Origin of the sequence: Streptomyces sp. NPDC017202, assembly GCF_044331705.1 — a bacterium.
In the GTDB taxonomy this organism is placed as follows: Bacteria; Actinomycetota; Actinomycetes; order Streptomycetales; family Streptomycetaceae; genus Streptomyces.
In genome coordinates this window covers 895,334-951,151 of the sequence record NZ_JBIRNP010000001.1, presented here as the reverse complement: position 1 = coordinate 951,151, position 55,818 = coordinate 895,334, and the positions used below count along the sequence as shown (strand labels likewise).

51 protein-coding genes, 3 tRNA genes and 1 pseudogene (1 of these 55 running past the window's edge) are annotated in these 55,818 nt (G+C 71.8%); 26 read left to right on the top strand and 29 right to left on the bottom strand.

Annotated features, from left to right (window positions below; all coding sequences use genetic code 11):
• Positions 1–135: 135 nt before the first annotated feature.
• Both ACH4N1_RS04025 and ACH4N1_RS04020 read right to left on the bottom strand, forming a co-directional pair.
• Complete coding sequence (locus tag ACH4N1_RS04025; protein WP_398094332.1) at positions 136–1,503, bottom strand: DNA cytosine methyltransferase; 1,368 nt, start codon at positions 1,501–1,503, stop codon at positions 136–138.
• 235 nt (positions 1,504–1,738) lie between these two features.
• On the bottom strand, positions 1,739–2,428 hold the full coding sequence (locus ACH4N1_RS04020) for a hypothetical protein (protein WP_398094330.1): 690 nt from the start codon (positions 2,426–2,428) through the stop codon (positions 1,739–1,741).
• A gap of 121 nt (positions 2,429–2,549) precedes the next feature.
• Here ACH4N1_RS04020 and ACH4N1_RS04015 point away from each other — a divergent pair, with 121 nt between their 5' ends.
• The 3 genes from ACH4N1_RS04015 (at position 2,550) to ACH4N1_RS04005 (ending at position 6,638) form a co-directional block, all read left to right on the top strand.
• Entirely contained in the window at positions 2,550–3,959 is a 1,410-nt protein-coding gene (locus tag ACH4N1_RS04015; protein ID WP_398094329.1) for a transcriptional regulator, read from the top strand.
• Positions 3,959–5,803 (top strand): DEAD/DEAH box helicase, encoded by a 1,845-nt coding sequence (locus tag ACH4N1_RS04010; protein ID WP_398094327.1) that lies wholly within the window; start codon positions 3,959–3,961, stop codon positions 5,801–5,803. The genes ACH4N1_RS04015 and ACH4N1_RS04010 overlap by 1 nt, the downstream gene beginning before the upstream one ends.
• A gap of 61 nt (positions 5,804–5,864) precedes the next feature.
• The gene (locus tag ACH4N1_RS04005) at positions 5,865–6,638 is read left to right on the top strand and encodes a protein NO VEIN domain-containing protein (RefSeq protein ID WP_398094325.1); all 774 of its coding nucleotides are present in this window, start codon (positions 5,865–5,867) and stop codon (positions 6,636–6,638) included.
• On the opposite strand, the gene ACH4N1_RS04000 is transcribed toward ACH4N1_RS04005, so the two are convergent.
• From ACH4N1_RS04000 to ACH4N1_RS03985, 4 genes are all read right to left on the bottom strand, one after another.
• Entirely contained in the window at positions 6,635–8,647 is a 2,013-nt protein-coding gene (locus ACH4N1_RS04000; protein ID WP_398094324.1) for a DUF262 domain-containing protein, read from the bottom strand. The genes ACH4N1_RS04005 and ACH4N1_RS04000 overlap by 4 nt on opposite strands.
• 217 nt (positions 8,648–8,864) lie before the next feature.
• The gene (locus ACH4N1_RS03995) at positions 8,865–9,332 is read right to left on the bottom strand and encodes a very short patch repair endonuclease (protein ID WP_398094323.1); all 468 of its coding nucleotides are present in this window, start codon (positions 9,330–9,332) and stop codon (positions 8,865–8,867) included.
• Positions 9,333–9,541: 209 nt separating this feature from the next.
• Positions 9,542–10,558 carry an SEC-C domain-containing protein gene (locus ACH4N1_RS03990; protein ID WP_398094321.1) on the bottom strand — a complete coding sequence of 339 codons (1,017 nt, stop codon included), beginning with the start codon at positions 10,556–10,558 and terminating at the stop codon, positions 9,542–9,544.
• Between the two features lie 160 nt (positions 10,559–10,718).
• Entirely contained in the window at positions 10,719–12,194 is a 1,476-nt protein-coding gene (locus ACH4N1_RS03985) for a beta-1,6-galactanase (RefSeq protein WP_398094319.1), read from the bottom strand.
• Positions 12,195–12,502: 308 nt separating this feature from the next.
• On the opposite strand from ACH4N1_RS03985, the gene ACH4N1_RS03980 reads away from it, so the two are divergent.
• The 3 genes from ACH4N1_RS03980 to ACH4N1_RS03970 all read left to right on the top strand — a co-directional run bounded on the left by ACH4N1_RS03980 (position 12,503) and on the right by ACH4N1_RS03970 (position 14,848).
• A complete protein-coding gene (locus ACH4N1_RS03980; protein WP_398094404.1) occupies positions 12,503–12,826 on the top strand; it encodes a DUF6412 domain-containing protein in 324 nt (107 codons plus the stop codon).
• Between the two features lie 138 nt (positions 12,827–12,964).
• On the top strand, positions 12,965–13,792 hold the full coding sequence (locus ACH4N1_RS03975) for a YidC/Oxa1 family membrane protein insertase (RefSeq protein ID WP_398094318.1): 828 nt from the start codon (positions 12,965–12,967) through the stop codon (positions 13,790–13,792).
• Positions 13,793–13,990: 198 nt separating this feature from the next.
• On the top strand, positions 13,991–14,848 hold the full coding sequence (locus tag ACH4N1_RS03970) for a fumarylacetoacetate hydrolase family protein (protein ID WP_398094317.1): 858 nt from the start codon (positions 13,991–13,993) through the stop codon (positions 14,846–14,848).
• A gap of 127 nt (positions 14,849–14,975) precedes the next feature.
• Here the strand turns inward: ACH4N1_RS03970 and ACH4N1_RS03965 are convergent, their stop codons facing one another.
• A complete protein-coding gene (locus ACH4N1_RS03965) occupies positions 14,976–15,482 on the bottom strand; it encodes a heme-degrading domain-containing protein (RefSeq protein ID WP_398094315.1) in 507 nt (168 codons plus the stop codon).
• Positions 15,479–16,546, bottom strand: coding sequence for a Gfo/Idh/MocA family oxidoreductase (locus ACH4N1_RS03960; RefSeq protein WP_398094313.1), 1,068 nt, complete (start codon positions 16,544–16,546; stop codon positions 15,479–15,481). The genes ACH4N1_RS03965 and ACH4N1_RS03960 overlap by 4 nt, the downstream gene beginning before the upstream one ends.
• 56 nt (positions 16,547–16,602) lie before the next feature.
• On the opposite strand from ACH4N1_RS03960, the gene ACH4N1_RS03955 reads away from it, so the two are divergent.
• The 5 genes from ACH4N1_RS03955 (at position 16,603) to ACH4N1_RS03935 (ending at position 21,241) form a co-directional block, all read left to right on the top strand.
• Complete coding sequence (locus ACH4N1_RS03955; RefSeq protein WP_398094312.1) at positions 16,603–17,931, top strand: ROK family protein; 1,329 nt, start codon at positions 16,603–16,605, stop codon at positions 17,929–17,931.
• Between the two features lie 118 nt (positions 17,932–18,049).
• On the top strand, positions 18,050–18,976 hold the full coding sequence (locus ACH4N1_RS03950) for a hypothetical protein (protein ID WP_398094310.1): 927 nt from the start codon (positions 18,050–18,052) through the stop codon (positions 18,974–18,976).
• Between the two features lie 173 nt (positions 18,977–19,149).
• Positions 19,150–19,929: an HAD-IIA family hydrolase gene (locus ACH4N1_RS03945; protein WP_398094309.1), complete on the top strand. Its 780-nt coding sequence runs from the start codon at positions 19,150–19,152 to the stop codon at positions 19,927–19,929.
• A 104-nt stretch (positions 19,930–20,033) separates the two neighbouring features.
• Positions 20,034–20,579: a hypothetical protein gene (locus ACH4N1_RS03940; RefSeq protein ID WP_398094307.1), complete on the top strand. Its 546-nt coding sequence runs from the start codon at positions 20,034–20,036 to the stop codon at positions 20,577–20,579.
• A gap of 2 nt (positions 20,580–20,581) precedes the next feature.
• Positions 20,582–21,241 carry a class F sortase gene (locus ACH4N1_RS03935; protein WP_398094306.1) on the top strand — a complete coding sequence of 220 codons (660 nt, stop codon included), beginning with the start codon at positions 20,582–20,584 and terminating at the stop codon, positions 21,239–21,241.
• 78 nt (positions 21,242–21,319) lie between these two features.
• Here ACH4N1_RS03935 and ACH4N1_RS03930 read toward each other — a convergent pair.
• Positions 21,320–21,393 (bottom strand) — tRNA-Lys (locus ACH4N1_RS03930).
• A 200-nt stretch (positions 21,394–21,593) separates the two neighbouring features.
• Here ACH4N1_RS03930 and ACH4N1_RS03925 point away from each other — a divergent pair.
• The 3 genes from ACH4N1_RS03925 to ACH4N1_RS03915 all read left to right on the top strand — a co-directional run bounded on the left by ACH4N1_RS03925 (position 21,594) and on the right by ACH4N1_RS03915 (position 25,069).
• Positions 21,594–22,940 (top strand): peptidoglycan-binding protein, encoded by a 1,347-nt coding sequence (locus ACH4N1_RS03925; RefSeq protein ID WP_398094304.1) that lies wholly within the window; start codon positions 21,594–21,596, stop codon positions 22,938–22,940.
• Between the two features lie 293 nt (positions 22,941–23,233).
• Complete coding sequence (locus ACH4N1_RS03920; protein ID WP_398094303.1) at positions 23,234–24,343, top strand: SPFH domain-containing protein; 1,110 nt, start codon at positions 23,234–23,236, stop codon at positions 24,341–24,343.
• Between the two features lie 120 nt (positions 24,344–24,463).
• Positions 24,464–25,069 (top strand): lytic polysaccharide monooxygenase, encoded by a 606-nt coding sequence (locus ACH4N1_RS03915; RefSeq protein WP_398094301.1) that lies wholly within the window; start codon positions 24,464–24,466, stop codon positions 25,067–25,069.
• Positions 25,070–25,166: 97 nt separating this feature from the next.
• Here the strand turns inward: ACH4N1_RS03915 and ACH4N1_RS03910 are convergent.
• From ACH4N1_RS03910 to ehuB, 6 genes are all read right to left on the bottom strand, one after another.
• Positions 25,167–25,240 (bottom strand) — tRNA-Lys (locus ACH4N1_RS03910).
• A gap of 348 nt (positions 25,241–25,588) precedes the next feature.
• Positions 25,589–26,347 (bottom strand): IclR family transcriptional regulator, encoded by a 759-nt coding sequence (locus tag ACH4N1_RS03905; protein ID WP_398094300.1) that lies wholly within the window; start codon positions 26,345–26,347, stop codon positions 25,589–25,591.
• A 184-nt stretch (positions 26,348–26,531) separates the two neighbouring features.
• Positions 26,532–27,302, bottom strand: coding sequence for an ectoine/hydroxyectoine ABC transporter ATP-binding protein EhuA (gene ehuA / locus ACH4N1_RS03900; protein WP_398094403.1), 771 nt, complete (start codon positions 27,300–27,302; stop codon positions 26,532–26,534).
• Positions 27,303–27,405: 103 nt separating this feature from the next.
• Positions 27,406–28,053 carry an ectoine/hydroxyectoine ABC transporter permease subunit EhuD gene (ehuD, locus tag ACH4N1_RS03895; protein WP_398094298.1) on the bottom strand — a complete coding sequence of 216 codons (648 nt, stop codon included), beginning with the start codon at positions 28,051–28,053 and terminating at the stop codon, positions 27,406–27,408.
• Positions 28,050–28,790 (bottom strand): ectoine/hydroxyectoine ABC transporter permease subunit EhuC, encoded by a 741-nt coding sequence (gene ehuC / locus ACH4N1_RS03890; protein ID WP_398094297.1) that lies wholly within the window; start codon positions 28,788–28,790, stop codon positions 28,050–28,052. The genes ehuD and ehuC overlap by 4 nt, the downstream gene beginning before the upstream one ends.
• Positions 28,790–29,728 carry an ectoine/hydroxyectoine ABC transporter substrate-binding protein EhuB gene (ehuB, locus tag ACH4N1_RS03885; protein WP_398094296.1) on the bottom strand — a complete coding sequence of 313 codons (939 nt, stop codon included), beginning with the start codon at positions 29,726–29,728 and terminating at the stop codon, positions 28,790–28,792. Before ehuB ends, ehuC begins: the two co-directional genes overlap by 1 nt.
• 192 nt (positions 29,729–29,920) lie before the next feature.
• Here ehuB and ACH4N1_RS03880 point away from each other — a divergent pair.
• The 3 genes and pseudogenes from ACH4N1_RS03880 to ACH4N1_RS03870 form a co-directional block, all read left to right on the top strand.
• Positions 29,921–30,069: pseudogene (locus ACH4N1_RS03880) on the top strand (decarboxylase); the annotation flags it as partial.
• Complete coding sequence (locus ACH4N1_RS03875; protein ID WP_398094294.1) at positions 30,066–30,797, top strand: decarboxylase; 732 nt, start codon at positions 30,066–30,068, stop codon at positions 30,795–30,797. The pseudogene ACH4N1_RS03880 and the gene ACH4N1_RS03875, both read left to right, overlap by 4 nt.
• 531 nt (positions 30,798–31,328) lie before the next feature.
• Positions 31,329–32,444 (top strand): LLM class flavin-dependent oxidoreductase, encoded by a 1,116-nt coding sequence (locus tag ACH4N1_RS03870; protein WP_398094401.1) that lies wholly within the window; start codon positions 31,329–31,331, stop codon positions 32,442–32,444.
• On the opposite strand, the gene ACH4N1_RS03865 is transcribed toward ACH4N1_RS03870, so the two are convergent.
• Positions 32,423–34,270 carry a putative bifunctional diguanylate cyclase/phosphodiesterase gene (locus tag ACH4N1_RS03865; protein ID WP_398094292.1) on the bottom strand — a complete coding sequence of 616 codons (1,848 nt, stop codon included), beginning with the start codon at positions 34,268–34,270 and terminating at the stop codon, positions 32,423–32,425. The two genes, ACH4N1_RS03870 and ACH4N1_RS03865, sit on opposite strands and share 22 nt — an antisense overlap.
• A gap of 360 nt (positions 34,271–34,630) precedes the next feature.
• Between ACH4N1_RS03865 and ACH4N1_RS03860 the strand changes: the two genes are divergently transcribed.
• Positions 34,631–35,842, top strand: a complete 1,212-nt coding sequence (locus ACH4N1_RS03860; RefSeq protein ID WP_398094291.1) for a M6 family metalloprotease domain-containing protein — start codon at positions 34,631–34,633, stop codon at positions 35,840–35,842.
• A gap of 85 nt (positions 35,843–35,927) precedes the next feature.
• Here the strand turns inward: ACH4N1_RS03860 and ACH4N1_RS03855 are convergent.
• The 7 genes from ACH4N1_RS03855 to ACH4N1_RS03825 all read right to left on the bottom strand — a co-directional run bounded on the left by ACH4N1_RS03855 (position 35,928) and on the right by ACH4N1_RS03825 (position 42,345).
• Positions 35,928–36,001: transfer RNA gene (locus ACH4N1_RS03855), tRNA-Lys, on the bottom strand.
• Complete coding sequence (locus ACH4N1_RS03850) at positions 35,992–36,603, bottom strand: bifunctional DNA primase/polymerase (protein ID WP_398094290.1); 612 nt, start codon at positions 36,601–36,603, stop codon at positions 35,992–35,994. Before ACH4N1_RS03850 ends, ACH4N1_RS03855 begins: the two co-directional genes overlap by 10 nt.
• Before the next feature lie 150 nt (positions 36,604–36,753).
• Positions 36,754–37,122 (bottom strand): hypothetical protein, encoded by a 369-nt coding sequence (locus ACH4N1_RS03845; protein ID WP_366059358.1) that lies wholly within the window; start codon positions 37,120–37,122, stop codon positions 36,754–36,756.
• Between the two features lie 235 nt (positions 37,123–37,357).
• Positions 37,358–38,698 carry an AAA domain-containing protein gene (locus ACH4N1_RS03840; RefSeq protein WP_398094289.1) on the bottom strand — a complete coding sequence of 447 codons (1,341 nt, stop codon included), beginning with the start codon at positions 38,696–38,698 and terminating at the stop codon, positions 37,358–37,360.
• Positions 38,695–40,329: a hypothetical protein gene (locus tag ACH4N1_RS03835; RefSeq protein ID WP_398094287.1), complete on the bottom strand. Its 1,635-nt coding sequence runs from the start codon at positions 40,327–40,329 to the stop codon at positions 38,695–38,697. Before ACH4N1_RS03835 ends, ACH4N1_RS03840 begins: the two co-directional genes overlap by 4 nt.
• Positions 40,320–41,441 (bottom strand): hypothetical protein, encoded by a 1,122-nt coding sequence (locus ACH4N1_RS03830; protein ID WP_398094285.1) that lies wholly within the window; start codon positions 41,439–41,441, stop codon positions 40,320–40,322. The genes ACH4N1_RS03835 and ACH4N1_RS03830 overlap by 10 nt, the downstream gene beginning before the upstream one ends.
• Entirely contained in the window at positions 41,392–42,345 is a 954-nt protein-coding gene (locus ACH4N1_RS03825) for a phosphatase PAP2 family protein (protein ID WP_398094284.1), read from the bottom strand. Before ACH4N1_RS03825 ends, ACH4N1_RS03830 begins: the two co-directional genes overlap by 50 nt.
• Positions 42,346–42,535: 190 nt before the next feature.
• Here ACH4N1_RS03825 and ACH4N1_RS03820 point away from each other — a divergent pair, with 190 nt between their 5' ends.
• A complete protein-coding gene (locus ACH4N1_RS03820) occupies positions 42,536–43,132 on the top strand; it encodes a histidine phosphatase family protein (protein WP_398094282.1) in 597 nt (198 codons plus the stop codon).
• 43 nt (positions 43,133–43,175) lie between these two features.
• Here the strand turns inward: ACH4N1_RS03820 and ACH4N1_RS03815 are convergent, their stop codons facing one another.
• Entirely contained in the window at positions 43,176–44,591 is a 1,416-nt protein-coding gene (locus tag ACH4N1_RS03815) for a hypothetical protein (RefSeq protein WP_398094400.1), read from the bottom strand.
• A gap of 266 nt (positions 44,592–44,857) precedes the next feature.
• On the opposite strand from ACH4N1_RS03815, the gene ACH4N1_RS03810 reads away from it, so the two are divergent.
• Together ACH4N1_RS03810 and ACH4N1_RS03805 are read left to right on the top strand one after the other, a co-directional pair.
• Positions 44,858–45,244, top strand: coding sequence for a hypothetical protein (locus ACH4N1_RS03810; protein WP_398094280.1), 387 nt, complete (start codon positions 44,858–44,860; stop codon positions 45,242–45,244).
• 102 nt (positions 45,245–45,346) lie between these two features.
• Positions 45,347–46,216 carry a spermidine synthase gene (locus ACH4N1_RS03805; RefSeq protein WP_398094278.1) on the top strand — a complete coding sequence of 290 codons (870 nt, stop codon included), beginning with the start codon at positions 45,347–45,349 and terminating at the stop codon, positions 46,214–46,216.
• Between the two features lie 13 nt (positions 46,217–46,229).
• Here the strand turns inward: ACH4N1_RS03805 and ACH4N1_RS03800 are convergent, their stop codons facing one another.
• Entirely contained in the window at positions 46,230–46,769 is a 540-nt protein-coding gene (locus ACH4N1_RS03800; protein ID WP_398094276.1) for a hypothetical protein, read from the bottom strand.
• 153 nt (positions 46,770–46,922) lie between these two features.
• On the opposite strand from ACH4N1_RS03800, the gene ACH4N1_RS03795 reads away from it, so the two are divergent.
• The 5 genes from ACH4N1_RS03795 to ACH4N1_RS03775 all read left to right on the top strand — a co-directional run bounded on the left by ACH4N1_RS03795 (position 46,923) and on the right by ACH4N1_RS03775 (position 51,318).
• A complete protein-coding gene (locus ACH4N1_RS03795; RefSeq protein ID WP_398094275.1) occupies positions 46,923–47,636 on the top strand; it encodes a response regulator transcription factor in 714 nt (237 codons plus the stop codon).
• The gene (locus ACH4N1_RS03790) at positions 47,633–49,033 is read left to right on the top strand and encodes an ATP-binding protein (protein ID WP_398094273.1); all 1,401 of its coding nucleotides are present in this window, start codon (positions 47,633–47,635) and stop codon (positions 49,031–49,033) included. Before ACH4N1_RS03795 ends, ACH4N1_RS03790 begins: the two co-directional genes overlap by 4 nt.
• 110 nt (positions 49,034–49,143) lie before the next feature.
• Positions 49,144–50,622 carry a cellulose binding domain-containing protein gene (locus ACH4N1_RS03785; RefSeq protein WP_398094271.1) on the top strand — a complete coding sequence of 493 codons (1,479 nt, stop codon included), beginning with the start codon at positions 49,144–49,146 and terminating at the stop codon, positions 50,620–50,622.
• Positions 50,623–50,692: 70 nt separating this feature from the next.
• Positions 50,693–50,902, top strand: coding sequence for a type II toxin-antitoxin system VapB family antitoxin (locus ACH4N1_RS03780; RefSeq protein WP_398094269.1), 210 nt, complete (start codon positions 50,693–50,695; stop codon positions 50,900–50,902).
• Positions 50,899–51,318 carry a PIN domain nuclease gene (locus ACH4N1_RS03775; protein WP_398094267.1) on the top strand — a complete coding sequence of 140 codons (420 nt, stop codon included), beginning with the start codon at positions 50,899–50,901 and terminating at the stop codon, positions 51,316–51,318. Before ACH4N1_RS03780 ends, ACH4N1_RS03775 begins: the two co-directional genes overlap by 4 nt.
• A 130-nt stretch (positions 51,319–51,448) precedes the next feature.
• Here the strand turns inward: ACH4N1_RS03775 and ACH4N1_RS03770 are convergent, their stop codons facing one another.
• The 4 genes from ACH4N1_RS03770 to ACH4N1_RS03755 all read right to left on the bottom strand — a co-directional run.
• Complete coding sequence (locus ACH4N1_RS03770) at positions 51,449–52,885, bottom strand: GH1 family beta-glucosidase (protein WP_398094266.1); 1,437 nt, start codon at positions 52,883–52,885, stop codon at positions 51,449–51,451.
• 763 nt (positions 52,886–53,648) lie between these two features.
• Positions 53,649–54,569, bottom strand: coding sequence for a carbohydrate ABC transporter permease (locus ACH4N1_RS03765; protein ID WP_398094264.1), 921 nt, complete (start codon positions 54,567–54,569; stop codon positions 53,649–53,651).
• Between the two features lie 10 nt (positions 54,570–54,579).
• A complete protein-coding gene (locus tag ACH4N1_RS03760; protein WP_398094398.1) occupies positions 54,580–55,587 on the bottom strand; it encodes a carbohydrate ABC transporter permease in 1,008 nt (335 codons plus the stop codon).
• A gap of 5 nt (positions 55,588–55,592) precedes the next feature.
• Positions 55,593–55,818, bottom strand: partial view of an ABC transporter substrate-binding protein gene (locus ACH4N1_RS03755; RefSeq protein WP_398094263.1) — the 3' end only. 1,100 nt of this gene lie beyond the right edge of the window; the window shows 226 of its 1,326 coding nt (coding positions 1,101–1,326); the start codon falls outside the window, past its right edge; it ends in the stop codon at positions 55,593–55,595.

Here is a 55,818-nt window from a genome sequence, read left to right as displayed (position 1 = left end):
GAGAGCCTGTCGACGCGGTATGCCGCTTGACGGCGAGGCCGTTTAGGAAGCTCTCCTGGTAAGGCGCCTCTGTAGCGCGCGAGTACAGGGGGCGATGCTCTCAACCGGAGCAGCGCCCTGCGGGTTCTTTACCGACTAACTGATTTTTGCCCGGAGTTGGGTGAAGAGATCATGCCGCTGATGGTCATCCTGACCGATGAACGCCTTGAACTCGCCGAGACTGTAGGCGATGACCCCATTGGACCGGGTTGTCATCGTGACCGTGAAGTCGTGACTGAGGTGGTTCAGGCGGCGCTCGACCTCTGGCTGCTCAAGGGTGGTTCCCTGCTTGGCAAGTTTGTCGATGATCTGGTCCACAGTCAGAGGACGTCCGAGACCCCTGAGCAGCTTGTAAACAGGGTCGAGAACTCGGTCGGTGTTCTCCACCAGGGTCTGACGCTCACCCTCCTGGTGGATGGCCTTCCGGATGGCCACGCCCAGTGCCTTGGCGACCGGTGGGGGGAAGGCATTGCCGATTTGGCGGTAGATGGATGTCTTCCGGCCGTGGAACTTCCAGCGGAACTCGCCGTCTGTGCTTGAGTTGCCGCCTGCGGCCGCATCGAAGTCATGCCAGCCCTGTATGCGGGCGACCATCGCGGTGGTGAGCTTCGGGCCTGGGACGCCTTCCGGGATCCGCCACCCCTCTACTGGAGCCTCGTTTGCTACGCCCATGGCGTCCACACCGAGAGCCGCCCACGCCCGCTTGGCCCGTGTGGGGCCAAGGTCAGCGCCACCATGCTTCTTGGAACCGCCGACGATCGTCGGCGCGATGCCATCGGCCTGCTTGACCCATGCGGCGACCTGCTCTTCTTCCCAGCCGTTTCCTGCCATGAGGTCTGCGAGGAGATTCCCCACCGTAAGTGGTTTCTCCGGATGAGGCGTCGGCCAGTCAAAGTACTCCGCATACTCTCGCTTGAGGGCGACGAGCACGAAGCGGGGACGAAGCTGGGAGACTCCGAATTCGTTGGCCTGCAGGAGCTTCCAGTCACCGATGTAGCCGTACTCATGAAGTCTGTCCAGCACGTGCTGCCGGTAGGCAGTGAAACGGTTAGCGCTAAGCCCACGGACGTTCTCGAGTAGGAGGGCCTTAGGCTGGATATCGCCGCAGAGCTCGATGGCCCAGGCGAAGAGATCGCGCTCGTCATTCGCGCCAAGCTGTTTACCCGCGACGCTGAAAGGTGGGCACGGTACACCACCAGCCAGCAGGTCGACGCCCTTGTACTCGGCGGGGTTCCAGGTCTCAGGATCGGCCACGTCGCCGACTGCTACGGCTTCCTTGGCTTCTTCCTCGCTGTAACCGAGTACGTCCTGAAGATTGCAGCGCAGCGTGTGGGCAGCGTGCTCATCCAGCTCTACCGCGATCCGGTGACGGAACCCGGCTCGCTCCAGTCCGAGGGTCTGGCCTCCCGCGCCCGCGCAGATCTCGACGACCTCGAGCTGTCTGTCCCGCTCTGACGCCGCCATTCGATCTCCTTTCAGGCGCGCGGGCTGAGCCAGCGCGAAGCCGAGGGTCTTGCGCTCGGCTCAGTCACAGCAGGCACCAGTTTGCACACGGATTCCGCGGTAGCACCCTAGTCGTCGATCTTCGACGGCGTCACCCAGTTGAGATGGTGAGCCGGGCGAGGTTGTGAAGTGTACGGCGGCTCACTGACATGCAGGAAACCCACAGGGCGCGGGGCCCTGTGGGGGCTCTTGATGATCAGCTCTCAAGCGCGGTCCGTACCTCGTCGCGGGCATCAGACGGGAGCCGCCGGTAGGCATTCCAGGCCCGGTCGAGGGCGGTGGAACCTCGGCGTCCTCGTTCGATCCATCGCCGGAGCCGCCGCTGGTCGTCCGGATCGAGGGCCCGGATATCGGCCAGGGCTTCATCCGCTCGAGCGGGATCGCCGCCATTTCCCGCCCTGCATCGCTTGCACTCCGTGACCAAGAAAGTCCGCTCCCGTCCGTCCGGGAGTACCGTCTCGCGACGGGTGACAGAGAGCACAGCAGTCTGGTTCGAGTCGTCCACGTACGATTCGCCCCCGGAGATGCCGCACACGCTGCACATGTAGTCGTCGCGGGCCATGACTGCCTGCTTCTCCTTGTTGGAGGTAGTCTTCTGCGGCGCTGCGGCTCGGCGGGCAACGGGGTCCCACACGGGAACACCTGCCTTGACGAAGCGCTGGTCTTCCGCCACCAGCGTTGCGTCGTCAGAGTTCGTGAGGATGACCCAGCCGTAGTCGCGGAGGTCCCTTATCCGCCGGTCAGCCTGGGAGATCCCGGGGAAGGCGTTGCGGATCTGGTCCTTGGTGAAGGTCTTCCCCTCGCCGATCACTTGGACGAGCCAGAGCGCTCCGCGGACCATGGTTCCAGCCTTGAGTTTGGGGTCGTTCCAGGCAGGTGGCGTCACTTCGTGCTCCGTTTCTCCGAGTGATCGAGATGTTGATTGTGGAACATGGGTATGCCCGCTGTCAGCAGGCCTGACATGATGCTGCTGCACGCGATGTTTGGCTCTGGGGAGGGTCTGGATTATGGCTGTGAAGTTCGGCGTTCCACCCGAGGGGGAGAAGATTCGCTCGCTGGTGGACGAGCGGCTGAAACAGGCCATGGCTGAGGAGGGCGCGAAGATCACCGTCGAGTGGCGTGGCGAGCAGAAGCACCTGCACGTGATCTCCATGCCGGTCGACATGCTCTACTTCAACCCTGACACCCACCGCATCCGCGCACAGCGCACCCTCGACCCCGCGCGCAACCGGGTACTGGAGGAAGAGCCGTGGAGTGAATCCGCACAAACGTATCTGCATCACCTGCTGCGGTGCCGCCCCTCGAACCCCAGCCAGATCGATCCTGACTACCTGGCCCTTCAGGACGAACTGGATGACGTGGGCCAGAAAGAGCCCGGAATCATCAGCCCGGACGGCATCCTCGTAGACGGCAACACCCGCTGTGCCGCTCTCAAGGACCTGGGCATCAAGAACATCAGGGTCGGAGTCCTGCCCGCCGACACGTCCCGCCGCGACATCAACAGCGTCGAGCTCGCCCTGCAACTGCGCCGCGACAAGCGGCGCGAGTACTCCTACATCAACCGCCTGATCGCGATCGAGGATGAGCTCACTGATGGCCGTCGCGAAGAGGACGTAGCCCGCGACTTCAACATCAAGAAGACGACCCTCCAGCAGGACCGCTGGGTCTACGAGCTGATCAACGACGCTATTGACCGCAGCAGGACCGTGGACGGTGCTGTGCTGCGTCTGGTCGACTTCGAAGATCATCAGGAGAAGCTCCGTGAGCTTCACCGTGACTACACCAAGCTGGCCAAGACCGATCCGGACGCTGCCGAGCAGCTTAAGGAAGCGCGCCTGGCCATGGTGGTGCTCAACTATGCGAAGACGTCCGTGCGTCTCGCGGAAGCCGACTTCCACAGCCGCTACCTCGAAGAGCGTCTGCCTGCCGAATTGCGCCCGGTCGCCCAGGAGTCCGCAGCTGTAGCCATTCCTGGCCTGGCCGGTGTGGCGATCCCGGATGCCACAGCCGCCGTCAAGACCGGGCGTGCTCTTACGGACGCCCTGCTCCAGGCGAAGGCCACGGCACAAGCAGGAGACAAGCTGGACGCCGCCACCGTGACGCAGGCCGATGCGCTCATCAAAACGGCGCGTAAGACCTTCGACGCCGCCGTCAAGCTGGCGGGCGCGAACGCTGAACTCCAGAAGCGTCAGGTAGCCGTACCGGAGCGCCTCACGGATGCGGCTGATTACGTCAACCAGTGCGCCGCTGAGTTCGCTGAGGCCAAGGCCAAGCGAGCATTGGACGAGGACACTTTTGATGACGCGCTGCTCACTCTTAAGGCCAGTCTCGCCCGGCTTGCGAAGCAGGCAGGGCGGACCTTCAGCTCGCCAGGAAACGGCGTCGCTTGGTTGCTCGACGCCACACGGGAAAGCTGATGACGGGGCAGTCCGCTGGACCCAGCCTGGAGATCGGCTTTGGCGATGGCGTGACCAGCGCGCGCCTTCGAGCGGGGACCGGATACGAGAGTGACCTGCGCCGTCTCGCGCTGCGGTTTCAGAGCAGTGTGCAACGTGCGCCAGGCGCCATGGAAGTTGAAATTGATGACCTTCTGACGAACCTGGTGGCGCTCACCACGTGGCCTGAGCCGAGCAGTGTCGCATGGGACCCTCAGCTGGCCGCGCTGGCTACCGACTCCGCTGTCGATGCACAGACTGTCGCCAAGCGCCTTGACCCCTCAGCCCGCCCGGACGGGGAAGTGGATCCGGGCGATGTTGACATCCTGCTTGGCTCTGACTGGGTAGCGGATCTCACGGCGTTCCAGCGCCGGGACATCGCGAAGCTGCTGTCCCTCCGCCACGGGGCTAACTTCTCTGTTCCGGGCGCCGGTAAGACGCGTGTGGGCCTCGCCGTATACCACTCTCTGCGGCACAACAAGGGGATCGAGCGGCTCCTGATCGTCGGACCCAAATCGTCCTACGAGTCCTGGCAGTACGAGAATCAGACATGTCTGAGCGAACCCCTCAGCATGGACGTGTTCTCCAAAGACGCCAACCCGGGTGCGGACGCTCTCATCGTCAACTATGAGCGGCTGCGTCAGGACGGAGTCGTAAATGAGCTGGGCCAATGGCTGGCTGCGCGGCCGTCCATGCTCCTGCTCGATGAGGCACACCGGATGAAGCGGGGAGCCGACGGGACGGACGGAGCCGCCTGTCTTGCCCTGGGGCCGCGCAGTCGGCACCGGCTGATTCTTACTGGGACGCCGGCGCCGAACGGAGTCAAGGACCTGGAGAACCTCTTCGGCTTCGTATGGCCCGGTCACGGGCGCCAGAAGGTGATCCAGGCAGTCGCCGGCGGGGACCTGGCCAAGGCGAGCCAGGTACTGCGCCCGCTGTTCACACGGACCACCAAGGCTGAACTTGGCTTGCCACCTGTCTCGACGAACCTGACGACTGTGCCTCTGCCGCCCCTTCATCAAGAGGTGTATGAGGCGCTTGTGGGACGCTTCTCGGCCCGGGCCGCAGGTGCTGAGAATGATTTTCTAGCCCTTGGCAAAGTCATTGTCTACATGCTGATGGCAGCGACTAGCCCCGCGCTGCTCGCGGTGGGCACCACACGCTATGAACCGTTGTCGTACCAGGTTCCACCGCTTTCCGTGCCGGAGGGCACACCGCTTTTCGAGCTGATGCAAGATCTTCCGCGTTACGAGATGTCGCCGAAGTACCGTGAGGTGCTGGCGATCGTCGGCCGGAACGCAGCCGAGGGGCGAAAGACACTTGTCTGGTCGACTTTCATCCGGAGCCTCAACACGCTGGAGCGTATGCTCAAGGAATTCTCGCCCGCCCTCGTATATGGCGCGATGGGTGACGCTGACCGCGAAGCGGCAATCAAGCGATTCCGGCACGATCCCGACTGTATGGTCCTTTTGTCTAATCCTGGAACTCTTGGAGAGGGCATCAGCCTCCACCACCATTGCCACGACGCCGTCTACGTGGACCGGGACTTCGCTGCCGGTCGGTTCCTTCAGAGCCTCGACCGTATCCACCGCCTCGGGCTCGCACCAGAGGCGGAGACCCGGATCACGGTGCTGGCTTCAGAGGGCACGATTGATGAGATCGTCGAGCAACGGCTCAGCGACAAGCTGCACTTCATGGGAGGCATCCTCGACGATCCGGCCGTTCAGCAGCTTGCCGACCTTGAGGAGGAGCCGGCTATCGGAGGAGGCCTGGATCAACGCGACATCCAGGCGCTGATGGGTCACCTTCGTGCCCGCGCCGCCTGAGCCGATCCTGCGTGCCGCGGTCCGCTGGCTGGACAGACTTCCAGCCAGCGGAGTCGCGCGAGTGCGCTCCCTGTTCACCACACACAGTGACTTCAGCGACATCACGCCAACTCAGTACGACGCTGCGTATGTCTGGATCCGGGAACAGGGGTTGCTGGATGAGCCCTCCACCGGTGTACCTGTGAACTGCCGAGTGTTCGAAGCCGCGATGGCCCACAGTGGGGTGCCATGGTTCCGAGACGCCGACTTGCTCATTCGTCGGCCGGATGAGCTTCCAGAAGACGCCTTGCGCGCTGCGGAGATCCTCGGGCTCACTCCGGAAGCGGCGTACGCGCAAGTGAGCACCGCCTGGGGAAAGCTGGACACGGAGGAACGGTCCCGGATCGGCTCAGCGGGGGAGCTCGCCCTTCTCGAGCTGCTTGCGACATCGGCGGACGGCCGGGTAGAACATGTCGCCGCTTGGTCTGACGGCCATGGCTACGACATCTTCGTGGACACGCACCAGCATTCCGCCCACCTGGAAGTGAAGACCACGGTGCGCGTCGGCCGGCTCACGATCTACCTGTCGCGTAATGAGTACGAAACCATGCTGCGTGACCCGGCCTGGGAACTTGTGACAGTTCGCCTCACGCCCGAACTGGAATTGATCGCGATAGCGGCGGTACCAAGAAACTGGATTGCGGACCAGGTTCCTGCGGATCGCGGTGCGCAAGGACGCTGGGAATCATGCCGCCTTGACATTCCCCCCGAGGTTCCTGTGCCAGGCATTCCTAGCGTCGTGCCAATGCTCGACAAAGATGCGCCTGAGGTTCTCAGGGGGATTCCTGTATCCTAGGGAGTTTTCTGTACGCCAGCTTCCGAAAGGAAGAATTCCTCCGGATCTGTTGGCCAGGTTTCATCGCTGGGCTCTGGACACTCTTCCAAGGGGTGCGCATCCTCGAAAGAGTCTTTCACTGCAGTGCGCCACTGATTGAGCGAACCTCGGACGATGAAGGGTCCGAGACTGAATGTCACGCTATTTTCGTCGTCGATACGCAATGATGCCGGCTCATCGCCTACCATTACGTCACTGGCGAGGCCAGTTTCCGCAGCGTCGAGCGCTCTCTCAAATTCCGTTGGCTCAATCCAGCCGGTCCAGTTCTGACCGCCGACTACAGCTTCTACCACCAGTACGCTTCGGCCGGCCCCGTCGTATCCCATGAGTGAGAGCGACCGTCCTGAGTGCTCCTGGATCGCCGCATTGTCCTCAATCAGGAACGAGGGCCGGAAAGTCTCGAAGAGATTCGTGATGCGTCCCGCCAAAAGAGCTCTCCGGGCGGCCAGGAAATCGCGGTACCTCTCCGTTTCGAGAACGACAGGATCGTTTGGAATCGCATGTGCGGTGCGATCGCTCAAGCCTACGCTCTGCAGGTAATCTCCTGGAGAACGGTTACCGATGATGTTCTTGGCCGTTTGCTCAGAGGCGAACACAATGTTCGCAAGCTCGTTGATTTCCGTGGAAGAGTATTTTCCGCTTGAATTGCGCAGTTTGGTGGCCGGATGCACAAGGCTGTACTGCGGCTTCCCGGACCTATCGACGCCTCCGGAGATCGGCCCTCCATCCCACCAGTCGGTGGCATTGGCATGAGCTGCTGCGAGGTAGCAGAACATCAAGTAGGGGCTTTGGTGGTTACGGCCTGCCAGGTCGTCGGCGGTTACCGACAAACCAGCTTCGCGGATTCCCAGGTTGGAAAGCAGCGCTGACACGGGGTCTTCGGTGTCGAGCGTGCGAATGTCTTGCGTCAGCGCCGTGTCTGAAGCACCGCCATATCGGTTGCGTGCAGTGGCGGCCAGGAACCAGTACAGAAGGCCGTTCTCCACTGCGGTTTCTACTTCTTTGCCTTCTGGTTTCCGGCCGTAGTAGAGGATCAGTGGATGCAGTGCGGCCAGTGAGGGAATCAGGGCTGTGGTCGGAATCAAGAGTCTTTCCGAGAGGAGAGGCACCACGCGGGCAAGTCCTCGGCGGACCATTCCCCACCCTGCTTCGACCATCTCCTGGCTGGCGGCGGTTAGCTTGGCCACAGAAGCAAGACGTTTTCCTGCTGTCGTAGACAGGCTCAGAGTCAGGGCCTTGATAAGGAAGTTGACGTCAAGGGCCCCGTATCCTCGCTCGGCCCAGTGGGCCGATTCTGCTTCCAACTGCCCTAGGAAACCAGGTGCGCGTGCGGATAGTGTGGCCAGTGCGAGGTCGGTGGTCTTGAGGGCTCGGCCACCACTGTTCACACGGACGAAAATGTCCGCCACTTCTTCATATTCGAAGTCGTGCAGCACCTCCATGTGGAAGTCTCGCTGTGTGATTTTCTGAAGTGCGCTGAGGCGTCGTCCGATCTCAGGGTCAGGGATGGCGAGTCCGGCCTCTTTGAGTACGCCGTGGATTGCGAACACGTCAGCGTCGGGGCCGACGACGTCATAAACTTTGATCCACTTCTTGTTGCGCCGTGTGGCGGCACTCTGGTTTTGGAAGGTCTCCGTCTCGATGTTGAAGACAACTTGGGCGTCTGGGTGATCGGTGAGAACACGGAAGAGGGAGGTGAGCCGTTGCTGGCCGTCCAGGAGGTAGAGGGGCATGACGCTCGGCAGGGCTTGAGCCATGCCGATGGCAGCCCCACGAGTCTCGGCCGCCTGCCCGGTCTTCCAGAAGAGGAGGGAGCCGGCCGGATACCCGCGGTACAGCGATTCAATGAGTCTGGCGACCTGCGATGCCTTCCACACGTATCCGCGCTGAATCTCGGGGAGCATGATCTCCCCAGCCGCGATCTGCGTGATCAGCGTCCGGACATCCCGGTTTGTGCGCTCGACCGCCACATGGCCCCCAACCTGTTCTGCGCGGTCACGGTGAGGTTGCTCCGCACCCGCTATGCCTCGTTGCGAGCACAGTCAGCGGCCTTCCCCACAGAAGCAGCTACTTGTACGCCACACTCGCTGAAGACAGCGTAAGGGAGGGGCCGGGGGTTGTGGCCTGGACCCTTGCATCACCTGGGCGGTGGCTGTCTGGTCTAGCTAGCTAGTTCAAGCCGTCGCATCAGTGCTGGGCCTTGCGCTGCCGTGCTCTTCGGTCAGCCACCGCTTTAAAGACTGCCAGAGAGCACTCCTCTGCCGGCTCATGCTCCCAGAAACGGAGCACTAGCCAGCCTGCCTCTGTGAGACGTTGATCAGTGTCGCGATCGCGCTGCATGTTCCGCAGAACCTTCTCCGACCAATAGCCCGGATTCGTCTTTGGCGGGACATAATGCTCTGGGCAGCCATGCCAATAGCAGCCATCGATGAAGACCGCCACCTTGACCGGACGGAACACCATGTCCGCTGTCCTGCGAAGCTCCGGCAAGGGGCGAGCAGCGACTCGGTACCGCAGCCCTTGGGCGTGAACGAGCCGACGGATCAGCTTCTCGGGCTTCGTGTCGCGGCTGCGGATCGCTTGCATATTGCGACGGCGGGCTGCGGACGAAGCCCAAGAACCCTCTGGGGGTTCCCACACGAGATCTTCCGGCACACGGCAGAGGGTAGTCCGGTAGTTGCCTGTCATGCACGGCCGACTGGGCAACAAGGTGAGACACGAAGGCCTCCGGTGTGGTGAAGGCTCAATGTCTTCACCACACCGGAGGCCTTCGCTGCGATCAATCTTGGCCAGAGTCGACAACACCTTGGATCAATTCAGCTAGCCTCTATGGGAGTTGGGGGCGTCTCAGCGGGAGGGAAAGCTCAGGCCTCCGCCCCGTGACACTCCCCATAAGCCTTCTGTGACCCGCACCAACAATCCGCCCCCCGCTGAGGCGGCCAAGCCGCCGCCCGCCCCCGTGCCGCCAGGATCGTCGCGTACTGCGGCAGCAGGTCGGGGTCTCCCGGGGAGGTGCCCTCCGAGGCCGCGAAGGCCTCGTACGACGGGACCGTGCCCGTCACGATGCCCAGGTTGGCCGTGCCGGAGGCGGACAGTTCGCGCAGGGAGGCCTCTATCACCGCGAGGTGGGTCTCGTGGGACGGGTACTCGGCGGCGAGGGTGGGGTAGGCCGACAGCAGCTCCGCCAGTTCGTCCGCCGGCCAGTGCAGGATGGCCACCGGGAAGGGGCGGGACAGGGCTTCTCGGAAGGTGCCCAGTTCGGCGCGGAGGCGGGAGATCTCGGCCTCCAGCTCCAGCGGGTTGTCGGACCCGAGGGACCAGACCCGCTTCGGGTCGTGGAGTTCGTCCAGGGAGACGGGGGACGAGTTCACGGCGTCGGCGAGGGTGTCCCAGTCGTCGTGGGCCGCGCCCAGCATGCGGCGGACGCGGTGGCGGCCGAAGAGCAGGGGGTGCGTGGCGTACGGCGGCTCCGGTACGTCCGTCAGCAGCAGCCGGGCCGCCTCGGTGAACGTCGCCTCCGCCGCCTCCAGCTCGTCGTGGGCCTCCAGGGACTCCGCGACGATCACCCAGGGGGCCGGGTCCCGCGGGGCGGCCGCGCGGATGCCGTCGATGATCGCGCGGGCCTCGGCCTCGTGGCCGTACTCCCACAGGTTCGAGGCCTTGAGGGCGCGGACCAGGTGCGGGGCGTCCAGGCCGGCCGGGGACGACAGCAGGCGGTCGTAGAGGGTGGTCGCGGCGGGGCGGTCGCCGGACAGTTCCAGGTGGGCCGCGGCCTGGACGAGCAGGGCCTCGGCGTCCTCGGGGTACAGGCCGGCGGTCCGCTCCAGGCGTGCCGCTTCGGCGGTGTGGTCGACGTTCTCGGCAGGCGTGTCGGGGCGCATGGGTGACACCGTACTGCCGACCGGTGACGAAGAGGAGACAGCCGCAGGCCAGGGGGGACGGGGAAGGGGAGGCCGGCCTGCGGCCCGGGGCGCCGGGGAGGGGGCGCCCCGGGAGTCCCGGATTCCTCGGGGCCCCGGATTCCCCGGGGCCCCGGATCCCCTAGACCGTCACCCCGTCCACCTGGAGGGTCTGCACCGCGCCCGCCGCGAAGGGCACGCTGACCGTCTTGCCGGACAGGTACGTGTCCGAGCGGGCCGTGTACAGGTCGCCGCCGCCCGAGGTCACCGTGTTCCAGCGGGGGACCAGGCCGCCGGAGCCGCCGGTCGCGGTGGTGAAGCGGGAGAGGTCGAAGGTCAGGGTCTGGGCCGACGCGGAGGTGTTGGCGGCGACGATCACCAGGCGCCGCGCGGCCCTGTCCAGCGCGGCCACCGCATAGCTGACGCCCGTGTCGAGGATCGTCATGCCGGGGCGGATGTGGCGGCTGAACTGGGCCATCACGTAGTACTTCGTGGTGACCGCGCCGGGCTGGAGGGTGGCCGCGTCGTACGCGATCATCGCCCAGTTCGTCGACGGGTCCATGACCTGCCAGTACACCCAGGCCGTCGGGTGCAGCCAGCGGAAGTCGTAGAGCAGGTTGCTCGCCATGGACAGGCCGGTGCCGTCGTTGTCGCCGGTCTCGGAGTTCCACAGGGCCTTGCCGGACGTCGTGACCACGTCCGTGTACAGGAGGTCCCGGCGGCCGCCCGAGCCCTGGTAGCCGTGCACGTTGACCCGGTTCACCAGGGCCTTCGTGGACGCGCCGAAGGAGTTCCACGTCGTGCGGGCGAGGTCGTAACTCGTCTCGTCCGAGGCGGAGATACGAGTGCCGGTCAGGCCGCGCTTGTCCAACTCGCTGCGCAGATAAGGCAGTACGGCCGCCTGGACGCTCGCGTCCATGTGGCAGCCCTCCTGGGTGCCGGTCGCCGTCCACCAGGACGAGGAGGGCTCGTTGAAGGGGTCGACCGTCGCGAAGTCCACCCCCCAGTTGTTCTTCGCGTACAGGGCGACGGCGGCCAGGTGGGAGGCGTGCTGGCGGTAGTTCCAGGACTGGAGGTTGTTGCCGCCGCCCGCCGCGCCCGAGGGGTTGTGGTTCAGGCACATCCACCACATGGGGGAGTTGGCGAACAGTTCGGTGGTCGCGCCCCGCGCGGTCGCCTTCGTCAGCATGGCCCGCTGCTTGGCGTCCGCCGACCAGTTCCACGCCGAGGAGGCGGGGTCCTCGTTGTTCCAGTCCTGCCAGAAGCCCTCGATCTGCTTGAACGCGGGGATGTTGGGGGAGACCGCCATCGACTCGCCGCCCACGCTGTTCCAGCTGCACGCGCCCAGGTTGTAGCGGGCGATGTTCATGCCGAGGCCGGGGAGCGTCCGGCCGCCGTAGGCCACCGACCTGGTCGTGAAGAAGAGGTCGGCGAAGTCGTCGCGGGCGCCGAAGACGTTCGCCCACCAGGCGAGGGAGGTGCCCCAGCCCTCCCACGTGCCGTAGTTCGTCGACGGGTTGACGCCGATCGTCGCGTCGGCGCGGGCCGTGCCGGCCGCCAGGCCGGTGCCGAGGAGGGCGCCGCCGGTGGCGGCCAGCAGGGTTCTGCGTCGGATCATGACTTCTCCGCTTCGCTCGACCGAGCTCGACCGGGGACGGGCCGGTCGTCCCGACCGGACACCGTCACCCGTGGCTCGTGCGGGAACGTGAGTGCGTACGCGCGTCACGAAGCATCGGGGGCGGCGCGTGGTGTTGTCGAGGGTTCCGACAGCCCTTTCTCAAACCCGCGGAGGAAGGTTCGACGGGACGAACGGGCCCGCACTCGCGGGTGGTTGACCGACCGGGCGCCGCCCCACGCCCCGGCCCGTTCGGGTATAACCGAACAAGGACGGCGACGCGAACAGGAGGGGCCACGGTGATCCGCGCCATGCTCGACACCCCTCTCCTGCGGCGCCGGCCCGCGGTCGCCCTCCTCCTCACCGTCCTCGGGCTCGCCCTGGCCGGCCTGATCGACGCGGGCAGCCTCTCCTCGACCGTCGCCCTCGCCGCGACCGCCGCCGCCGGGGCCGCCCTCGCGCTCTGCTCGCTCGTCGCCGCGCGCTGCGCCCCCGCCGTGCCGCGCACCCGGGTGCGGACGGCCGTCCGCGACCGCGACCGCCGTACCGCCTTCCTCCCGCAGCGCGATCCCGACGCCTCCGGACGGCCCCGGCCCAGGGCGCCCGGACACGCCCTCCCGACGGCCGTCGCGTAGGGCACCCAGGTCACCATCCGGGTCACCACCCACGTCACCACCCGGGTCGCACCGCTGACCACAGCGTGCCCCGCGCGGGCCGTCACGCCGCCGTATCCACGTCCCGGCACGACGAGACCCCCGGAGGGCCCCGTACCCATGTCCGTCTTCTCCGCCCCCTCTGTCACCTCTGTCCCCGCTGTCTTCTTCTCCGGCTTCGTCCACCTCGTCGAGCGGCTCGCCGACCTGCTCGAACCCCTCTTCCACGCCTCCGCGGCCGCCGCCGCGATCGTCCTGTTCACCGCGCTCGTACGGCTGCTCGTCCACCCGCTGTCACGGGCCGCCGCCCGCGGCCAGAAGGCGCGGGCGGCGCTCCAGCCGCGGATCGCCGAACTGCGCGGCAGGCACGCCCGCGACCCGGAGAAGCTTCAGCGGGCCGTGCTGGAACTGCACGCCCGGGAGCAGGTGTCCCCGCTGTCCGGCTGCCTGCCCAGCCTCCTCCAGGCGCCCGCCTTCCTCCTCCTCTACTACGTCTTCTCGCACTCCACGATCGGCGGCGAGACCAACGGCCTGCTCACCCACCGGCTCCTCGACGCGCCCCTCGGCGACCGCTGGACCGACGCCCTCGCCGCCGGCGGGGTGTTCGGCGGGGCCGGACTGGTCTACCTGGCGCTGTTCGCCGTCGTCGCGGCCGTCGCCACCGCCGGCTACCGCCTCACCCGGCGCGCGACGGCCATGAACGCGGCAGTCATGAACGCGGCAGTCATGAACGCGACGGCCGTGAACACGGCGACCGTGAGCCCGGCGACCGTGAGCCCGGCGGCGGGCGGGGAGCAGGTGCCCGGCCTGGGCGCGGTCACCAGGGCGATGCCCTTCCTGTCCTTCTTCACCCTCGTCACCGTCGCCGTCGTACCGCTGGCCGCCGCGCTGTACGTCGTCACCAGCACGGCCTGGAGCGTGGCCGAACGGGCGCTGCTCCACCGGTGACGAGACCGTGGTGACGGCCCCGTGGTGACGTCACCGTGGCGACGGCCCGGTGGTGACGTCATCGTGGCGACGGCCCGGTGGCGACGGTCCAGTACGTGAACCGGGTCTTGCGGAGTGGACGCGCGGCTTGGAGGATCGACCGGTCCTCCGACGGCCGCACCCGTCGGCGGGCGTTCGCGAGCGAGGGAGAATGTGATCATGAAGCTGCTGCGGGTCGGTACGGCGGGCGCGGAGCGTCCCGCGCTGCTCGACGCCCGGGGGACCCTGCGGGACCTGTCGGGCCTCGTGGACGACATCGACGGCGCCCTGCTCGCCGACGCCGACGCGCTCGGCCGCATCCGCGCCGCCGGCGAGTCCGGCGAGCTGCCCGCGCTGGACGCGGCCGGGCTGCGGGTCGGCCCGCCGGTCGGCCGGATCGGCAAGGTCGTGTGCATCGGGCTGAACTACCACGACCACGCCCGCGAGACGGGGTCCGCGGCGCCCGCCGAGCCCGTCGTTTTTTTCAAGGCTGCGGACACGGTCGTCGGGCCGTACGACACCGTGCTCGTGCCGCGCGGGTCCACGAGGACCGACTGGGAGGTGGAGCTGGCGGTCGTCATCGGCCGTACCGCCCGCTACCTGGAGTCGGCGGCGGAGGGGCTCGCGCACGTCGCCGGGTACGCCGTCGCGCACGACGTCTCCGAGCGGGAGTTCCAGATGGACCGGGGCGGCACGTGGGACAAGGGGAAGAACTGCGAGACGTTCAACCCGCTCGGCCCGTGGCTCGTGACGGCCGACGAGGTGCCCGACCCCCAGGCGCTGGGGCTGCGGCTGTGGGTCAACGGCGAGCTGAAGCAGGACGGCACGACCGCCGAGCAGATCTTCCCCGTCGGCGAAGTCGTCCGCTACGTCAGCCAGTTCATGGTGCTGTACCCCGGCGACGTCATCAACACCGGGACGCCGGCCGGGGTCGCCTTCGGGCGGCCCGAGCCGAAGCCGTACCTGCGGGCGGGGGACGTGGTCGAGCTGGAGATCGACGGCCTGGGGCGCCAGCGCCAGGAACTCAAGGGGGCCTGAGAGGCCGGGGCGCGGGGTACGGCGACCACGGGCCGTCCGCCGTTCGCGCCGGTGCGGCACGGCCGGACACCGGCGCGACCCCGCGCCCCTCGAACGGGATCCCGGCCCCGGCCCCGGTCCCGGCGTCTCAGCCCAGGTCCTTCTCCAGGAACTGTTCCAGGGCCTCGACGACGAACCGGTGGTCCTCCAGTTGCGGCAGGCCCGAGACCGTCACCGCGCCGACCACCCCGACACCCTCGACGGTGATCGGGAAGGAGCCGCCGTGGGCCGCGTACGTGTCGGGGTCCAGGCGCGAGGACTCCTCGAACGTCGTGCCCTTCGCGCGGTGGCGCGAGCCGACCAGGTAGGACGAGGTGCCGTAGCGCTCCACCACCCGGCGCTTGCGCGCGATCCAGGCGTCGTTGTCGGGGGCCGAGCCGGGCAGGGCCGCGTGGAAGAGCTGCTGGCCGGCGCGGTGGATGTCGACGGCGACCGGGGCCTGCCGTTCGCGGGCCAGCTCCACCAGCAGCGAGCCGAGCGCCCAGGCGTCGTCGAAGGTGAACTGCCGGAAGACCAGCCGCCGTTCCTGCGCCTGCAGCTCCTCCAGGGTGGGAGCGATCTCCGGGGTGAACCTGGGGGTGATCTCGTGCGTCACAGCGACACCGCCACTCCGTCTCGTGCCGAACGGCGGGCCGCCTCCAGGACGTCGAGCGCGGCGGCCGCCTCCGCGGCGGTCACCGGGTTGGGGCCGCCGTCGGTCAGTGCCTTCGCCACCGCAGCGTAGTAGGCCGGGTAGTCGCCGGGCAGGGTCCGCACGGCCCGTCCGCCGCCGGTCACCGGGGACTCGCCGGAGCCGACGCGCCCCCACAGCTCCTCGGGCTCCTCGCCCCAGCCGGGGCCGGGCCGCCCGCCGTCCCGCAGCGCCGCCTCCTGCGGGTCCAGGCCGTACTTCACGTAGCCGGCCTGCGAGCCCAGCACCCGGAACCGCGGGCCGAGCTGGGCGGTCGTCGCGGAGGCGTAGAGGTGGGAGCGGACGCCGTTCGCGTGGGTGAGCGCCAGGAACGTGTCGTCGTCGGTCTCCGCGCCGGCGCGGCGGACGACCGCCTCGGCGTAGACCCGCGTGACAGGGCCGAAGAGGACCAGCGCCTGGTCGACGACATGGCTGCCGAGGTCGTACAGCAGACCTCCGATCTCCGCCGGGTCGCCGGACTCCCGCCAGCCGCCCTTCGGCTGCGGCCGCCACCGCTCGAACCGGGACTCGAAGCGCCACACGTCGCCCAGCGCGCCCTCGGCGAGGAGGGAGCGCAGGGTGAGGAAGTCGTTGTCCCAGCGGCGGTTCTGGAAGACGGAGAGGAACAGTCCGCGCCGCTCGGCCAGGCCGGCCAGCTCCCGCGCCTCCGCGGCGGTACCGGCGACCGGCTTGTCGACGACGACCGCGAGGTCCGCTTCGAGGGCGGTCCTGGCGAGCGGCACGTGCGTCCTGTTCGGGGACGCGACGACGATCAGGTCCAGGTCCCCGGAGCGGGCGAACAGCTCGTCGGGGGTGCCGGCGACGCGTACGTCCGGGAACTCGGCGCGGGCCTGCTCCCGCCGCTCGGGGTTCGAGGTGACCACCGTGTCGAGGACGAGGCCCTCGGTGGCGGCGATCAGCGGGGCGTGGAAGACGGAGCCGGCCAGGCCGTAGCCGATCAGGCCCACGCGGAGGGGGGTACCAGTCATGCGACCTACTTTCGCAACGCTGTTGCCAAAGTGCAAGCGCGGGGGAGAATGGGCGCGTGAACAGGACGAACGGCGGCACGGCGGACGGCAGGAGCGGGACGGGCGGCCCAAGCAGCCCAAGCAGCCCAAGCAGCCCGAACGGCCCGGGCAGCCCAAGCGGCCCAGATGGCCTTGGCGGCCCCAGCGGCCCCAGCGGTCCTGGCGGCGCCCGCGGCGTGAGCGGCGCGACGGGCGGCGCCGTCGGCGCGAACCTCCTCGCCGTGCGCAGTCACAACGCCGCGCTCGTGCTCGACCTGCTGCGCACGGCCGGACCGGACGGCATCAGCCGGCTCGAACTCGCCGAGCGCACCGGCCTCACCCCGCAGGCCGTCAGCAAGATCACCGCCCGGCTGCGGGAGGAGGGCCTCGCGGCGGAGGCCGGCCGCCGCGCCTCCACGGGCGGCAAGCCGCGCACCGTGCTGCGGCTGGTGCCGGCGGCCGCCCACGCGGTCGGCGTCCACCTCGACCGCGACGAACTGCGGATCGTCCTCACGGACCTCGACGGGAGCGTGGTCGGGGAGCGCCGGGGCCCGCTCGACCTGGGGGCCGGGGCGGAGGCGGTGCTGGGGGCGGTGGAACGGGGCGTCGGCGAGACGGTGGGGCAGGGGCAGGGGCGGGAGCGGCAACAGGATCAGGATCAGCGACAGGATCAGGAGCAGGTGTCCAGGCTGCTCGGTGTCGGCGTCGCCCTGCCCGGTCCGCTCGACCACACCCGCGGCGTCCTGCACCGCGTCACCGGCTTCCCGGAGTGGGACGGCTTCCCCCTGCGGGACGCGCTGGCGCGGCGGCTCGGCGTGCCGGTGGTCGTCGACAAGGACACCAACGCCGCCGCCCTCGGCCTCGCCGTCGCCGGCGAACGCGGCTCCTTCGCCTACCTCCACCTCGGTACGGGACTCGGCGCCGGCCTGGTCATCGACGGCAGGGTGCACCGCGGGGCGCGCACCGGCGCCGGGGAGTTCGGCCACCAGGTCGTCCAGCTGGACGGGCCGCCCTGCCCCTGCGGCGACCGCGGCTGCGTCGAGGCGCTGTGCCTGGCGGCCATCGGCCGGGGTGACGTGGCGGAGGCGGCCCGGGTGCTGGGCACCGCCGCCGCGAACCTCGCCGGTCTGCTCGACATCGACCAGGTCCTCCTCGGCGGCCGCACGATCACCGCCGCCCCGGACCCCTTCGTGGCCGGGGTCGCGGCGGTGCTCACCGCGCGCGCCGCCCGGGAGGGCTCCCCGGACCTCGCCGTACCCGTACGACTCGCGCCCGGCGGGTCCGACGGCTCCGGCGGCCCGGCCGGGGTGGCGGAGGGCGCCGCCCACCTGCTCCTGGGGCCGGTGTTCGGGCGGACGGACGTATGAGGGGAGCCCGCTCCTCCGCGGTCCACACCCTGCGCCCCGCCCCTCCGCCGAACGAATGCATTCGCACGGCCGTACGGTGCGGCGGCCCCCGTCCGGCACCTCCCTGCGGCAGGCTCACGTGTTCATGCGACTGTGCACGCCCGTCTCCCTCTGCCTCGCCGCAGCCGCCATCCTGCTGCCCGGGCCCGCCTTCGCGGAAGCCGTGCCGAGCTGTGCCGGGGCGGACGCGGGGGACTTCCCGCTCACCACCCGGCTCCACGGCGGGCCCGACTCCTACCGTGCCGGGGGCGGCTACGGCACCTGGTTCATCGACCTCACCAACACCACCCGCCGCACCTGCGCCGACGTGCACCCGGTCGTCGTCCTCGTCGACTCCGCGCACGCCCTGAAGCCGGCCCAGGCCCACCTGGAGTTCTACGCCGACGGCCACCCGCACCCCGTCCGCTTCGAGACGACCGACGAGGACGAACTCGTCGGAGCACTCGCGGACGTCCCCGGCGCGACGGAGGAGCCCGCCGGGCCCGCGGAGCGCCCGGCCCCCTTCCCCGGCTTCACCGTCCCCCCGGGCCGGACCCTCACCGTGAAGCTGCGCCTCTCGCTCACCTCGGACGCCGTACCCAACCGGGTCACCGCGAACGCGGCGGTCGTCCAGCGCCAGGGCGACGACGGCGAGTGGGTCGGACAGTCGAACGACTACCGATTCGCCATCGAGACCGGGACCGAGACCGAGAAGGAGCCGGAGAAGGAACCGGAGACGGAGCCGGGGAAGGAACCGGGGAAGGAGAGGGAGTCCGAGGACGAGTCCGAGCCCGACCGCGCTCCCCGCTCGACCTCCAGCGCTTCCACCCCCGCCGCTTCCACCCCCACCCCCGTCCCCACCCCCGGCACCTCCCCCTCCCCCTCCCCCTCCACCCCGCCCTCCCTCGCCGACGAGGCCCAGGAACTGGCCCTCACCGGTCTCTCCTCCCCGGCCGGTGCCCTCGCCGTCACCGCCGGTCTCCTCGCCACGGGCGCCACCCTCGTCGTGCTCCGCAAGCGCCGCTGAGGGATCGCCGGGGGCGCGCCGGGGCGCTGCCGCGGCCCCGCCGGGGCGTCGCCCGGTTCACCTGGTGATCGGCCGGGTCCGGATCAGGCGGTCCTGACTAGGCTGGGGTGCGTCGGTACGCCGTGGTTCCGGCGACCCCGCACCGCCCGTACGCACGCCAGGAGACGCACCACATGGCAGACCGCAAGCCCATCGAGTCGTGGCTCACCGACATGGACGGGGTGCTCATCCACGAGGGCGTCCCGATCCCCGGCGCAGACTCCTTCCTGAAGAAGCTGCGCGAGTCGGGCCGGCCCTTCCTCGTGCTGACGAACAACTCGATCTACACCCCGCGCGACCTGCACGCCCGGCTGCGCCGCATGGGCCTGGAGGTGCCGATCGAGAACATCTGGACCTCGGCCCTGGCCACCGCCCAGTTCCTGGACGACCAGCGGCCCGACGGTTCGGCGTACGTCATCGGCGAGGCCGGTCTGACCACGGCGCTGCACGACATCGGCTACATCCTCACCGACCACGAGCCGGACTACGTCGTCCTCGGCGAGACCCGCACCTACTCCTTCGAGGCCATGACGAAGGCGGTACGGCTGATCAACGACGGCGCCCGCTTCATCTGCACCAACCCGGACGAGACCGGCCCCTCCACCGAGGGTCCGCTGCCCGCGACCGGCGCGGTGGCCGCGCTGATCACCAAGGCGACCGGCAAGCAGCCCTACTTCGCGGGCAAGCCCAACCCGCTGATGATGCGCACGGGACTGAACGCGATCGGCGCCCACTCCGAGACCAGCGCGATGATCGGCGACCGCATGGACACCGACGTGCTGGCCGGCATGGAGGCCGGGATGCAGACGTTCCTGGTGCTCACCGGTCTGACCCGGCCCGAGGACGTGGACGGCTTCCCGTACCGCCCGTCGAAGGTGGTCGACTCGATCGCGGACCTCGTCGACCGGATCTGAAACCTGTCACCGGGCGGAAATGACCCGGACGGAGCAGTGGGTGCCCCGCTGGAGATGCGGGGCACCGGCGCGCGGGGGAGCCTCCAGGTACTGGGAGGTTCACGATGGGTCCACTGAAAGTCACACTCTGTGCGGGTGTCGCGGTCGTCGCCGCGACCCTCACCCCGACGGCGTACGCCGCGAACCCGGCAGGCGGAGTCTCGGTGACCCCGTCGACCCCGGCCCCCGGCGCCGAGGTCGCCCTCGAGGTCACCGGCTGCTCGGGGAAGAAGGCCACCGCGGAGTCCGAGGCGTTCGTCTCCGACGCGCACCTGGTGGGCCCGGGCGGCCCGGGCGGCTCGCTGTCCGGTGAGACCCGGATCCGCACCTCGCTCGCCCCCGGTTCCTACCGCGTGACGATCGTCTGCGCCGACTTCGAGGTCAAGGGCGCGATCAAGGTCGTGGCGGCCGGCGCCCGGCCGGCCGCCCCCGCGTCCCCGGTCGCCCCGGTCCAGGCGGGTGGCGGCGGCGCGGCGCCCCTGGCCGCCGCCGACGACTCCCGCGTGGAAGGCCCCGGCGTCGCCCACACCGTCACCGGTCTGCTCCTGGCCGGAGCCGCCGCCGTCGCCGTGGTGCTGCGCGGGATCCGGCGGCGCCGTGGGACGGAATGACCATGTCCGAACGGGAACGCGGCTCCGGGCGACTCCTCATCGGCCTGGCCTGGGCGCTGCTGCTGCTCGGCCTGTGGCTGTGGGGCCGCGAGGTGACCGACGTGCGGCCCGGCGCCGCCGCCACCGCCACGGGTGACGTGGCCGCGGTCGGCCGACCCGCCGGCGCCGGGCTGCCGCCCGCCGCCCGTCCGCTGGCCGCCGCGCTGCCGCAGCGCGTGGACATCCCGCAGCTGGGCGTGCAGGCCCCGGTCGTGGCCCGCGGCCTGGACGCGCGGGGCGCGATCGCCGCCCCGCCCTACGACCAGGCGGGCGTCGTCGGCTGGTACGCGGCCGGGGTCAAGCCCGGCGCCGCCGGTACCGCGCTGATGGTCGGCCACGTCGACACCGAGACCCGCCCCGCGGTCTTCTACAAGCTGAGCACGCTCGTGGCCGGCGAGACGATCAGGGTGGTCCGCGCCGACGGCAAGGTCGCCGAGTTCACCGTCGACGACGTCTCCGTGGTCCGGCGCGACGGCTTCGACGCCCGCCAGGCCTACGGCACCCGCGAGTCGGGCCGCGCCGAGCTGCGGCTGATCACCTGCGGCGGCACCTTCGACCGGGCGAGCCGCAGCTACACGGCCAACGTGATCGTGTCGGCGTACCTGACCGGCACGGCGCCCTGACGGCCGGCGCGGGGGCCCCGGAACGGCTCCCCGAGACAGCAGAAAGCCCCTCGCTCGCGCGAGGGGCTTTCTCGTCTGTGCGCCGCCAGGGACTCGAACCCCGGACCCGCTGATTAAGAGTCAGCTGCTCTAACCAACTGAGCTAGCGGCGCCTGCTGACGACGTTAACTCTACATGACCTCCGGAGGTGCTCCGGACTCCCGGGCGACCCCCCGGACCTGCCCCGCACCCCCCGGGAGGGGCCCGCGTACATCATTCGGACCGTCAGCATGCGCGTCGGCAAGGCAGTTGGTGAAGACTGGCGAACGTGCACAGTCGCGGACATTTCCATCTGCAATGTGAGGGGAATCGCATGGCCGCTCCGGTGTTCGAGGAATTCGATCCCGCGAGCGACTGCGAATGCCCCGGATGCGTCGACCGGAGGCGGGCCGCAGGGGCTTCCCGGGCCGCCGGAACCGGCGGCCGCCCGGCCGTCCGCCGCGCCGTCGTCGTGGCGGCCGCGGCCTCCGCGGTCCTCGGAACCGGTCACGCGGCCCCCGCCCCGGCCGCCCCGCAGCAGGCCCCCGACCGGCCGGGGGCCCCCGCGGACGAGGGGCCCGAGACCCCGCAGGGCGCGAAGGCGCCCCTGCACGGGCCCGGCGGCAAGCCCGCCGGCGCGGTCCCGCTGCCGGCGACCACCCGAACGGAGATCATCGACCGCGCCAAGAAGTGGGTCGCGGCGAAGGTGCCGTACAGCATGAGCGCGTACTGGTCGGACGGCTACCGGCAGGACTGCTCCGGCTATGTGTCCATGGCCTGGAACCTGCCGGGGAACGAGTGGACGGGCAGCCTCCACACCTACGCGACCAGGATCACCAAGGAGGAGCTCCAGCCGGGCGACATGCTGCTGTTCCACAACCCGGCCGACCCGACGAACGGCTCCCACGTCGTCCTGTTCGGCGGCTGGACGGACTACACGCACGGCTACTACACCGTCTACGAGCAGACCCGCCCCACCACCCGCAGGATCGCCACCCCCTACGCGTACTGGACCAATTCCGGCAAGTACGTCCCCTACCGCTACAAGGGCCTGACCGCCGAGCCGAAGGTGCCGCAGGTCCCGGGCAAGGAGGGGGGCGGGGACGGCGCCAACCCCGGCTCCGGCGCCGCGCCGCCCGCGTACCCCGGGCGGGCGGCCTTCGGGCCCGGCGCCGACAACAAGCACGTCACCCAGCTCGGCCGGCTCCTCGTCGGGCGCGGCGGGAAGCGGTTCTACGCCTCGGGGCCCGGCCCGCGCTGGTCGGACGCCGACCGGCGGGCCACCCAGGCGTTCCAGCGGGCCCAGGGCTGGAGCGGCGCCGCCGCCGACGGGCTGCCCGGCCCGCTGACCTGGTCGCTGCTGACCACCGGCAAGGGCAAGGACATCGCCCCCGCGGGGTCCGGAGCGGTGGGCGCGCCCGCTCCCGCCCCGGCCCCGCGGGTCCCCGCCTATCCCGGCCGGGGCATGTTCCGGCCCGGCGCCGACAACGCGTACGTCACCCGGCTGGGGAGGCAGCTGGTGAAGAAGGGGTTCGGCAGGTACTACACCCAGGGGCCCGGCCCGCGCTGGGGCGAGGCGGACCGGCGGGGCGTCGAGGCCTTCCAGCGCGCCCAGGGCTGGCGCGGCGGGGCGGCCGACGGCTACCCGGGACCGGAGACCTGGCGGCGGCTGTTCTCGTAGGCCGGCCGCCCGATGGCCCCGGTCGTCCGGCCGTCCGGACGGACGCGGCGCCCCGTTGCCCGGACCACCCGGACCACCCGGACCACCGGGACCACCGGGACCACCCGGACTGCCCGGCGGCCGTGGTCGTCGGGACCACCCGGACTGCCCGGCGGCCGTGGTCGTCGGGAGCGCCCCGACCATCCCGGTTGCCGGGGCCGCCCACGGCGACCCCGGCCGTCGGACCGTCCCGACGACCCCGGTCGTCCCCATCCACTGTCATGGCGTATCTGGCGCGGAGGCTGGAGGCACGCATGAGTACGACCACTTCTCAGACGCCCGAATCGGAGGGGCCGGCACGGCCCGCCCGGCTGATCCAGAACGAGGCGACCACCGAGATCCCCGTCCATCTGCTGTTCCGCGACGACCCCGAGCCGAGGCCGGTGCCGCTCGGGCCCACCGTCGTGGGCAGCCGGGCGGGCACCGGGGAGCAGCCGAGGTTCCGCCGGCCGGCTCCGGCGAAGGCGCGGCCGGTCGCGCAGGTCGACCCCGCGCTCGTCGAGCGGCCCGGCCGCGTGCTGCCCGGCGCGGTCGGGGCGGCCGCCGGGGCGTGCGGGGCGGCGGGCTGCGCGGCCGTCTCGTGGTGGGCGGGGGTGCTGCCGCCGGTGGTGGTGGAGGCACTCGCGCTGCCCGCGTCGGCCGGCGCCGGGCTCGGCCCCGCGCAGTGGGCGGCGTACGCGGGGGCGGGCCTCCTCGGCCTGTTCGGCTTCGGCGGGCTGGCGCGCGGCAGGACCGGGCGGGCCTGGGTGCTCGGCCTGTTCGGCGGCTACCGGGGGACGGTCCGGCGCACCGGCCTGCTGTGGGTGAACCCGCTGCTGCTGCGCCGCCGGGTCGACGTACGGCTGCGGCACTGGCGCAGCGAGGCGATGCCCGCGGCCGACGGCAACGGGGTCGCGCTGCGGGTGGTGGCGCTCGTGGTGTGGCGGGTGCGCGACACCGCGCGGGCCACGCTCGGCGTGGAGGACCACGAGACGTACCTGCGCGAGTGCGTCGAGGCGGCGCTCGCCCGCGTCCCGGTGGAGACGCCGGGTGCCGGGCGGGGGGTGGTCGAGGCGTCCGGGGAGGCGCTGACCCGGCGGGTCGCGCGGGACGCGGGCGCGATCGGCCTGGAGGTGTACTCGGTGCAGCCGTTGCGCGTCGAGTACGCCCCCGAGGTGGCCGCCGCGATGAACCGGCGCCGGATCGCCGCGCTGGACGCCCAGCAGCGGGCGTCGGTGCTGGGCTCGGTGGTGGACTCGGTGGAGGACACGGTGACCCGGCTGACCATGCGCGGGCTGGTGGAACTCGACGACTACGAGCGCAAGGCGCTGGTGAAGGACCTGACGGTGGCGTTCTGCTCGGGACGGGGGGAGCAGTCTCCCTGACGACCCGTCGAACAAGTCCCCTCATTGGTATGGACATGTTCAATGGTCGGCAATAATCTCGAACTTGGTCTAGACCTGCACGCCTCACGGAACCTCCCCACGTTCTCCAGGAGCGGCAGCATGCGCAAAAAGACCAAGTGGTACGCCGCCGCGCTCGGCCTCACCACGGCGGGAGCCTTCGTGCTCACCGCCGGGGGCGCGAGCGGCCACGGCTACACCGACCTCCCCGTCAGCAGGCAGAAGCTCTGCCAGAACGGCACCGTCGCCAACTGCGGCAACATCCAGTGGGAGCCGCAGAGCGTCGAGGGCCCCAAGGGCTTCCCGGCCGCCGGACCGGCCGACGGCCGGATCTGCTCGGCGAACAACGCCCCGTTCGCCCAGCTCGACAGCCCGAGGACCCCGTCGGGCGCGGCCTGGCCGACCACCCGGGTGACCGGCGGCCAGTCGTACACCTTCCGCTGGCAGTTCACCGCCATGCACGCCACGACCGACTTCCGGTACTACGTCACCAGGCCGGGCTGGAACCAGGACCACAGCCTGGCCCGCTCCGACCTCAACCTGACGCCGTTCCTCACGGTGCCCTACGGCGGTCAGCGCCCGCCGCAGACCCTCTCCCACAGCGGCACCCTGCCGTCCGGGCTGAGCGGGCACCACGTCGTCGTCGCCGTCTGGACGATCGCCGACACGGCCAACGCGTTCTACGCCTGCTCCGACGTCACGTTCTGACCTCCGCCGCCGCAGATCACCGGCGGCGGCGCACCGGGAACGCGTCCGGCGGTACGCCGAAGGGCCCCTCGTGTCTCCACGAGGGGCCCTTCTTCTGTGCGCCGCCAGGGACTCGAACCCCGGACCCGCTGATTAAGAGTCAGCTGCTCTAACCAACTGAGCTAGCGGCGCATGACTCCCGCCTTCCGCTTGCGGCGGCCGGCGACGAAGAAAATACTACCCGGTCCGCGGGGGTGCTCCGGACCAGGCGCCGCCGGCCGCCGGGGGCCGTCCCGGACCACCCCCGACGACCGGCGGCCGGGCCGGCTAGGGCGTGTTTCGAAAGTGGCGTCGTCTGCCCGAAGGGCAGGCCCGGCGGCGTCTGGTGCGTGCGATCGCAAGGCGGAGGGTCGCCCCGATACTGGTGGTATCGGGGCGATCCCGACAACGCGGCTGGGGGTGCCCCCTCCGGGGGAGTGCGTGCCAGACGCCGCCGGGCTGGGGGCACCCCCTCTGGGGGAGGGACTTTCGAAACACGCCCTAGATGGCCAGCGAGAGCAGTACCCGGGTCGCGTTCCGGTTCAGGGTCTCGGCGGCCCGGCGCAGGCGGTGGGCGTGTTCGACGGGCAGGGACAGGGCCAGGCAGCCCGCGGTGGAGCCGGCCGTGATCGGGACGGCCGCGCAGACCGTGCCCACGGCGTACTCCTGGAGGTCGAGCACCGGCACCGTGGGTGGCTGCGACGCCAGGCGGGAGAGCAGCAGCGTGTCGCTGGTGATGGTGCGCGAGGTGAGGCGGGCCATCTTGTGCCGGGACAGGTGGTCGCGCCGGCCGTCGTGGTCGAGCTGGCCGAGAAGGCTCTTGCCGAGCGCGGTGGCGTGGGCGCAGGAACGGAAGTCGACCCACTCGTTGACCGCGGGCGTGGCCGGGCCGTCGGCGTACTGGGTGACGGTGACCTCTCCGTCGACGTAGCGGCTCATGTAGACGGCGGCGCCGACGCAGTCGCGCAGCCGGTCCAGGGTCTGCTGGAGCTGGTCCCTGAGGGCCTCCTCGTGGTGGTGTGCGGACGCCAGGCGGGTCAGGGCGGCGCCGGTGACGTACGCCCCGTCCGTGACCTGCTCGACGTATCCCTCGCGGCGCAGCATCCGCAGGAGCGGGGTCAGTCGCTCCGTGCCGAGGCCGGTCTCGCGGGTCAGTTCGGCGTCGGTGACGCCTGTGGTGTGCCGGGCCACCGTCTCCAGGACGCGCAGGGCGTCCTGGGTCGAGTCGTACGGCGCGGTCGGCTCGTGTCTCAGCGCCACGGTTCCCCCTGCGCTCGCTGTCGGCTGCGCTTGCTGTCTGGGCCGTCATCCGGCCGGTGAACCGGTTCCACGATATCCGGCGACGGGCCCGTGGGAAGGTGCGTCGGGCGGATCACGGCCCTCTCAGCAGGGGGATCGTTCCGCCGTCATATGCCGACGGCGTGGCGCGGGCGCCGCCCCGGGCTCAGAGCACGGCGCTGAGGAACTCCCGCGTCCGCTCCTGCTCCGGCTCGCTGAAGATCTTCTCCGGCGGGCCCGACTCGACGACGCGACCCGAGTCGAACATCAGTACCTGGTCGGAGATGTCCCGGGCGAAGTTCATCTCGTGGGTCACGCAGAGCATCGTGATGTCGGTGGTGCGGGCGATGTCCCGCAGCACGTCCAGGACGCCGGCGACCAGCTCCGGGTCCAGCGCGGAGGTCACCTCGTCCAGGAGCAGGACCTGCGGCCGCATCGCCAGCGCCCGCGCGATCGCCACCCGCTGCTGCTGGCCGCCGGACAGCTGGGTCGGGTACTTGTCGACGTGCTCGGTCAGGCCCACCAGGTCGAGCAGCTCGCGGGCCCGCTGTTCGGCCTCGTCCCTGGACAGGCCGAGGACGGTGACCGGGGCCTCGGTGATGTTGCGCAGCACCTTCATGTTCGGGAACAGGTTGAACTGCTGGAAGACCATCCCGATGTTCTTGCGGACCTCGCGGACGTGTTTCTCGCCGGCCCGGACGAGCCTGCCGCCCCGCTCCTCGTGCGTCAGGTAGTCGCCGCCCACCCTGATCGTGCCCTCGTCGGGCCGGTCCAGGGTCATCAGCAGCCGCAGGATCGTCGTCTTGCCGGAGCCCGACGGGCCGATCAGCGTGACGTGCTTGCCGGAGTCGACGGAGAAGTCGAGCCGGTCCAGGACGGTGTGGTCGCCGAAGCGCTTGGTGACCTCGTCGAAGCGGATCAGCTCGCGGCCGTCCACGGGCGGATCGGCGAGGGTGCCGGTGTTCTGCGCGGCGCCGGCGGCGTCGGCATGGATCTCAGCGGCATCGGTGCCGGCGGCATGGGTCTCAGCGGCATTGGTCTCAGCGGACAAGGCGTCGCTCCAGGGCTCGGATCAGGAGGGAGGCGGGGTAGGCGACGGCGATGAAGGCCACGCCCACGACGGTGAGCGCCTCGGTGGTGAAGGTCTCGTTGCTGAAGGACTGGGCCTCGCCGAGCATGTCGAAGGCGCCGATGGTGGCGATCATCGGCGAGTCCTTCAGCATGGCGATGACGTAGTTGCCCAGCGGCGGGACGACGCGGCGGATCGCCTGCGGAAGGATCACCGCCCGCCAGGTGCGGGCCCTGGACAGGTTCAGCGCCGTGGCCGCCTCCCACTGGCCGGCGGGGACGCCGTCGATGCCCGCGCGGTAGACCTCGGCGGTGTAGGTGGAGTAGTGCAGTCCGAGGCCGACGATGCCGGTGGTGAGCGGCGACATCGACGGACCGAAGTTGGGCACCACGTAGAACAGGAAGAACAGCTGCACCAGCAGCGGGGTGTTGCGGACGAACTCCGTGACGGCGACGACCGGCCGGCGCACCCACACCCGCGCGGACCGCTGGGCCAGTGCCCACACCAGGCCCAGCACGAACGCGATCAGGGCGCCGGCGGCCAGGGCCTGCAGGGTGACGAGCACGCCGTCCCAGAACCGCGGCAGGAAGTCCTCCACGACGTTCCAGTCCCAGTTCATCGCGCACCTCCCGCGGACCGCGCACCGGCCCGGAGACCCTCGCCCCGGGTGCCGGTCCTCCCGGTGGTGCCGGCGGACTTCTGCGGCAGCTGGCCGATGCCGGCCTTCGCCCTGCGCTCCAGCAGCCGCATGCCACGGGTGAGGAGGAAGGCGAGGACGAAGTAGAGGACCAGCAGCAGGGCGTAGACCGGGGTGGTCTCGTTGGTGCCCAGCCGGAGCAGGTTGCCGGCGAACGTCATGTCGGCCACCGTGATGACCGAGACCAGGGCGGTCCCCTTCAGCAGCTCGATCAGCAGGTTGTTGAACGGCGGCACCATCGCGGGCCACGCCTGGGGCAGTTCGATCAGGCGCAGCCGCTGCCCGCGGGTGAAGTTGAGCGCGATGCCCGCCTCCTTCTGCGCCGGGGCGACGGCGGCCAGGGAACCGCGGACGATCTCCGAGCCGTAGGCGCCGTAGGTCAGGCCGAGCGCGCTGACACCGGCCCACAGGGGCACCAGCTGCCAGCCGAAGAGGGGCAGGGCGAAGAACATCCAGAACATCAGCACCAGCGCCGACATGCCGCGGAAGACCTCGAAGTAGGTCCCGGCGAGGAAGCGGACGATCCAGTACCGCGAACCGCGGGCCAGGCCGATCCCGAACGAGACGGCCGCGGCGAGGGCCGCCGCGTACACGGTGACCTGGACGGTGACCCAGACGCCCGGCAGGAACCAGGTGGTGAGGAACTGCGAACTCATCATCAGTCGCACAGCTCCTTCGCCGTGAGGTCCGTCATCTCGTCCCTGCCGAAACCGAAGGGGCCGACGATCTCCAGCAGTTCCCGGTAGTCCTGCTGCTTGAGCTTCAGCAGTTCCTCGTTGAAGGCGTCCCGGAGGTTCTTCTCGGACAGCCGGAAGGCGAACCCGCCCGCGCCGTAGGCGGGCCTGCCGTCCACCACGGGCTGGAACGGCTCGGTCGCCGACACGCGCCCGGAGCCCGCCACCACCGACTTGACCGTGATGCGGGTGCCGGCGAAGGCGTCCACCCGGCCCTGGGCCACCGCGTCCAGGCCGGCCACCTGGTCCGGCAGCACGAGGACGTCGCGGATGCCCGCGGCCCTGGCGTAGTCGATCTGGGCGTAGGCCTTGCCGGAGGCCAGCGTGAGCCCCTTCTTCCTGACGTCCGCGTACGTCCTGATGCCGTGCGGGTTGCCCTTCCTGACGATGAAGGAGTCCAGCAACAGGTAGTCCGGGTCGGCGAACAGGACCTGCTCGCACCGGACCGGATTGATGTACATGCCGGCGGACACCACGTCGAACTGCCGCGCCTTCAGCCCGGGTATCAGGGCGCCGAAGTCCACCGGCACCGGCTCGACCTCGTCGATGCCGAGCCGCTTGAAGACCACCTCCGCGATCGCGGGCGCCTCCCCGGTGGCCCGTCCGTCGTCCCCGATGTACCCGAAGGGCGGTTCGCTGGCGATGCCGATCTTCACGGACCCCTGATCGCGCAGGGTGTCCAGAAGACTGCCTCCCAGGACCTTCCCGTCGTCCGGCACGCGGCTGCAGCCGGCCGTCCCGAGACTCCCCGCCGCGCCCAGCGACACCGCTCCGACGAGCAGTGAGCGGCGGCCGATCCCCGAGCGGGATCTGTCGGGGGTTCCTGAACGGTGTGCGTGTGGATGTGCGTGTGGTCGAGCCATGGGCGCGCGGCTACCCAGACCTCATGCGCCTCATGCGAATCACTTCGGGCCGGCGCCGGGGAGGGGGACGGGGATGGGGGCGCGCGGCGCGGCAGGTGGCGGTCGGGGCGGTCCCCACCCGGCCTCACCGTCGTCAACACGGGCTTGGGCAAGGACCGTTGCACCGCCGCGTCTCCGGCGGACGCGGTGCCCCGCGTCATCTCGGCCAACCAGGTGACGAAGTGGGCGGCGCCGCGCCGACGGGGTACCCGAGCGGTGGGGCCGTACCAGGCTCTGCTGGACGAGGGGGCGCGGAACCGGCCCCCGCACTGCCGGAAGAACAGCAGGAAGGCTGGACATGACCGCACTCGGATTCCTCTACCCGGGCCACTCCGCCGAGGACGACTACCCGCGCATCGAGCAGCTCCTGGGCAGTGACATCCGGCTGGACCTGGCCCACACGGACATCGGCGAGGACACCCACCGCGTCGACGCCCTGCGACAGCTGGGCGCGCCCGAACGTCTGGCGGCCGGCGTCGAACAGCTGCGGCTGTCCGGCGCCGAGGCGGTCGTGTGGGCCTCCACCAGCGGCGGCTTCGTGCACGGCTGGGAGGGCGCCCACGAGCAGGTGCGCGCCCTGGCCCGCGCCGCCGGGATGCCCGCCTCCTCCACGTCTTTCGGCTTCGTCCACGCGGTGAAGGAGATCGGCGCCGCGCGGGTCGCGATCGGGGCGACCTACCCCGACGACGTCGCCGGGCTCTTCGCCGGATTCCTGCGGGCGGGCGGCGTCGAGGTCACGGCACTGCGCGGCTCCGGCCTCGGCACCGCCGCCGAGGTCGGCACCTGGGGGGAGGCGGAGGTGCTCGCCCTGGCCCGCGGGGCCGACACCCCCGACGCGGACGCGGTCCTCCTCCCCGACACCGCCCTGCACACGGCCGCCCACCTCCCCGCCCTGGAGAAGGACCTCGGCAAGCCGGTCCTCACCGCCAACCAGGTGACCGTCTGGGAGGCCCTCCGCCTGGCCGACCGCCGGGTCAACGCACCCGGTCTGGGAGCACTGTTCACCCGGGAGCCGATCGTGCAGGCGTGAGCGGCGGAGCACCGGCGCCCGCGGCCCACCGACCGTGTGCCGGGCCCGGTGCTCCTGCCCGCCTGCCCGCCTGCCCGCCTGCCCGCCTGCCTGTCTGCCCGCCTGCCTGTCTGCCCGCCTGCCTGTCTGCCTGTCTGCCTGGCGCCCGCGCCTTCCGCTCGTCTGCCGTCCGCGCCTTCCGCCCGCCGGGCGTCCGCGCCTTCCGCCCGCCCGGGGGCCGGTGCTCCTCGCCCACCGGCCGTCCACCGAGGGTCCAGCCCCCGGGCCCGAGTCTCTTCGCCCACCCCACCGCCGGCTGGGCGCCCGGGGCCCGCCTGCCGGGGCCCGGTGCCCGTCGCCCCACGCTCGCCCCCGGACCCCGCTCACCAGCCCTCCGCAGGAATCAGAGCGCCTCGCCCTCTCGCCACCGGCCGGGAATAAGCGGGGACAGCCTCCTGTTAGCGTCCGACGGACAGTGCACGCCGAGATGCAGGAGGAACCCCCGTGGCGGCAGACGAGACGGCGGCAGGCGAGAACAGGGCCGGTGGAGCGGTGGCCGGCGAGGCCGCGGCCGGTGACGTGTCGGCCGACGGGATCCGCGGCGCGGCGCACGGCAGCGCCCCCGCCCCCCTCTCCGTGCTGGACCTGGTCACCGTCGGTTCCGGGCACACCGCCACCGACGCCCTGCGCACCAGCGTCGACCTCGCCCGGCTCGCCGAGGCCCGCGGCTTCCACCGGTACTGGGTCGCCGAGCACCACTCGATGCCGGGCGTCGCCTCCTCCTCGCCCGCGGTGATCCTGGCCCACCTCGCCGCCCACACCGGCCGCATCCGGCTCGGCTCGGGCGGCGTCATGCTGCCCAACCACGCCCCGCTGGTGATCGCCGAGCAGTTCGGCACCCTGGAGGCCCTCGCCCCCGGACGCGTCGACCTCGGTCTGGGCCGCGCCCCCGGCACCGACGGCGCCACCGCCGCCGCCCTGCGCCGCACCGACCGGCTGCACGAGGGCGCCGACGACTTCCCCGAGCAGCTCGCCGAGCTGACCCGGTTCCTCGACGACGACTTCCCCGACGGGCACCCCTACCGCCGTATCCACGCCGTCCCCGGCCCCGTCCAGGCGACCTCCCCCGGCGGCGTCCAGTCCCGGCACCGCCCGCCGGTGTGGCTGCTCGGCTCCTCCGGGTTCAGCGCCCGGCTGGCCGGCCTGCTGGGCCTGCCGTTCGCCTTCGCGCACCACTTCTCCGCGCAGAACACCGTCCCGGCCCTGGACCTCTACCGGGAGTCCTTCCGGCCGTCCGCGGTCCTCGACGAGCCGTACGCCCTCATCGGCGTCTCGGTGCTCGCCGCCGACGACGAGCGCGAGGCGCGCCGCCAGGTCCTGGCCACCGGCCTGAACATGGTCCGGCTGCGCGGCGGCCGGCCCGGCCTGTTCCCCTCCCCGCAGGAGGCGGAGGCCCACGAATTCACCCCGATGGAGCGGGAGTTCGTCGACTCCTGGACGGCGAACATCATCCACGGCACGGCCGACGAGGTCCGCTCCGGCCTCGACGGCCTGCACAAGCGCACCGGTGCCGACGAGTTGATGCTCACCAGCCACGCCCACCGCGGCGACCTGCGCCTGCGCTCCTACGAACTCGTCGCCGACGCCTACGGGTTGCCGACGGCGTAGGACGCGCCGGCCATCAGTTCGGAGATGCGGTCCGGCGACACCGGGCGGGAGTAGAGCCATCCCTGTCCGGTGTCGCAGCCGATCCGGCGCAGCCGCCCGGCCTGCGCGGGGGTCTCCACGCACTCCGCGGTCACGGTCAGCCCGAGCCGGTGCGCGAGGGCGATCATCGCCTCGACGACGACCTCGTCCGCCGGGTTGGGCGGCGCGCCCGTGCCCTCGTACTGGAAGCCGCGCACGAACGACCCGTCCAGCTTGAGCACCGACACCGGGAGCCGGCTCAGGTACGCCAGGTTGGAGTAGCCGGTGCCGAAGTCGTCGATGGCGATGTTCACGCCCATGTCGCTGAGCGCCTGGAGGGCCTGCAGCGGGCGCCCGGCCGAGCCCATCACCGCGGACTCCGTCAGCTCCAACTGGAGCAGCGACGGGTCCAGTCGGGTCTCGGCGAGGATCTCCGCCACGTCCGCCACCAGGTCGGAGTCCCACACCTGGCGGACCGCCACGTTGACGCTCACGAACAGCGGCGGATCGTCCGGACGGGCCAACTGCCAGGCCCGCGCCTGCCGGCAGGCGGTGGCCAGCACCCAGCGACCCAGCGGCACGATGGAGCCGTCCTCCTCGGCGAGCGCGACGAACCGATTCGGCGGCAGCAGGCCGAACCGGGGGTGGTCCCAGCGCACCAGCGCCTCCACCCCCCGCAGCCGCCCGTCCGACATCCCCACCAGCGGCTGGTACTCGAGCCGGAACTCGCCCCGCTCGATGGCCGGCCGCAGGGTGGAGGCCAGCGCCTGACGGGTCATCAGATGGGCGTTGCGCTCCGGGTCGAACAGCGTCCAGCGGTCCTTGCCGTCCACCTTCGCCCAGTACAGGGTCGTATCGGCCGCCTGCATCAGCCCGGTGGCCGTGGTGCCGGCCGCGTGCCGCTCGACGACCCCGATCGACGCGGACACGTTCAGCCGCTGCCCCGAGAGGTCGAACGGCGCCTGGAGCGACTTCAGTACGGACTCGGCGAGGTCCGCGAGCTGCTCGGTGCCCGTGGAGTCCTCCACCAGCAGGGCGAATTCGTCCCCGCCGAGCCGCGCCACCAGCGGCACGCCCGGCCGGGTCCGCCCGGCCTCCTGCGCGCACGCGGTCAGCCGCTCCGCGACGGCGGCCAGCAACTGGTCGCCGACCCGGTGCCCGAGCGTGTCGTTGACCGCCTTGAACCCGTCCAGATCGAGGTAGCACAGCCCGATCCGGCCGGTTCCGCTCCGCTCGAACGACTCCGCCTCCAGCGCCCCCGTCACCCGCTCGAAGAACAGGGTGCGGTTGGGCAGCCGGGTCACCGGATCGTGCATCTGGAGGTGGCGCAGCCGGGCCTGCAACTCCCGGTGACCGCTGACGTCGGTGACCGACAGCAGGACGCCGCCCGTGCCGCCGTCCAGCGGCGCCACCGTGACCTGGGCCCACAGCGAGCGCCCGTCGGGGCGTTTCAGCCGCCGTGTGCAGCGCAGTTTCGCCTGGCGGCCGCGGAGCACCTCCCGGTAGGCGTGCCAGGTGCGCGCGTCGGAGGCCAGGTCCAGCAGGTCGGCGGCGGACCGTCCGGCCAGCCCCGCGGGCCCGCCGCCCAGCAGCCCGCCGAGCGCCTCGTTGGCGTCGGTGACCAGGCCGTCGCGGTCCACGACCGCCATGGCGAGGGGCGCGGCCGCGAAGACGGAACGGTAGGCCGGTGGCCCGCCGTCGGTGTCCTCGGCGGCACCCCTACGAGTAGATGCCTTGATGTCACTCACTGTGACGGCCGACCGGTCGAGGTCTGCCGCGGGCGTCGGCCCTTCGGACGTTCCGCTCACCGCTCGCTCCCGCAGTGCACTCGATCGCTGTCCGCGCAGGAAAGTCTGCCGATCATAGAGGCTGCCCCCGGACGTCCGCAGCCACTGTCCAGTGTCCCGGAACAACCGACGTTTCTGACAGATCGTTTCTGCCCCCGGCTGGACCGGTTCTGCGGGCGGGCGACCGCTTGTGACGTTCCGTGAGTGTTCCGGGGGTGTCGGCATGATGCCCCCGTTTCCGCGTCTTCACTCGTCCGGGGTAGACAAACAGGGCGTATTGCGGCGAATTCCCACAGGCTGGGGGCGGTGTCCCGTGAACCGCTCCCGGAGGTCCCTGTGCCGCGACAGCTCCCGCGCCCTCGACTGCGCAGCACCGCGGCCATGTTCACCACCCTCTCGGCACTCGCCGCGACCTGCCTCATCAGCGCCCCCGCCGCGGAACCCTTCTCGGCCACCCCCTGCGCGCTCAAGCGCACGGACGCCCACCACTCCGAGGGCCTGGACACCTGGAACGCCGCCTATCCGCGGCCCGCTCGCGCCCTCGACGCGGTGATGGTCTTCCTGTCGTTCCCGGACTGGGTGCCTACGGTCCCCCCGGCCGAACTCGCCGCCGACCACTTCCCGGCCACCAGCCGCTACTTCCAGCAGGCCTCCTACGGCAGGTTCACCCTGCGCGCGCACCCCCTGAAGCGCTGGATCCGGATGCCGAAGCCGTCCACCGCGTACGCCATACGGCGGGACTGGAACGCCGCGCACCGCGGCGCCTACCTGCGCGACGCCCTCGCCGCGGCCGACGGGCAGGTCGACTTCTCCCGCTACGACGTCGTCTACCTCGTCGCCGACCCGGACGCCCCCGGCGTGGACTCCGACGCCACCAAGGTCGTCAACATGGACCACCCGCTGCGCGCCGACGGCACCGACATCCGGCGGATCGTCACCGTCTTCGAGCAGCATCCGCCGGACCGGCTCGTCCTCGCCCACGAGACCGGGCACGTGTTCGACCTGCCCGACCTCTACCACCGTCCCACGGACGGCAAGGGCGACTGGGACACGCACGTCGGCGACTGGGACCTGATGGGCAGCCAGTTCGGCCTCGCTCCCGACCTGTTCGCCTGGCACAAGTGGAAGCTGGGCTGGCTGGAACCGCGCCAGGTGGTGTGCGTGCCCCGCGGGACGCCGACCCGCCTGACCCTGGAACCGCTGGGTGCCGGGCCGGACGTGCCGGTGAGCCGGGCCGCCGGCTCGCCGGCCTTCGGACTCGGCAACGGCACCAAGCTCGCGGTCGTCCGCACCGGCGCCGACAGCGCGCTCGCCTTCGAGGCCCGCGGCCGCATCGGCAACGACCGCGCGTCCTGCCGCTCGGGCGTGCTCGTCTACCGCGTCCACAGCGGCGCGGCATCCGGCCGCGGCCCGGTCGAGGTGGTCGACGCCCACCCCGCCACCGACGCCTGCTGGGGCGACTCGGTCTACCCGCCCCTCGCCGACGCCCCGGTCGGCGCCGGGGAGAGCTTCACCGTGCCGGGGGAGGGCGTACGGGTGGACGTGGAGGGGCGCACCGCGGCGGGGGCGTGGACGGTCCGGATCACGGCGTAGGACCTCTCCGGAAGGATCCGCCGGACAGGCCCCGGGCGCGGGCACGCGAAAGGCCCCCCGCTTCCGCGAGGGGCCTTGCTGTCTGTGCGCCGCCAGGGACTCGAACCCCGGACCCGCTGATTAAGAGTCAGCTGCTCTAACCAACTGAGCTAGCGGCGCCTGCTGACGTCGTAGACCTTAGCATCCGGATCCGAGGCGTGAGAAATCGATATCCGCACGGCGGCACGGGCGGCCCGGACGGCCGCCCAGAGCAGGATCTCCGGGCCCGGCAGCCAGGGGTGACGGGCGTCCGGGGCGGTGACCCAGCGGGTGCCGGCGCCGCTCGTCTCCGGGGCGAGCGGCGCCGGCACGGTGACCGCGTCCCCGTTGCCGTGGCACAGCAGCGGCGGCACCGTCCCCGTCCGTCCGTCCCGGCGCCCGTCGGCGCTCCACTCCTCCCACTCCAGGAGCGAGGGGAGCCGCTGGGCGGTGCCGGGCGCGGAGAACAGCAGCATCCGCCCGCGGAACGCGGCCACCGGCCCGGAGCCCGGCCCCTCGTCCCGCATCCGGTCCAGCATCAGCCGCCCGAACATCGCGGGGGCGCTGACGACGTCGAAGACGGAACCGCAGGGCAGCACGACCGGGGCGTGCGGGCGCTCCTCCCACAGGGCCAGGGTGCTGCGCGGGAACGGCGCCGCGGACGCCAGCCAGGCGACGCCGTCCGCAGTGGCTCCGCAGGCGTCGCGGCGGTCGGTGTCCGGGACGTTCCGTGTGCTGCTCATGCCGACCAGGTCTACCCGGCGTGAGCGGGCGATCTCGCAGGGTTCCGGGAAACCGGGACGAGAGGGGAGGGGAAGGAGTATCTTGCCCGCCTGGCATATGCCTGGGCCTGACGCGGGGTGACCGGCGGGGGTTCCGCGACCCTGCGGGCGTCACACGGGGTCGGCGTGCCCGCGTCCCTCGACGTCCCCGCTCAACAGGTCCCGTCCGAACTCGACCATCTTCTTCGCGTAGTCCTCGGTCCACTCGGCCCGGTCGGCGATGTCCGCCGCCGTCAGCCGGTCGAAGCGGCGCGGATCGGCGAGCTGGGCCGCCGCCACGGCCTGGAACTCCATCGCCCGGTCGGCCGCCGCGCGGAAGGCCTGCGTCAGCTCCGTGGCCCGTGTCAGCAGCGCGCCGGGATCGTCTATCGACTCCAGATCGAAGAAGTGCTCCGGGTCACCGGCCGCCTCGGCGGGCTCGAAGAGCAGGGGCGCGGGGCGTAGCCGCGGTTCGTTCCGACCCGGCGTGGGCTCCGCCATGTCTTCTCCTTCTCGCTCGTACGGTCGGGATGGCACCACTGGTGAGCGGACCACCCTCCATTGTCCCCCGGCGACGCAAGGGGGCCGGGGCCCCGGCCTTCTCAAGCGATCCGCCCCCGGCGATGTTCCCCAGCCACCGGCACTTCCAAGCCACCCGGCGCCCGGCTGTCTTCCCCGGCCGCCTCCGGCGGCGTGCCGGACTCCGTCCGGGAGGGGTGGGGTGGGGTGGGGTCGGTCATGGTGTCCAGGGGACCCGGTGTTCGGTCAGGTGTGCCAGCACGGCGTGGTTCGCCTCCCAGCCGTCCGGGAACTTCACGGTGGTTCCCAGCTGGACCGGTTCCGTCGACGGGTAGGCGTCCAGGAGGTCGGTGACCCCCGCTCGGCAGACGACGACGCAGGCGTGGCGGTGGCGGGAGGCCAGGACGCACAGGCGGCCCGTCTCCAGGTGGAAGGCGGTGGCGTCGGGGCGGCCCGACAGAGGATGCAGGACGACCGTGACGTCGTACTCGCGGCCCTGGAGCCGGTTCGCCGTGTCGACGGTGACGTCCGTGACGCCCAGTTCGGCCAGCGCCGCGCGGACCGCCGCCGCCTGGTCGCGGTGGGCGGTGCCGACGGCGATCCGGTCGGCGGTGAGGGGGGTGGGGGCGGGGGAGCGCTCGGAGGTGGCCGCGCCGCCCCGGTCCAGGAGACGCCGGACGACCGCGGCGACCGCCCGTACCGCCTCCGGGTCGGTGCGGGGCGTGTGCCGGGCGGGCAGTTCCAGCAGGCCCCAGCCGGACTCCGCCGCCTCGTCGATCACCCGGTCGGGCCCCGAGCCGTCGGAGGGGACACCGAAGGACAGCTTCCGGTCGCCGTGGCCGGTGCCGCTGCGGAACGGCGTGAACGGGTAGAAGGCGTCCGAGACCAGCGGCGCCGCCGACGCCGGCAGCCGCCAGGACACCGGCAGCCGGTGCTGCGGCAGGCCCGGATTGTGCGCCAGCAGCGTCGACACCGCCGAGGCCGACGGGTCGTACGACAGGCCGGCCCACTGTTCGCTGCCCACGATCGCGAACGGGTCCAGCTGACCCGGGTCGCCCACGAACAGCGCCCGCTCGAACAGCCCGGCCACGGCCAGCAGCCCGTCCGAGCGCATCTGGTAGGCCTCGTCCACGATCGCGTGCGGCCACGGCTCGTCGGCCTTCACGTGCGCCCACTTGGCGGCCGTGGAGATGACGACCGGCAGCCCGGTCAGGTCACCCGCCTTCGCCGACTTCCGTACGTTCGGCAGGTCGTCCAGCGCCTTGTCGTAGGCGTCGGCGTCGCTGCTGTGCAGGCGGCCCACCGGCAGTCCGGGATTCTTCTCGGCCAGCCGCAGCACCAGGTCGTCGACCTGCGCGTTGGTCTGCGCGACGACCATCAGCGGCCGCCCCGCGTCCGCCAGTTCCAGCGCCGCGCGGACGACGAGCGTCGACTTGCCGGCACCGGGCGGGGAGTCCACGACGACCCCGCGCGCGGTGCCGTGCAGCGTGTCGCGGAGGATCGCGTCGGTGGCGCGGGTGGCGGCGGTACCGGGGTCGTGGACGGCCTCGGTGGTCACAGGACGTCCTCCTCGGTGACGGGGTCGGCGGCTTCGGGCACCGGCTCCCCGGGCGGGCCGCCGTGCGTCCACGGCGTGTCCTCCGGGTCGGGCAGCTTGGCGCCGCCGCGCTGCTCGTGCTCGAACAGGGTGAAGCACACCCGGTCGCCCTTCTCGGGCACGGACCCCTCCTCCGGCTCCTTGCCGCGGCCCATCTTGTCGACGATCCGCAGCACCAGCAGCCCCTCGTCCTCCGCACCCTCCGCACCGTCCGGGCCGTCCGGGCCGTCCGGGCCCGCCCGCCGCACGAACTCCGCCGCCTGCGGCTTCCCGCCCAGCGACCGGTACACCTTGACCCGCTCCCCGAGATGCGGCCGGTCGTCCGTGCGGACGGTGACCAGCGGGCGCGGGCTGGGCCGCCTGCCCTCGCCGTACTCCATCACCACGTCGACGACCTCGCCCGCGAACGCCTCCCCGGCCAGCCGCCGCCCCGCCATCACCAGCGGGTCGTCGAGGGCCTCCTGTGCTTCCAGCCGGGCCTGTTCGCGCTCGCGCACGGCCAGCTTGTTGGCGGCGGTGACCGCGTCGTCGCGGCGCGGCTGCGGCGGCTCGCCCGCCACCACCCGGTCGCGGTGGCCGGTGAACGACCAGCGGTCGCGGGTCCACCGCTCCTCGACGTGCGCCCCCTCGGGCAGCTCCCGCAGCAGGTCGATGCCCTGCCACACCTTCTCCCAGGTGGGCAGGGTCCGGCTCAGCACGAGGTCCCGGACCGCCCGCTCGGCGGCGGTCAGCTCGCCCAGCCGGTCGTCGGCCTGGAGGCCGTCCTCGGCGGCGGCCAGGGCGGTCCGCGCGCGGTCGTAGCGCTCGATGGCGGGGGCGAGCAGCTTGTTGTCGAACGCCGGGTCGGTCGCCGGACCGGCCGGCGGACACAGCAGCTGGCCCTTGCCGTCACGGGCCAGTTCGGCCCGCAGCGCGGCCTCGGCGCCGGTACCGCCCCCGGGAGGGGCGATCCAGGCGAGCAGCGCCCCCAGATGCTGGTCCTCCAGGCTGGACTGCCCGGTCGCCCAGTGCCGCCCCAGCACCTCCGTGAGCGCCAGCAGCAGCGAGGAACCGGGCACCCGGGACCGCTCCCCGAAGTGCGTCAGCCACCGCCCGAGCAGCGGCACGCGCGGCGGCGCGGGATACGGCGTCTCCGGGTCCTGCTCCGCAGTGCGCCGGAAGCGTGTGGAGCGGCCCAGGAGGCGGACGTACTCGACGCCCGCGCGGCTCGGGACGATCAGCTGGGGCGCGTCGGAGCACAGCTCGACCTCGACCTTGACGCGCTTTCCGGTCCCGGGGTCGGTCTCGCTGCGCTCGGCGGCCTCGACGGCTTCGGCGTGGGAGTCGATGTACGGCAGGACGATGTCGGCCAGCTCGGCGAGGAACGCGAACCGCAGGTCGCGGTCGCGCGGCTGCGGTACGACCAGCAGCCGGGGCGCGTCCCGGTCGGCGCCGACGAGGGCGCCGAGCGGGGCGCCCGCCTCACCGGCGGTGGTCAGCGGCACGAACACCAGCGGACGCTCGGACAGGTGCCGGTGGCGGACGGTGGCGGCGGGCCGGGCGCGGCCGGTGGCGACGGCCTCCAGCCGGGCCAGGGTGGCGATCAGCGACACCTCGCCCCCAGGGCCTCGTCGCGCAGCAGGGCGGCCCGCCGCAGGGCCGCCACGGTCGGGTCGTCCGGATCGCCGGCCTCCCCGCGCGCGGCGGCCAGCACGTCCTCGACCGTCGTCAGGCCGCCCAGTTCGGCACGGACGGGCCGGCCGAGGGCGGTGACCGCGCCGGCCGCGCGGGAGCGGTTGCGGCAGTGGAACGCCAGCTCGCAGGCGGCCAGGCACTCGGGCGCGTACGCCGCCGGGACCGACTCGACGGCCGCCGTGAGCCGATCGGGCGGCAGTTCCGGCGAGAAGCAGGTGCCCTCGGGGAGCGCGTCGGCGATCTCCTCGATACGGGTCAGCCGGGCCAGCTGGCGGTGGGTGACCGCGCGCTGCTTGCGGATGTCCACGGCGGACGCGGCGGGCAGGTTGGAGAAGTCCTTGGGGCACACCAGCAGGACGCGGTGGCGCACCCGCGGCGCGGGGTCGAGGCGGGCGGCGACCGCCTCCAGCGCCAGCACGTACACCGCGGCCTGCCGGGCGGCCGCGCCGACCTTCGCGGGGTCCGCGGAGCCGTCCAGCAGGGGGAACGACTTGATCTCCACGACCGTCCAGCTGCCGTCGGGGTGCACCACGACCGCGTCCGGTTCCAGGAACGCCGGGGAGCCCGCGACGTCGAGCGCCAGCATCGGGTGGTCGAGGAGGGTCCAGGTGCCGGACGCCAGAGCTGCCTCGCGCAGCGCCAGCGCCGTCCGCGCCGTACGGCCCTCGGGGCCGATCGCCGACAGGTCGGGGACGCTCGCCCCGGTGGGCGGCTCCGCGCGCGGGTCCAGCTTCTCGTGCACCAGGCGCAGCAGGTCGGCGCCGCCGTCCGCCTTCACCTTCGCCTCGAAGGCGTTGCCGCGCGTGAGGGCGAACTGGGACTGGCCGAACGCCGAGGGCGAGCCGAGCGCGTCGGCCAGCGCCGCCTTGTCCACCCCGGCGCCGTCGAGGATCGCGCGCCGGCTGCATCCCGGGTTGGCGGCGAGCGCCGCCAGGGCGCGGGCGTCCAGCGCCTTGGCGGGTACGTCGGGTCCGCGCAGGTCAGCGAGCCGCCGCCGGAGCGCCGTCCCCCGCGTCCGAGGGGGTGGCACCCGGCTCGGCTCCGGGCCCGAACCGTGACTCGCGCTGCCGTGGAATTCGCTCACCCGGGGAAGTCTGGCATCCGCCACTGACAATCGGGGCCTCGGTGCCCCGAGTTGCCACCGGGACGAACGGGAACCGTCCCGCCGCCCAGCCCGCGACCCGGTCCGCCCGGCGCATCACCAGCGGCGCCAGCAGCAGTCCCGCGCCCATCACGGCCGCGCCCGCGGCCGCGTCGAGGAAGTAGTGGTTCGCGGTGCCCATGACCACGATCGTCGTCACCAGCGGATAGACCACGCCCGCGGTCTTCGCCGCGCGGGTGCCGCCGTGCCGCCACAGCATCACCCCGCACCACAGCGCCCAGCCGACGTGCAGGCTCGGCATGGCCGCGTACTGGTTGGTCATGCCCCCCAGGCCGCGCGGGGCGCTCGCCTCGCCGCCCCACCAGCCGTACGAGCTGTACTGGGCCATCGTGTCCACGAAGCCGTGGCCCGCGGAGAGCAGGCGCGGCGGGCAGGTGGGCAGCAGGGTGAAGCCGATCAGACCGATGAAGGTCGACGTCATCAGCCAGGTGCGGGCCGCCCGGTAGTGCACCGTGCGGGACCGGAACAGCCACACCAGGACCACCGGGGTGACCAGGTAGTGCAGCGACGCGTACCAGAAGTCGGCCGGCACCCCGATCCACGCCTCGGTCCGGAACAGCCGGTTCAGCGGGTGCTCGGCGTTGATGTGCAGGACCTTCTCGATCCGCAGGATCGCCAGGCCGTGGTCGACGGCACTGTCGACGTCGCCCCGCGCGAGCAGCCGGCCCGCGGAGTAGCAGGCGTACACCAGCACGAGCAGGGGCAGTTCCGTCCACCACCGCAACCTGGTCGGCGAGGCCGCCTCGGTGCCTGGTGTCTCGGTCTGCGGCATCCGATCGCCTCCCCCTTCGTGTCGCTGCGGTGCCCATGGCACGGAGGTGCCACTTTACGGCCTGGGAAGGCGCCCCCCGCAGGGACGCCCCCGGCACTCAAAGACGCTGGGATCGCCCACCGGGTTGCCCCTGTTCAGGGTGCGCGATGATGGAAGGGTCCCGCCCCTGATTTCCCCGGAAGGGTTCTCCATGGCACCGCGCATCCTGCTGGCCCGGCACGGACAGACCGAGTGGTCGCTGTCCGGCAAGCACACCGGCAGGACCGACGTGCCCCTGCTGGAGGAGGGCCGGCGCGGCGCCAAGCTGCTCGGGGAGCGGCTGCACCGGGCGCCGTTCGACGGCCTCGGCGCCGTCGAGGTCCGCACCAGCCCGTTGACGCGCGCGCGTGAGACGTGCGAACTCGCCGGCTTCGGCGAGCGGGCCACGACGTGGGACACGCTCATGGAGTTCCACTACGGCGCCTACGAGGGCATGACCCCCGCCGAGATCCAGGCGGTCCGCCCGGGCTGGCTCATCTGGCGCGACGGCGTGCCGGAGGGCGAGACCCTGGCGGAGGTCACCGCGCGCGCGGACGAGGTCGTCGCATGGGCGCGGTCCGCCGACCGGGACGTGCTGGTCTTCGCCCACGGACACATCCTGCGTTCGATCGGCGCCCGGTGGCTGGGCCTCCCGCTGGACTTCGCGGCCCGCATACGCCTCAACCCGACGTCACTGTCCATACTCGGCTGGGCCTACGGCGAACCGGCGATCGAGAGCTGGAACGACCTGGGGCACCTGGCGGGCTAGGTGTGCTGTCCCGGGACGTCGGTGCCACGGGCGCCCGTGGCGGTCACGCCTTGCGCGGGGCCGTGGCGTGCCGCTCCAGGAACTCCGAGACGTCCGGGACCCGCCGGTGGGGCAGCAGCACCCGCGCCGTCCCCGCGAGCATCGTCCGGATCCGCGACGACTGCACCTCGTCCAGCAGGTCCAGCACCCGCATCCCGGCCGTGGCCGCCTCGTCGGGCCGTCCCCCGCGCGCGAGGTCGTCCGCCAGCTCGGCGGTGTACAGCGCGATGTTCCGCGTGAAGTGGGGGTCCTGGAGCTGTGCCGCCCGCCGCGCGTGCCGGGCCGCCCGCGGCCACGCCCCGAGCGTCGACCAGCACTGCGCCTCCAGACCCTCCAGTTCGGCCTCGCCGTAGAAGCTCATCCACTCGGGGTCGGCGTCCGAGAGGCCGCGCGCGTACAGGGCGTGGGCACGCGCGAGTGCCTGCTCGCAGCCGGTGCGGTCGGCGAGTCCGGCCCAGCCCCCCGCCTCGCGCAGCGCGAGCAGCGACATCAGCCGGGCGGAGCCCAGCGGGCGGGCGACGCGCTGTGCGGCCTGCGCCGCCCGGACCGCCTCGCGCGGGCGGCCCGCGTCGCGCGCGAGGAACGCCGTGTTGCAGAAGGCGTGCGCCTCCAGGGCCTCGTCGCCGGTCGTCCGGGCGGTCGCGAGGGCCTCCGCGTAGTGCGAGCGGGCGTCGTCGAACCGGCCCGAGTCGTGCGCCAGCCAGCCCACGGAGATGGCCAGTTCGCCCGCGCCCGAGTGGAGCCGGTCCGCGGTCGCCTGCCGTACCGCTCCGGCGTCCAGCAGGGCGTAGGCGGTGCGCAGCGGTGCCGCCGCGCGCCGGTAGAGCCCGTCGGCGCCGTGCCGGTCGTCCAGCAGCCGGATCCTGCGCACCGCTTCTTCCAGGGCGGCCGCCTCGCTCGTCCCGGGGCGCCGCACGGGGCGTTCGGCCGCCGCCGCGTCCAGGGGGAGTCCCAGAGGGCCCATCGAGACGGCGGCCACCGTGGCGCCCCCGCCGGTCATGAATGCGCGACGCAGCACGTCGCTCTCCTCGTCGTTGTGGTGCGTGTCGTACGGGTCCTGCGTGTCATACGGCTCGTGTGCCCCGTGCGTCTCACCGGTGCCCGGCGCGTCCTCGGGGAGGTGCGCCCCCCGCCCGCGGACGGACGAACGGGGCGCGAACCCCAGATCGGTGAGTGTGCGGCCGGGAAACATGTGCAGGAACACCCGCTCGTACGCGTAGTTGGGGCAGCGGATCTCGCCCGCCTCGACGCGGCCGACATAGCGCGCGTCGCAGCTCACCCGCTCCCCGATCTCGCGCGCGGCCCGCCGCACCAACGCGGCGAACTCGGCCGGCGAGCGCTGTCCGCGCAGCCGCCGGAAGGTGAGATTGGGCCGTGCCGGCCGGTCGGGCCGAGGTGGGGTCACCGGTGACGACGCCATGGCCGGGTCCTCTCGTGCGAACCGTCGAACCATGCCGGAAGCGTGGCGGGTCGACCGATCCGTCGGCGTGATCACCCTGTTTCCGGCGGGCATGAACGTACCTTCTGTGATCGGACCGCCACACACTGTTTGGCCACAAAACCGGATATCTCATCCGCGATCTGCCATGAACTGCCATCCTTTGCGGCGCATTTCCGCGTAGCCGTTGACGGCCCGCCGCGTTGGACCCGATGGACGCGCACAGTGACCACTGAGGGAGGCCGGGAGTGGGGACCAGTCGAAGGAACGATCCTCTCGTGTCGCCGGGGACGGCATGCGATCTCGTGACGGTGCCGACCCGGCAGGGGCTGGAGGCGGCCGACATCCTGCGCCGGGGAGCCTGCGACGCGATGGGGCCGGTGCTCCACTACGACGGACACGGCACCCTCGCCTTCCTGGTGCCGCCGGGCACCGCCGCCGCCTGGGACGTTCCGGGCAGCACCTGTACGGAGACCGACGGACGGGGACTGAGACTCGCCCCCGAGCCCCCCGTCGAGGGCTCCGACTGGCTGATCCCGCCCGGCGAGGCCGACCTCGCGACCGACCCGGCCGTGCTCCAGCGGGCGTTGGGGGAAGCGGCGCGGCTCATCGAGGCGGCGGACAGCTGCCGGTAGCCGGTCCGGTTCCCCGGGGCGGCCGCCGGTGAGCGGCGCGTCCCACCCGGCGGTGGACGACCGGGGGAGCACGGCACGCCCGGCCCCTGCGAAAATGCCCGCATGGCAAGGTCCAGGAACTCCCGGCGCGAACGCGACAGCGACGCGACCGTCAGCGAGACCGTCGACGGCGGGCTCGCCCAGCTGCGCCCGGACCGCGACCGGGCGCGGGCCTGGACGCTGCTCATCGACGGGGCGCCCCAGTCGCACGTGGACCTCGACGACCCCGGGTACCTCTCCTTCGAGTACCAGCGGCGGCTCGGTCACGTCATCGACCTCGCCGCCCCGCCCGGCAGACCGCTGCACGTCCTCCACCTCGGCGGCGGTGCCTTCACCCTCGCCCGGTACGTCGCCGCCACCCGCCCCCGCTCCACCCAGCAGGTCGTCGAACGGGACGCGGCCCTCGTCCGGCTGGTCCGCCGGGAGCTGCCCCTGGACCCCGGCGCCCGGATCCGGGTGCGGTCCGCCGACGCGCGTGACGGGCTCGGCAAGGTGCCGGACGGGTGGGCCGACCTCGTCATCGCCGATGTGTTCAGCGGCGCCCGCACCCCCGCGCACCTGACCTCGACCGAGTTCCTCGACGAGGTCCGCAGGGCCCTGAAGCCCGGTGGTCTCTACGCCGCCAACCTGGCCGACGGCCCGCCGCTCGCGCACCTGCGCGCCCAGATCGCCACCGCCGCCGCCCGCTTCCCCGAACTCGCCCTGGTCGCCGACCCCACCGTGCTGCGCGGCAAGCGGTTCGGCAACGCCGTCCTCGTCGCGTCCGACCTGCCGCTGCCGACCGCCGAACTGACCCGCAGGGCCGCCTCCGATCCGCACCCCGGCCGCGTCGAGCACGGCAGGGACCTCACCGACTTCACCGGCGGGGCCGTACCGGTCGTCGACGCCTCGGCGGTGGCGTCACCGGCCCCGCCGCCGTCCGTCTTCCGCTGAGCCCCTCGCCCGCTCAGTAGGTGCCGATCTCCACGCGCGGCGGCCCGTCGTGCCAGGTGCAGAAGACCGACACGCGGTCCGCGCCCGAGGCGAACTCCACCCGGATCCAGGACTCCGTCTTCCACACCTGCATCGACCAGCCCGCGCCCGGCGTGGCCGAGACGAGCGAGGCCGAGGTCCTCCCCAGGTCGAAGACCACCAGCCCGCCGTCGGTGTCGTAGCTCTTGACCTGGCCGGACGGGCTGGGCGAGGCCGCCGGCCGGGAGCGGGACGGGGCCGCCGGACTCCCGGGGTTCCGGGACGGGGAGGGCGTGGCGGCCGGCTTCGTGGACGGAGGGGGCGGCGGGGACGGCGTCGGCGCGGCGCGGTCGGTGGCCGGGGCCGTCGGCGGCCTCGGAGCCCCGGTGGGCACGTCGCCCGCCGTCAGCGGCAGGGCGCGCGGCGGGTCGTACGCCGTGCCCGCCAGGACCGTGTGGACACCCCACCACGACAGCGTGACCGCCGCGCCCGTGGCGAGCGTCCAGGCCAGTACGTGTACGAGTCCTCTGCGCATCGCGGGCCATCCTGCCCCACCCGTCACAGCCGTGTCGCACGGATGCCCCACCGCACGCCCCCGCAGGTCCCCGCGTCCCCACCGGTTGTCCACAGGCGCGGAGTTGTGCACAGGCCCGGAGGGGCCCCGGCCGCATGGCGTAGGTTGCGGCGCATGGCAAGTGTGCTCGTGGTCGAGGACGACCAGTTCGTCCGCTCGGCGCTCATCCGGCACCTCACCGACGCCGCACACACCGTGCGCAGTGTCGGCACGGCACTGGAGGCGCTGCGCGAGGTCGCCCATTTCCGCTTCGACGTGGTCGTGCTGGACCTCGGACTGCCGGACCTGGACGGCTCCGAGGCCCTGAAGATGCTGCGCGGCATCACGGACGTACCCGTCATCATCGCCACCGCCCGCGACGACGAGACGGAGATCGTCCGGCTCCTCAACGCGGGCGCGGACGACTACCTGACGAAGCCGTTCTCGGTGGAGCACCTCTCCGCGCGCATGGCGGCCGTCCTGCGCCGCTCCCGCTCCGGCGCCGGTGAGGCACCGCCGTCCAGCGTGCTGCGCGTCGGCGGGCTGACCGTCGACCCGCTGCGCCGCCAGGCCGAACTGGACGGCGTCCGCCTCGACCTGACCCGCCGCGAGTTCGACCTGCTCGCCTTCCTCGCCGGCCGCCCCGGCGTCGTCGTCCCGCGCCGCGAACTGCTCGCCGAGGTCTGGCAGCAGTCCTACGGCGACGACCAGACCATCGACGTCCATCTGTCCTGGCTGCGCCGCAAGCTGGGCGAGACGGCGGCCCGCCCGCGCTATCTGCACACCCTGCGGGGCGTCGGCGTGAAGCTGGAGCCGCCCGCCGTGCCACCCGCCGGGGAGCCGCGATGAGGTGGGCCCTCGTCAAGGTCTGTCTGGCGGTCACCACGATGGTCGTGGTCGCCTTCGCCGTGCCGCTCGGTCTGGTCGTCGAGGAGTTGGCCCGCGACCGCGCCTTCTCCAACGCCGAGCGGGAGGCCGCCGTCGTGGTCCCCGCGCTGTCCATCACCACCGACCGCGACCAGTTGGAGCGGGTCGTCGCCGCCGCGGGCTCCGACGACGGCATGGCCGTGCACATCCCCGCCGGTGACGGCCGGCAGGCCCTCGACCTCGGCCGGCGGCGCGCCACCGCCGCCGACATCGCGGCCGTCCGCGAGCTGGGCCGCACCTCCACCGCCGAGGTGCCCGGTGGCTCCGCGCTCCTCCAGCCCGTCGCGCTGAGCTTCGGCACGGTCGTCGTCGAGGTCTACGTCCCCGAGTCCGAGGTCAGCAACGGGGTCGCCACCGCCTGGGCGGTGCTGGCCGCGGTCGGCGCCGCACTGGTCGTCGGCTCGGTGGCCGTCGCCGACCGGCTGGGCGTGCGCATGGTGCGGCCCGCCCGGCGGCTGGCCGAGGGCGCGCACGAACTGGGGGAGGGCGGACTGGGCACACGCGTGCCGGAGGAGGGGCCGGACGAACTGCGGCTCGCGGCGGCCGCGTTCAACTCCATGGCCGACCAGGTCGTCCAACTCCTGGCCAACGAGCGGGAGCTGGCCGCCGACCTCTCCCACCGGTTGCGCACCCCGCTGACCGTGCTGCGGCTCAACGCGGCCTCCCTCGGCGACTCCCCGGCCGCCGAGCAGACCCGCGCCGCGGTCGCCCAGCTGGAGCGGGAGGTCGACACCATCATCCGTACCGCCCGCGAGGCCAAGCCGCAGACCGCGGCCGCCGGACCGGGCGCCGGATGCGACGCCGCCGAGGTGGTCCGGGAGCGGATGGCGTTCTGGTCGGCGCTCGCGGAGGACGAGGGCCGCAAGGTGCGGGTGGCCGGCGCCGACCGGCCGGTGCGCGCACCGGTGGCCCGCGTCGACCTCGTCGCCGCCCTCGACGCCCTGCTCGGCAACGTCTTCCGGCACACCCCCGAGGGCACGGCCTTCGCGGTCGACCTGCACGACGGCGAGGACGCGGTGATCGTCCTCGTCTCGGACGCGGGCCCCGGCATACCCGATCCCGAGGCGGCGATGGCCCGCGGCCGGGGTTCCGGCAACGCCGGGTCGACCGGGCTCGGGCTGGACATCGTGCGCCGGCTCGCGGAGTCGACCGGCGGGGACGTGCGCATCGGCTCGTCCGTGCTGGGCGGCACCGAGGTGCGGATCTGGATCCAGCTCGACGGGCGGGAGCCGGAGCGCAGAGGGCACCGGGGCACGGTGCGACGGCGCCGGCAGGGCGGACGGACCGTCACCTTTAACCGCTCCCGATCCCTTCCTTAAGCGCGCCCTAAGATCCCTGACCCCTACCCCGATCAGGCTTTTTGCCCGATTCGGGAGCGCTAGCGTGCTGCCGCACCCCACCCCCGTGAGCAGTGAAGGCAGGGCACGCGATGAGCACGCACCGGCGCACCGTCAGAACCAGGAACAAGCTGATCGGGGGCGTGGTCGCCGCGGCCGCCGTGGGCGGTGGCGCCGTGTTCCTCACCGGCACCGCCCAGGCGGCCGGGATCGGAGCCGCGTACACGAGGACCAGCGACTGGTCGACGGGGTACACCGGGCAGTACGTCGTCACCAACAACAGCGGCGGCGCGAAGACCGACTGGACGCTGGAGTTCGACCTGCCGGCCGGGGCGCGGATCGGCTCGCTGTGGAACGCCGAGTCGAGCGTGACCGGACGGCACGTCACGGTGAAGCCGGCCGCGTGGGACGAGGACGGCCTGGCCGCCGGCGAGTCCGTCACCGTCGGTTTCGTCGTCAACGGCACCGCCGACCCCGCCGGTTGCCTCATCGACGGAGCCACCTGCTCGGCGGACGGCGGCGCGACCCCCGAGCCGAGCGGCCGCCCGACCGGGACCCCGACGGCCTCCCCGGCCCCCACCACTACGGCCCCCACCGCCTCCCCGACCGTCACCGCCACCCCCGGACAGACGGCCACCGCCTCCCCCTCGCCGTCCGGGACCCCCGGCTCCGGGACCCCCGGTTCCGCCGCCTTCGCCCCCTACGTCGACACCTCCCTCCACCCCGCCTTCGACCTCCTCGCCGCCGCCACGGCCACCGGCGTCAAGGACTACAACCTCGCCTTCGTCACCGACGGCGGCGGCTGCACGCCCAAGTGGGGCGGCGTCACCGACCTGGCGAGCGACGGCGTGGCCTCCCAGATCGGCGCCCTGCGCGCCCGGGGCGGTGACGTCCGGGTCTCCTTCGGCGGCGCGTCCGGCACCGAACTCGGCACCACCTGCGCCTCGGCGGACGCGCTGGCCGCCGCCTACGGCAAGGTCGTGGACGCCTACCGGCTGACCAAGGTCGACTTCGACGTCGAGGGCGGCGCGCTGCCGGACACGGCCGCCAACACCCGCCGTGCCCGGGCCGTCGCCGAGCTCCAGCGCCGGCACCCCGGCCTGGACGTCTCCTTCACCCTCCCCGTCATGCCCGAGGGCCTCACCCAGGACGGCGTGAACCTGCTGGCCGACGCCAAGGCCAACGGCGTGGAGATCACCACCGTCAACATCATGGCGATGGACTACGGCCCCGCGTACAGCGGCGACATGGGCACCTACGCCGAGCAGGCGGCCACCGCCACCCAGGCCCAGGTCAAGAGCGTGCTGGGGCTGACCGACACCGCCGCCTGGAAGACGGTCGCCGTCACCCCGATGATCGGCGTGAACGACGTCGCCTCCGAGGTCTTCACCCTCGGGGACGCCACCCAGCTCGCCGCCTTCGCCGAGGCCAGGGGCCTGGGCTGGCTCTCCATGTGGTCCGCGACCCGCGACCGGCAGTGCCCGTCCCCGAAGAACACCGCGGACCCGACGTGCAGCTCGGTCACCCAGACCCCGAACGCCTTCACGAAGGCGTTCGCCGCCGGCCGCTGAGCAGGAATCGGGTGCTTCCCCGCCAGGATGGATGTATTGAGCGAAGGCTTAGATATCCAGGAGGTCGTCCATGCCCAAGACGCTGATCGACATCGACGAGGACCTGCTGGCCGCGGCAGCCATGGCGTTCGGCACGAAGACCAAGAAGGACACGGTCGACGCCGCGCTCAGGGAAGGAGTCGAACGCAAGAAGCGCGCGCTCGCCCTGGCCCGGCTCGCGGCGCGGGCGGACGCGGGTGACTTCGACATGCTGCTGGACAAGGAGAACCACCGTCGATGAGCGCGGCCGCCCACCTCATCGATACCGGCGCACTGGTCCGCGTCCTGAAGCAGCCTGCTCGCGCCCTCTGGGAGAAGCCTCTGGAGGAGGGGCTGATCGCACGCTGCCCGCTGACCGAGATCGAGTTCCTCTGCAGCGCCAAGAACGCCGAGGACCGGGCCGGGCTGGTCGAGGACCTGGACGCCCTGTTCAGCCGGATCCCTGTGGACGACCGGGCCATGACCCGCGCGTGGGACGTGCAACGCGAACTCGCCGAGAAGGGGCGGCACCGCTCGGCGGGCGCCGTGGACCTGCTCGTCGCCGCGACGGCCGAACTCCAGGGGCTGACCGTGCTGCACCACGACAACGACTTCGAGACGATCGCCTCGGTCACGGGCCGGTCGACCCAGTGGCTCGCGGCACCCGGCAGCCTCTGACCGGGGCCGCCGCCGGTCACCCCGCGCGCAAAGGCAGCGGGGCGCGGCACGCCCCCACGGCGTGCCGCGCCCCTTCCCCTGTTTCCCCGTTCCCCCGTTCTCCCGGGATCCCCACCCCGGGGGTCTTCGGTCAGGCCGTCTCGAGCGCCGGAAGGCTTCCCGTGCGGGCCGCCTGGCCGTACCAGAGGGCGCTCGACTTCGGGGTCCGGGCGAGGGTCGCGTAGTCCACGTACACCGCGCCGAACCGCTTCTCGTAGCCGTACGCCCACTCGAAGTTGTCCATCAGCGACCACAGGTAGTAGCCGCGCACGTCCGCGCCCTCGGCGATGGCGCGGCGCACGGCCCGCAGGTGGCCGTGCAGGTAGGCGATCCGCTCCGGGTCGTGGACGCGGCCGTCGGAGTCGGGCTTGTCGTCGTAGGCCGCGCCGTTCTCCGTGATGTACAGCGGCAGGCCCGGGGCCTCCTTCGTGTACCGCATGATCAGCTCGTGCAGACCCGTCGGGTCGATCGTCCAGCCCATCTCGGTGCGCTCGCCCGGCGTCTGGTGGAAGGCGACGTCGTCCGCGGCCGGCCAGGGGGAGTGCTCGCCGGCGCCGTGGCCGTCCGCCCGCGGCGCGGTCGGGTCGGCGTCCGCCGCGGAGACGAGGGTGGGCGTGTAGTAGTTCAGGCCCAGCGCGTCCAACGGCTGGTTGATGGTGCGCAGATCGCCGTCGAGGACGTACGACCAGTCGGTGAGCGACGAGGTCGCGGCGAGGAGCGTCTCGGGGTAGGCGCCGCGCAGGATCGGGCCGTGGAAGACGCCGTTCGCCAGGTCGTCGATCCGGCGGACCGCCGCCAGGTCGTCGGGGGTCTGCGAGAGCGGCCTGACGACCGAGGAGTTGAGGCTGATCGCCACCGAGTTGCGGGTCGGCATCACCGACCGCAGGGCCTTGGTGCCCAGACCGTGGGCCAGGTTGAGGTGGTGCGCGGCCTTCAGCGACGCCGCCGGGTCGGTGCGGCCGGGTGCGTGCACCCCGGCGGCGTACCCGAGGAAGGCGCTGCACCACGGCTCGTTGAGCGTGATCCACTGCTCCACCCGGTCGCCGAGCGCCTCCCCGACGATCTGCGCGTACTCGGCGAACCGGTACGCGGTGTCCCGCGCCGGCCAGCCGCCCGCGTCCTCCAGCTCCTGCGGGAGGTCCCAGTGGTAGAGCGTGACGGCCGGCTTGATGCCCTTCGCCAGCAGCTCGTCCACCAGCCGGCGGTAGAAGTCCAGGCCCACCTGGACCGCCGGGCCGCGGCCGGTCGGCTGGACCCGCGACCACGAGATGGAGAAGCGGTACGAGGTCAGGCCCAGCTCGGCCATCAGCGCGACGTCGTCGCGGTAGCGGTGGTAGTGGTCGACAGCGATGTCACCGGTGTCGCCACCGGCGGTCTTGCCGGGTGTATGGCTGAAGGTGTCCCAGATGGAGGGCGTGCGGCCGTCCTCCCGCACCGCCCCCTCGATCTGGTAGGCGGACGTCGCGGCGCCCCAGAGGAAGGCCGGAGGAAAGGTCACCGGGTTGGCCGACTGTGCGGACTCAGGCATGGAAGCGCTCCCATGAGTGGTCGTCGAGGTCGTCGAGACCGACGAAGGATGGGGGGAAGAGGTGCGGAGGGCCGGGGCGGCGGTGACCCGGCTCCGTCGGACGCGGCACCGGCGGGGCCGTCGGCCCCGCACGGACGTCGGACCGGCTGGGTGTCGGCCCGCACGGTCGTCGCCCTGCGGGATGTCGGCCCTGCGCGGACGCCTGCCGACGGGGTGCCGGCCCTGCACGGATGCCGGGTCGGCGGGGTGTCCGTCCCGCGCCGGCACCGGACCGCGGGGGGTACCGGTCCGCGCGGGTGCCGGACCGGTGGTGCCGGACCGGTGGTGCCGGACCGGTGGTGACGGTCCCGTGCGGATTCCGGAACCGCGGGGGTGTCCCTCCCGCGCGGACCCGGGACCCGCGAGGGTGCCGGCACCGTGCGGACGCGGGACCGCGGGAGGTCCCGGCCCGTGCGGACATCGTGATCGCCAGGGTGTCAGGCCCGTGCGGACGCCGGACCGGCGGGGTGCCGGTGCCGTGCGGACGCCGCTGCGGCACGGTGCCGGGCCGGCGCGGGCGTCCGGCCTGCGAGGGCGGTGGTCCCGCGGCGGTGCCGGACCCGCGCGCGAGCCGGATCCGCGGCGGCCCCGGCTCCGCGTGGACGCCGGGCCGGCACGGTGGTCGGCACCGCGCGGTCGCGGCGACCGACGGCGCTGTCGGTCCCGCGCGGCTGCCGGACCGGTAAGGTTCCCGGCCCCGGCCGCGCCGCGGAGCGCCCCCGCATCAGCCCTTCACCGCGCCCTGCATGATGCCGCCCACGATCTGCTTGCCGAAGATCGCGAAGACCAGCAGCAGCGGCAGCGTGCCCAGCAGCGCGCCCGCCATGATCAGGGACTGGTCGGGCGTGTACCCGCGGCCGAGGCCCGCGACCGCGACCTGCACGGTCGGGTTGCCGGTCTGGCTCAGCACCAGGAACGGCCACAGGAAGTCGTTCCAGGTCTGGACGAACATCAGCATGCCGAGCACCGCCATCGCGGGGCGCGCCGCGGGGAACACCACGTGCCACACCACGCGCCAGCTGCTCGCGCCGTCCACCCGGGCCGCCTCGATGATCTCGTCGGGCAGCGCCTGGAGCAGGTACTGCCGCATGAAGAACACACCGAACGCGCTGACCAGCGACGGCAGGATCACCGCCTGGAGCTGGTCGGTCCACTCCAGCTTGGCGACCATCATGTACAGCGGGATCACGCTGAGCTGCGGCGGCACCATCATCGTGCCGACCACGATCAGCATCATCGCGCCGCGGCCCTTGAACTTCAGCTTGGCGAAGGCGAACCCGGCGATCGTGGACAGGAACACGATCGTCACGGCCGAGGTCCCCGCCACGATCGTCGTGTTGACGAACGCCTTGCCGAGGTTGGCGTCGTTCCAGGCGATGTCCAGGTTGTCGAAGAGGTTCGACCCGAACCAGAACGGCGGCGGTGTCTGTGCCAGCCGGTTGTTGTCGCGGGAGGCGGCGATCGCCGTCCACACCAGCGGGAACAGCGAGCCGACGGTGAACAGGGCCAGGATCACGTACGCGATCGGCCCCGCGTGCATCTGCCCGCCGGCCCGCGCCGACTTGGGCCGCCGCACGAGGCCGGGCTTCTTCACGGCCGTGTCCGGCGGAGAGGGGGGCGGTGTCGTGGAAGTCGTCGTCGTCACGGCCGTACTCCTAACTACTGGCGCGCAGCCGGCGCGAGATGACGTAGTTGACGATGCCGACCACGATCAGGATCAGGAACATGGTCCAGGCGATCGCGGAGGCACGGCCCAGGTGCTGGTTGACCCAGCCCTGCTCGTACAGGTACAGCCCCAGGGTCTGGAACTGGTGCTCGGAACCGCCCGACGCCCCCTTGTTGGCGTCGAACAGCAGCGGCTCGCCGAACACCTGGGTGGCGCCGATCGTCGAGACGACGACCGTGAACAGGATCGTCGGACGCAGCGACGGCAGGGTCACGTGGAGGAACTGCTTCCAGCGGCTCGCGCCGTCCAGCGCCGCCGACTCGTACAGGTCCTGCGGGATCGCCTGCATCGCCGCCAGGTAGATCAGCGCGTTGTAGCCGGTCCAGCGCCAGATGACGATCGTGGACACCGCGAACTGCGAGGGCCACTTGTCGCTCTGCCAGTCGACGGCGTCGATCCCGACGTTGTTCAGAACCCAGTTGATCATGCCGTAGTCGCGCCCGAACAGCAGCACGAAGACGAGCGAGGCGGCCGCGATGGACGTCGCGTACGGGGCGAGCATCGTGACCCGGAAGAACGTCGAGCCGCGCAGCTTGTAGTTGAGGATGTGGGCGAGCCCCATCGCCATCAGCAGCTGCGGCACCGTCGAGATGATCCCGATGGTGAGCGTGTTCTTCGCCGCGTTCCAGAAGAACTCGTCGTCGAAGATCCGCGTGTAGTTGCGCAGCCCCACCCACTCCATGTCGGTGGGTGCCGTCATCTCCACCTGGTGCAGCGAGGCCCAGCCGGTGTAGACCAGCGGGAACAGGCCGAACGCCAGGAACAGCAGGAAGAACGGCGAGACGAAGGCGTACGGGCTCCAGCGCATGTCCCGCTGCCAGCGCCGGGAGAGCCGGGCGCGGTGCCGCTGCTCCGCCCCGGTCGGGTCGGCGGGCGGTCGGCCCGGGGCCGCGCCCCCCTCCTTGGCGGGGGGCGCGGCGGTGTCGTGGGTGGCCATACGGGTCACTTGTCCAGGTTGTTGTCGATGGTCTTCGTCGCCGTCTCCCAGGCCTCCTCCGGCGACTTGCCCTTCGTCACCAGGATGACGCCGTTGTCGGTCAGACCCTGCTGGATGATCTGGTCCTTCGGACCGATCACCTGGACCGGGGCGGCCTTCGCGGCCGCGGCGAAGATGGTGCCGATGTTGAGGTCACCGGTCATCTCGTTCTTGGCGCCGGTCACCTCGGGC

Excerpts from the sequence above, each read along its gene's own strand:
- ACH4N1_RS04025 (WP_398094332.1), bottom strand. The coding sequence starts at position 1,503 with ATGGCGGCGTCAGAGCGGGACAGACAGCTCGAGGTCGTCGAGATCTGC.
- ACH4N1_RS04015 (WP_398094329.1), top strand. The coding sequence starts at position 2,550 with ATGGCTGTGAAGTTCGGCGTTCCACCCGAGGGGGAGAAGATTCGCTCG.
- ACH4N1_RS04010 (WP_398094327.1), top strand. The coding sequence starts at position 3,959 with ATGACGGGGCAGTCCGCTGGACCCAGCCTGGAGATCGGCTTTGGCGAT.
- ACH4N1_RS03990 (WP_398094321.1), bottom strand. The coding sequence starts at position 10,558 with ATGCGCCCCGACACGCCTGCCGAGAACGTCGACCACACCGCCGAAGCG.
- ACH4N1_RS03985 (WP_398094319.1), bottom strand. The coding sequence starts at position 12,194 with ATGATCCGACGCAGAACCCTGCTGGCCGCCACCGGCGGCGCCCTCCTC.
- ACH4N1_RS03980 (WP_398094404.1), top strand. The coding sequence starts at position 12,503 with ATGCTCGACACCCCTCTCCTGCGGCGCCGGCCCGCGGTCGCCCTCCTC.
- ACH4N1_RS03975 (WP_398094318.1), top strand. The coding sequence starts at position 12,965 with ATGTCCGTCTTCTCCGCCCCCTCTGTCACCTCTGTCCCCGCTGTCTTC.
- ACH4N1_RS03970 (WP_398094317.1), top strand. The coding sequence starts at position 13,991 with ATGAAGCTGCTGCGGGTCGGTACGGCGGGCGCGGAGCGTCCCGCGCTG.
- ACH4N1_RS03960 (WP_398094313.1), bottom strand. The coding sequence starts at position 16,546 with ATGACTGGTACCCCCCTCCGCGTGGGCCTGATCGGCTACGGCCTGGCC.
- ACH4N1_RS03945 (WP_398094309.1), top strand. The coding sequence starts at position 19,150 with ATGGCAGACCGCAAGCCCATCGAGTCGTGGCTCACCGACATGGACGGG.
- ACH4N1_RS03940 (WP_398094307.1), top strand. The coding sequence starts at position 20,034 with ATGGGTCCACTGAAAGTCACACTCTGTGCGGGTGTCGCGGTCGTCGCC.
- ACH4N1_RS03935 (WP_398094306.1), top strand. The coding sequence starts at position 20,582 with ATGTCCGAACGGGAACGCGGCTCCGGGCGACTCCTCATCGGCCTGGCC.
- ACH4N1_RS03925 (WP_398094304.1), top strand. The coding sequence starts at position 21,594 with ATGGCCGCTCCGGTGTTCGAGGAATTCGATCCCGCGAGCGACTGCGAA.
- ACH4N1_RS03920 (WP_398094303.1), top strand. The coding sequence starts at position 23,234 with ATGAGTACGACCACTTCTCAGACGCCCGAATCGGAGGGGCCGGCACGG.
- ACH4N1_RS03915 (WP_398094301.1), top strand. The coding sequence starts at position 24,464 with ATGCGCAAAAAGACCAAGTGGTACGCCGCCGCGCTCGGCCTCACCACG.
- ehuD (WP_398094298.1), bottom strand. The coding sequence starts at position 28,053 with ATGAACTGGGACTGGAACGTCGTGGAGGACTTCCTGCCGCGGTTCTGG.
- ehuC (WP_398094297.1), bottom strand. The coding sequence starts at position 28,790 with ATGATGAGTTCGCAGTTCCTCACCACCTGGTTCCTGCCGGGCGTCTGG.
- ehuB (WP_398094296.1), bottom strand. The coding sequence starts at position 29,728 with ATGGCTCGACCACACGCACATCCACACGCACACCGTTCAGGAACCCCC.
- ACH4N1_RS03875 (WP_398094294.1), top strand. The coding sequence starts at position 30,066 with ATGACCGCACTCGGATTCCTCTACCCGGGCCACTCCGCCGAGGACGAC.
- ACH4N1_RS03860 (WP_398094291.1), top strand. The coding sequence starts at position 34,631 with ATGTTCACCACCCTCTCGGCACTCGCCGCGACCTGCCTCATCAGCGCC.
- ACH4N1_RS03850 (WP_398094290.1), bottom strand. The coding sequence starts at position 36,603 with ATGAGCAGCACACGGAACGTCCCGGACACCGACCGCCGCGACGCCTGC.
- ACH4N1_RS03845 (WP_366059358.1), bottom strand. The coding sequence starts at position 37,122 with ATGGCGGAGCCCACGCCGGGTCGGAACGAACCGCGGCTACGCCCCGCG.
- ACH4N1_RS03825 (WP_398094284.1), bottom strand. The coding sequence starts at position 42,345 with ATGCCGCAGACCGAGACACCAGGCACCGAGGCGGCCTCGCCGACCAGG.
- ACH4N1_RS03820 (WP_398094282.1), top strand. The coding sequence starts at position 42,536 with ATGGCACCGCGCATCCTGCTGGCCCGGCACGGACAGACCGAGTGGTCG.
- ACH4N1_RS03815 (WP_398094400.1), bottom strand. The coding sequence starts at position 44,591 with ATGGCGTCGTCACCGGTGACCCCACCTCGGCCCGACCGGCCGGCACGG.
- ACH4N1_RS03805 (WP_398094278.1), top strand. The coding sequence starts at position 45,347 with ATGGCAAGGTCCAGGAACTCCCGGCGCGAACGCGACAGCGACGCGACC.
- ACH4N1_RS03800 (WP_398094276.1), bottom strand. The coding sequence starts at position 46,769 with ATGCGCAGAGGACTCGTACACGTACTGGCCTGGACGCTCGCCACGGGC.
- ACH4N1_RS03795 (WP_398094275.1), top strand. The coding sequence starts at position 46,923 with ATGGCAAGTGTGCTCGTGGTCGAGGACGACCAGTTCGTCCGCTCGGCG.
- ACH4N1_RS03790 (WP_398094273.1), top strand. The coding sequence starts at position 47,633 with ATGAGGTGGGCCCTCGTCAAGGTCTGTCTGGCGGTCACCACGATGGTC.
- ACH4N1_RS03785 (WP_398094271.1), top strand. The coding sequence starts at position 49,144 with ATGAGCACGCACCGGCGCACCGTCAGAACCAGGAACAAGCTGATCGGG.
- ACH4N1_RS03780 (WP_398094269.1), top strand. The coding sequence starts at position 50,693 with ATGCCCAAGACGCTGATCGACATCGACGAGGACCTGCTGGCCGCGGCA.
- ACH4N1_RS03775 (WP_398094267.1), top strand. The coding sequence starts at position 50,899 with ATGAGCGCGGCCGCCCACCTCATCGATACCGGCGCACTGGTCCGCGTC.
- ACH4N1_RS03770 (WP_398094266.1), bottom strand. The coding sequence starts at position 52,885 with ATGCCTGAGTCCGCACAGTCGGCCAACCCGGTGACCTTTCCTCCGGCC.
- ACH4N1_RS03760 (WP_398094398.1), bottom strand. The coding sequence starts at position 55,587 with ATGGCCACCCACGACACCGCCGCGCCCCCCGCCAAGGAGGGGGGCGCG.